The following is a 57,671-nucleotide window of genomic DNA, read 5'->3' as shown; positions in this document are numbered from 1 at the left end:
ATAGCAGCTCATTGTCTTCTTAATCTAATCGTTATTATTTTTAGCTAGAACTTATCAAGGAGGAGAATATGGCTTCAAACAAAGAAGAAATTAAAGATTCAAAGGCAGGCCTTGTAGCTAATATAATTGGAGCGTTAGCATTCCTTGCTGTTGGTATTTGCCTTATAGCTTTTGATGCTGCTCTTATTGCGAAGATGATATATTCATTTTCTATATTAGGTCTTGGCATCCTGTTTATATGTTTTGGAATGTATTACATGATTAAGTATTTCTTTAATCGTGAGTACATTAGAATTACCAGCTACGGTTTTACAATGGGCGTAATTTTAGTAATTATTGGAGCTGTTTTCATAATAAATGCAGATGTTGTATCCTCATTTATTGATGCATTAGTTTGCCTTATAGGCGTAGTTTTTGGTGCAGTTATGCTTCAGCAGTCTTTTGCGCTTTTTCATATTCAAAGAGGCTCATGGTTCTTAAGCCTGCTTCTTGGAATTGCTACAATCGCTGGAAGCATTTATATTTTGCTTACTCCTATTAAGATTTTCGCAGGTTCAATGATTTCTTACATTTATTTAATTGTTGTGGGAGCTTTTTCTTTATTCTCGCTTTTACTTATGGTTATTGGTCTTAACGATCATAAAAAGGATTCTGATAGGCTTTTCAAGCGAAACATGGAGGAATCACCTCTCATGTCAGGCAAAAAGGCAGATGATTCTATCTTTGAGGAGGAGCCTTTCTTTGAAACACATGAAGAAAAGGATGACAAACCAGCTGAGGGCTCTGACGATTTATTTGAGGAATAAATTTTATGGCTAACATTGTTGATTACTTAAAATGGAGAGGGGATGTCCCCTTTGATATAGCACCATTTAACGAGGTGGATGCACTGGTTCTTTGCGAGCTGGTGTATTCACCTTTTGATGGTTTAGTGCCTGGTCCAGGACTTAAGGAGAAGATTTCCATTGAGGATTTAACAGAAAAGTTCTTTACAAAGTTTTCTGAAAAGGAGCTTATGAATAGAACAGCTCTTACAAAGCTTGCTCCATTTATGTTAAAGGAGATGGTTCATACCAGAAGATTTGGTGGGATGAAGCTTTGCGGCTTTACCAATGAAGTAGATGCAGATAATCAAAGTCAATTCTCTGTATGTACCTTTTATCTCTCAGATGGCACTATATTTGTTGCTTTTAGGGGCACAGATGATACCTTGGTAGGTTGGAAGGAAGATTTTAACATGTGCTTTTCTGAGGGCACGGGAGGTCAGCTTAAGGCTGTGCAATATCTTGATACAAATCTTGCCAGAACCATGAAGCCTATCAGAATTGGCGGACATTCTAAAGGTGGCAATTTTGCTGTATATGGCAGTGCTTTTTCCAAGCCTCACATCAAGGATAGTATTATAGATATTTACAATTTTGATGGTCCTGGGTTTATCCCAGAAATTCTTAAAAAGACGGAATACAAGCAGGTTGCTAAAAAGGTCCATAAATTTATTCCTGAGGAATCAATTATTGGGCTGATGCTTTATACAAAGTCAAAAACCAAGATAGTTGCTAGTAATTCTAAAGGAATCAATCAGCATGATCCAATGTCCTGGATGGTAACAAGGGATAGCTTTGAATTTAAGGATAGTGTGGCAGCTTCTTCAAATATGATTGACGAAATTATTACAAATTGGGCTCTTTCAGTGGATTATGATACAAGGGCAGCCTTCGGAGATATATTTTTCTCATCCCTGCAATCCGCTGGCGCCACGAGACTTTCCCAGATTACCTCTAGCAAGGTAAAATCTGTAGCATCTATTAAAAAGGAAATCCAATCCTTAGAGCCAGACAAGCAGGCTTTAATAATGGATGTGTTTATGAAGCTACTAACTGCAGGGGGCGATAGCCTTAAGAATACAGTGCTTTCTAAGATTCCGAAAAGTCCAATAATGAGAAAAAAAGAGATATAACGAGAAAACGAGAGTAAATGAGAGGATTCTGTTGATTTTGCTACAAGAATTTTACTTGCAACAATGTTGATAGAATCCTATTATACTTTTTGTAGTTAGCACTCGATTATAATGAGTGCTAATAAATGATAATTGATAATTTATTTTAGGAGGTAATATAAAATGAAATTGGTTCCATTAACTGACAGAGTTGTATTAAAACAGTGCGAAGCTGAAGAGACTACAAAGTCTGGTATTATTTTAGCTACAGCAGCTCAGGAAAAGCCACAGGAAGCTATGGTTATTGCAGTTGGTCCTGGCGGGGTTGTAGATGGTAAAGAAATCACAATGCAGGTAAAGGAAGGCCAGAAGGTTATCTATTCTAAATATGCTGGTACAGATGTTAAGCTTGAGGGTGAAGAATACATTATCGTTCGTCAGAATGATATTCTTGCAATTGTAGAATAATATTTTGACAGCATTTGATTTAACTAAAAGAAAGCGAGGAAATTAATTATGGCAAAAGAAATTAAGTATGGCGCAGAAGCTAGACAGGCTCTTGAAGCTGGTGTAGATAAATTAGCAAATACAGTTAGAGTAACAATCGGACCTAAGGGACGTAACGTAGTTCTTGCAAAGTCTTACGGTGCTCCACTTATCACAAACGATGGTGTTACTATCGCAAAGGACGTAGAGCTTGATGATCCATTCGAGAACATGGGCGCTCAGCTTGTAAAGGAAGTTGCTACAAAGACAAATGATGTTGCAGGTGATGGTACTACTACAGCTACAGTTTTAGCACAGGCTATGGTTAAGGAAGGTATGAAGAACCTTGCTGCAGGTGCTAACCCAATCGTTCTTAGAAAGGGTATGAAGAAGGCTGTAGATTGCGCTACAGAAGCGATTGTTGGTATGTCTAAGGCTGTTGATGGTAAGGAGCAGATTGCACGTGTAGCTGCTATTTCAGCTGGTGATGACGAAGTAGGTCAGATGGTAGCTGACGCTATGGAAAAGGTTTCTAACGATGGCGTTATCACAATCGAAGAATCTAAGACAATGCAGACAGAGCTTGACCTTGTAGAAGGTATGCAGTTCGATAGAGGATATATCTCAGCTTACATGTGCACAGATATGGACAAGATGGAAGCTAACCTTGATGATCCATACATCCTTATTACAGATAAAAAGATTTCTAACATCCAGGAGCTTCTTCCAGTACTTGAGCAGATCGTTCAGTCTGGTGCTAGACTTCTTATCATTGCTGAGGATATCGAAGGTGAGGCTCTTACAACACTTATCCTTAACAAGCTTCGCGGAACATTCAACGTTGTAGCTGTTAAGGCTCCGGGATATGGCGACAGACGTAAGGAAATGCTTCAGGATATCGCTATCCTTACAGGTGGTCAGGTTATCTCTGAGGAGGTTGGCCTCGAGCTTAAGGATGCTACATTAGAGCAGCTTGGACGCGCAAAGAGCGTTAAGGTTAACAAGGAAAACACAGTAATCGTTGATGGTATGGGCGATAAAGATGCTATCGAGGCTCGTGTTGCTCAGATTCGTGGTCAGATTGATGAGACAACATCTGAGTTTGATAAGGAAAAGCTTCAAGAAAGACTTGCAAAGCTCGCTGGTGGTGTTGCAGTTATCCGCGTAGGTGCTGCTACAGAAACAGAAATGAAGGAAGCTAAGCTTCGTATGGAGGATGCTCTTAACGCTACTCGTGCAGCTGTTGAAGAAGGTATCATCGCAGGTGGCGGAAGCGCTTACATTCACGTTCAGAAGAAGGTTGCTGAACTTGCTGATACACTTACAGGTGATGAGAAGACAGGTGCTAACGTAATCGTTAAGGCTCTTGAGGCTCCACTTTTCTACATCGCTGCTAACGCTGGTCTTGAAGGCTCTGTAATTATTAACAAGGTTCGTGAGTCAGAGGATAGCATTGGTTTCGATGCTTATAACGAGCAGTACGTTGAAATGGTTAAGTCTGGTATCGTTGATCCTGTAAAGGTTACACGTACAGCACTTCAGAACGCTGCATCTGTTGCATCTACACTTCTTACAACAGAGTCAGTTGTTGCTGACATTAAGGACCCTGCTGCTGATGCTGCAGCTGCTGCGGCTGCTGGTGCAGGCATGGGTGGAATGTACTAAAATTTTCGCTTTTAGGTTTTAATTCACCGCTGATTATGATAAAATAATCAGCGGTGCTTTTTAATTTAAGCCATAAAATTTAGAGGTGATTTATGAAGAAAGTAGCAATACTTACAGATAGTAATAGCGGCATTACACAGGCACAGTCAAAGGAGCTTGGAATCTTTGTTGAGCCAATGCCATTTTATATTAATGGAGAATTATATTACGAGGATATCGATTTATCCCAGGACGATTTCTATAAGAAACTTACAGAAGGTGGAGAAATCACAACTTCAATGCCTATCACAGGAAATCTTATGGATACTTGGGACAAGATTCTAGAAGACTACGATGAATTAGTTTACATTCCAATGTCTTCAGGACTTTCATCATCCTGCGATACAGCTAAAATGCTTTCAGAGGATTACGATGGAAGAGTCGTAGTTGTGGATAATCAGCGTATTTCTGTTACACAGAAGCTTTCAGCTTTAGAGGCTAAAAAGCTCGCAGATATGGGCAAAACTGCTCAGGAGATATGCGATGCATTAATGGAAATCAAGGCAGCATCTACTATTTATATCACAGTAGATACTTTGGAATATCTTAAGAAGGGCGGCCGTCTTACACCTGCAGTTGCAGCTATCGGCTCATTACTTAAGATTAAGCCGGTTCTTTCAATCTACGGAGAAAAGCTAGATAAGTTTGCAATGGCCCGCACAATGAAGCAGGCTAAATCTATTATGATAGATGCTTTGAAGAAGGATATGCAAAATGTTCTTCACACAGATAATCCGGATGATGTGATTATCTCAATTGCACATACACAGAACCAGGAAGCAGCAGAAAAGTTCAGAGAAGAACTTTTAGCAGAATTCCCAGGTAAAGAAATCTGGATTGATCCGTTATCACTTTCAGTTTCATGTCATATTGGACCAGGCGCTTTAGCTTGTACAGTGACTAAGAAATTGATTGATATAAATTAAATATTGTTTTTAGGAGGATTGTTATGGTTAAAGCAGTTGTAGGCGCTAATTGGGGCGACGAAGGCAAAGGAAAGATTACTGACATGATGGCAGCTGACGCAGACATCATAGTACGATTTCAAGGAGGTGCTAATGCAGGACACACTATCGTAAACAACTATGGTAAATTCGCACTTCACACATTACCTTCAGGAGTTTTTTATAATCATACAACAAGTATTATTGGAAACGGTGTTGCACTTAACATCCCTGTTCTCATTAAAGAGATTAAATCTATAGAGGAGAAAGGGGTTCCAGCTCCACACATACTTGTGTCTGATAGAGCTCAGATTGTTATGCCATATCATATCCTTTTTGATCAATACGAGGAAGAAAGATTAGGTAAAGCTTCATTCGGTTCGACAAAGAGTGGTATTGCACCATTTTACTCTGATAAGTACGCTAAAATCGGTTATCAGGTTCAGGAGCTTTTTGATGAGGAGCTTCTTAAGGAAAAGGTAGCTCGTACCTGTGATCAGAAGAATGTTCTTCTTGAACATTTATATCACAAGCCACTTCTTACAGAAGAAGAGCTTCTTAATACACTTCACGAGTATAGAGATATGATTGCTCCTTATGTATGTGATACATCAGCATACCTTTGGAATGCAATCAAAGAAAATAAGACAATCCTTCTTGAAGGTCAGCTTGGAACTCTTAAGGATCCAGACCACGGAATTTATCCTATGGTTACATCTTCATCAACACTTGCACCATACGGATGTATTGGAGCTGGTATTCCAGCCCAGGAGCTTAAGCAGGTTGTTACAGTATGTAAGGCATACTCGTCAGCAGTTGGAGCAGGTGCATTCGTTTCTGAAATCTTCGGTGACGAAGCAGATGAACTTAGACGTCGCGGTGGTGACGGTGGTGAGTTCGGTGCTACAACAGGTCGTCCACGTCGTATGGGATGGTTTGACTGCGTTGCTTCTAAGTACGGTTGTAGAATGCAGGGCACAACAGATGTAGCATTTACAGTAGTTGATGTACTTGGATATCTTGATGAAATTCCAGTTTGCGTAGGTTACGAAATCGATGGAGAGGTTACAACAGACTTCCCTGTTACTTCAAAGCTTGAAAAGGCAAAGCCAGTACTTAAGACACTTCCTGGATGGAAATGCGATATCAGAGGAATTAAAAAGTACGAGGATTTACCAGAAAATTGTAGAAACTATATTGAATTCATTGAAAAGGAAATTGGATTCCCAATCACAATGGTTTCAAATGGTCCTGGAAGAGAAGATATTATCTATAGATAATTAATTATTGAGGGTTATGAAAAATATTATTAATTCGAAAAACATTAAAATAGTATTACTCATTTTAGTGGTTGTGCTCCTTGCTCTGCTTTTCATATTTACATTTAACAAAAAGCACATAGGAAACAAAAAATGGTCTTCCTCTAAATCAATTGAAGCTGTTACTCCAGAGGATTTAGATGAGGAAAGTGTTATAGAGGATGAGGGCGAGATTATTTTTCTCATTCCGCAGGAAGAGATATATAGCTTTTATTTTACTGATAATAACGGTATTCTTTTAAAGTTTGAGCGCAAGGACGACCAGTGGGTATATACAGACGATGAATCCTTAGATATCAATGAGGATAGAATAGATAAGGTTTTAAATTATTTTACTGATATACGTTTTACAGATGTAATAGCTGGTGAAAACGCAGAAGATTATGGTATCACTAAAGATTCGCCACAGTATTATGTATACGATGCAGCCGGGTACGCTACAATCATTTCAATTGGTGACACAGATGCTGATACGGGTAGTGTTTACTTTGCACTAAATAACGATTTTTCAGTTATTTACGTCAACAGTGGCAAGCTGAAAAATGTCAGCCAATACGGCATAGAAGACTTAATTGCGTTAAATTAATTGACACATTAGTTTTATTATAGTTTACATCTTTTGCGGGCTGTGATATTATATATCGGTACTAATTTTACTGTAACTCAGGTTTTGGACACTCCGACCTTTACCTTAGTTACGGCATACATATTTTATAGGAGGTAATTCAAATGATTACAAAAGAGAAGAAACAGGCAATTATCAATGAGTACGCTAGAACAGCTGGTGACACAGGTTCTCCAGAGGTTCAGATCGCAGTTCTTTCAGCACGTATCGCTGAGCTTACAGAGCACCTTAAGGCTAACCCAGGTGATCATCACTCACGTCGTGGTATGATGAAGATGGTTGGTAAGAGAAGAAACCTTCTTGCTTACCTTAAGAACACAGACATTGAAAGATATCGTTCAATCATTGAGCGTCTTGGTTTAAGAAAGTAATCTATAGGAGCGGAGTACAATTACTCCGCTCATTTTCTTATGAATTAGGTATAAAAGCAAAATCCGAAGCCACTGAATTAGGAGCGAAAATATGTTAGTTTTATTTTTTCTCGCTTCGTTTTCAGTAGTTTCGGGTTGATGCTTAAATATATAAAATATTTAAAGGAGAAAGCCATGAAGACTTTTACAATGGATTTAGCTGGTAGAACACTTCGTGTTGATATCGGCAGAGTTGCTGCACAGGCTAATGGCGCAGCATTTATTCAGTATGGTGAGACAACAGTATTATCTACTGCTACAGCATCTGATAAGCCTCGTGATGGTATCGATTTCTTCCCACTTTCAGTTGAGTTTGAAGAAAAGACATACGCTGTTGGAAAGATTCCAGGAGGTTTCAATAAGAGAGAAGGAAAGGCATCAGAGAATTCTATCCTTACAGCACGTGTTATCGATAGACCTATGAGACCTTTATTCCCAAAGGATTATCGTAACGATGTTACTCTTAATAACATGGTTATGTCTGTTGATCCACAGTGCAGACCTGAGCTTGTTGCTATGCTTGGTGCTGCTATTTCTACATGTATTTCAGATATCCCATTTGATGGCCCTTGTGCTATGACACAGATGGGTATGATTGATGGTGAGTTTATCGTTAACCCATCTCAGGAGCAGTGGGATAAGGGTGACCTTAAGCTTACAGTAGCATCTACTCGTGAAAAGGTTATTATGATCGAAGCTGGTGCTAATATTATTCCTGAAGACAAGATGATTGAGGCTATTTACAAGTGCCATGATGTTAACCAGACAATCATCGCATTTATCGATGAAATGGTTAAGGAATGTGGTAAGGCAAAGCATGAATATACATCATGTGCTATTCCAGAAGAACTCTTTGCAAAGATGAAGGAAATCGTTCCACCATCAGAGATGGAAGAAGCTGTATTCACAGATGAAAAGCAGGTTCGTGAGGAGAATATCCGTCAGATTACAGAGCGTCTTGAGGAAGCATTTGCAGAGAATGAAGAGTGGCTCGCTGTTCTTGGCGAAGCTATTTATCAGTATGAAAAGAAGACAGTTCGCAAGATGATTCTTAAGGATCACAAGCGTCCAGACGGTCGTGAAATCACACAAATTCGTCCTCTTGCAGCTGAGGTAGATATCGTTCCTCGTGTTCACGGTTCTTCAATGTTTACACGTGGACAAACACAGATTTGCGATGTTGTAACTCTTGCACCTCTTTCAGAGGCTCAGAAGATTGATGGTCTTGATCCATTCGTTACAGAGAAGAGATACATGCATCACTATAATTTCCCTGCATATTCTGTAGGTGAGACAAAGCCATCACGTGGACCAGGACGTCGTGAAATTGGTCACGGTGCATTAGCAGAGCGTGCACTCCTTCCTGTACTTCCTACACCAGAGGAGTTCCCATACGCTATTCGTGCCGTATCTGAGACATTCGAATCAAATGGTTCTACATCAATGGCTTCAACATGTGCATCATGTATGTCACTTATGGCTGCTGGTGTTCCAATTAAGGCTATGGTTGCTGGTATCTCTTGTGGTCTTGTTACAGGCGATACAGATGACGATTTCGTACTTCTTACTGATATCCAGGGTCTTGAAGATTTCTTCGGAGATATGGACTTCAAGGTTACAGGTACTAAGGAAGGTATCACAGCAATTCAGATGGATATTAAGATTCACGGTCTTACACGTCCAATCGTTGAGGGCGCTATCGCAAGATGTCGTGAAGCTAGATTCTTTATCATGGATACATGTATGAGCAAGGCTATCGCAGAGCCACGTCCACAGGTTGGCGAATATGCTCCAAAGATTATTCAGCTTTCTATCGACCCAGAGAAGATTGGTGATGTAGTAGGTCAGCGTGGCAAGACAATCAATGAAATCATTGCAAGATGCGATGTTAAGATTGATATCACTGATGAAGGCAACGTTTCTATTTGTGGTACAGATGCTGCAAAGATGGACGAAGCTAAGCGTATGATTGAAATCATCACAACTGATTTTGAGCAGGGCCAGATTCTTACAGGTAAGGTTGTAAGTATCAAGGAATTTGGTGCATTTGTTGAGTTTGCACCTGGCAAGGAAGGAATGGTTCACATTTCTAAGATTGCTAAGGAAAGAATTGATAGAGTAGAAGATGTACTTACTCTTGGAGATACAGTTAAGGTTGTTTGCCTTGGTAAGGACAAGATGGGACGTATCAGCTTCTCTATTAAGGACGTACAGTAAAATTTTGAGTTCATTTTGCGCCTGGCAAAAGTCAGGCGCATTTTTTAGGTAAAATATATGCTTCTTAACGTTTCACATATTTATAAATCATTTGGCGAAGACAATATCATAAAGGATGCCACATTTACTGTTGATGAAGGTTCAAAGGTAGCCATTGTAGGAAATAATGGTACTGGTAAGTCTACACTTCTTAAAATCATCATTGGCGAGCTTAATGCTGATGAGGGTGAAGTGACTCTTAAAAAGGATGCTACCTTTGGATATTTGGCTCAGTACCAAGAGGACCATTACGGAACAAATATCCTTGATACAGTTTTAAATGCTAGGGCAGATTTGCTTTCTATGGAAAAGCGTTTAGCCGCTATGGAAGCTGAAATGAGTCAGGTGGCAACAGCCGATATGGCAGCCTTTATGGATAATTACCATAAATTACAGCATCAATTTGATATTGAAGGTGGATACACCTTCCGCTCTGAAGCTATAGGCATTTTAAAGGGCTTGGGCTTTGAAGGCGATGATTTACAAAAGAGCATGAATGAGCTTTCAGGTGGTCAAAAGACCAGAGTTAGCTTGGGTCGTCTTTTAGCATCAGCACCTGATCTTTTGCTTTTGGATGAGCCTATTAACCACTTGGATTTGAATTCTATAGTATGGCTTGAAGGCTATTTGTCATCTTATAAGGGCTCTGTTGTAATTGTAGCTCATGATAGATATTTCCTTGATAAGATTGTAGATCATGTAGTGGATTTGTCCTACGGCAGAACCTCTGTGTATACAGGTAATTATTCTGCCTATGTCGAGCAGAAGGCAGTTTATCAGGTTACCTATGAAAGAGCCTATGAAAAGCAGCAAAAGGAAATAGAACATCAAAAAGCAGTTATTGATAAGCTTCAATCCTTCAATAGAGAAAAATCTATTAAGAGAGCAGAAAGCCGTAAGAAGCTTCTTGATAAAATGGAAGTGATGGATGCGCCTGATAAGGAATCTGCTGGAATGCGTTTAACACTTGAGATTGAAAAGGAAAGTGGTAAGGATGTTCTCGATTTTTGTAATGTTACAAAATCTTATGAAGATAAAAATATCTTTACCGATTTATCCTTTGAGGTCCACAAAGGGGATAAGATTGCCATTTTAGGTGATAATGGTACTGGAAAAACAACAATCCTAAAATGCATTAATGGACTTACTTCCTTTGAAACCGGCGAAATCAAATTTGGTGCAAATGTTACTGTTGGATATTATGACCAGGAACAGCAGGGGCTTACAGAATCAAATACAATCTTTAGTGAATTACATGATGCTTACCCATTCCTTACAGAAACAAAGGTTAGAAATACCTTGGCTGCATTTATGTTTACTGAGGATGATGTGTTCAAGCGAATCATTGAACTATCAGGTGGTGAGCGCGGTAGAGTGTCTTTGGCTAAACTGATGCTTTCAAAGTCAAATTTCCTAATCCTTGATGAGCCTACCAACCACTTGGATATGGATTCAAAGGAAAAGCTTGAAGATGCTCTTAACGAATATGATGGTACACTTTTATACGTTAGCCACGACAGATATTTTGTTAATAGAACAGCTAATATTATATTAGAGCTATCAAATGGTCGTTTGACAAAATACCTTGGTAATTATGATGATTATATTGCTAAAAAAGAGCAATTATACGGAAATGCTAATGGTAATGCCAATATTGGTGGAGAAAGCCAGGCAGTGGAAACTGCAGCCAAACTTGACTATAAAGAACAAAAAAGAATTGAAGCAGAAAAGCGTAAGCTTCAAAACCAAATAAATAAAATCGAAGATGAAATTGAAAAGCTTGAAGCAGAAAAAGCAAAGCTTGAGGAAGAGTTTGTTAAGCCTGAAAATATGACTAACTCTGCAAAGCTTAATGAATTATCTGCAAAGCAGGCTGAGGTGGATAATAAACTAGAGGAACTCTACGAAAAATGGGAAGAATTGAATGCAGACTAAAAATGATGTTTGTTAAAATCTTGACATAGTTTTATCTGAATTTTATAATTAAATTACAGTGCAATGAGGAGGCGTTAGATTTGGATAAACAGATATCACAGGCGGTTATAAGAAGACTCCCAAGATATTACAGATACTTAGGTGAGCTTTTAGACGACGGTGTTGAAAGAATTTCATCAAACGATTTAAGTAAACGCATGCATGTGACTGCATCACAGATTAGACAGGACCTTAACAATTTTGGCGGCTTCGGTCAGCAGGGATATGGCTATAATGTTGCTTATCTTCATGATGAAATTGGCAATATTTTAGGCGTTAATGATACACATAACGTTATTGTTATTGGTGCTGGTAATCTTGGTCAGGCTATTGCAGGCTATGTTAAGTTTGAGCGAGTTGGATTTAAAATTATTGGATTGTTTGATGTCAATCCTGAGCTTAAAGGTAAAATGGTAAGAGATTTACCAGTTCAAATGTTAGATGAATTACCAGAATTCATTAAGAACAATAATGTGGAAATAGCTGCCCTTACATTACCTAAGCAGAATGCTAAGAGTACAGCTCTAAAGCTTGTTTCTCTTGGAGTACATGCTATTTGGAATTTTGCCCATGTGGATTTGGATGATATTCCAGATGTAGTTATTGAAAACGTACATCTTTCTGATAGTTTAATGCAGCTTTCCTATAACATTTCACAGCATAAAAAGTAGGTGATTTTATGGCTGAAAGAGATTTTTCTTCTGCACTTGCAGATATTAAGATACCTATCCTTATATTAGACCAAAAATGGCACAGGCTGTTTGCTCTAGGTGGTAAGCCAGAGGAAGTTAAAGAGCTTGAGGCCAAGGAAAACGAGCTTATAAAGCGAGAAGCTGAAATCAAGCAGGAACTTAAGGATTTAAAGAAGGTTAAGGAAAATCTTATGGCTTCTGTTATGTCTAATATGGAGGGAACCTCTGATTTAGTTTCCAAAAAGTTAGATGATGATAAAAGACTACTTGAGGAATGTAAAGAGCGCATCGAAGCAAATGAAGATGAGCTTTTAGACATTCCAAAGCAAATAGATGAAGTGAATAGAGAGCTTATGATTGCATCTATGGATTTTTGTTATGATAAGCTTCGCACAAACTCAAAAGAGGCGGAGGAAATCACTGAATGGATTAAGGATGTAAGAGTTAAGCTTAAGAAAAATGTTATTAGAAAGCATAATAGAGAGATTAATAATAAAGAAATCTATTCATATATGCATGATGTGTTTGGAATGGAGGTCCTTAATCTTTTCGATATGCAAAATGGGGAGTTTTACATTGGAAGCCTTGATGACAAGGCAAATCCTACGTCTGATAAGCAGTCTGATGACAAGGAAGCAGGCGATAAGGAAATTACCAATGTAGACCTTGAGGACATAGATTTGGACGCAGTGGCCAAGGAGACAAAAGAGGATGAAGCAACTGCGACTGATGAATTAGAGGAAGGACAAGCTAATGAAACCGATTAGCGAAACTTTTCACGAAATTTTTAAAGACTAAACACTTATATGTTTAGTCTTTTTTAATTAGGTATGTTATCATAGTAAGGTAAGAGTTTTGTATAAGGAAAGGAGTTTTTATGGAAGACGGGTCGAATCCCTATTTGTTAATTTTACTTGTTATTATTGCAATAACGGAACTTGTTTTTATTGTTATTCTCTACAGGCGGTCTAAACAGGAAAATGTTACGGAAGAGGATGTTATTTCTCTTGTAAATGAAGGCCATGAAGATGGAAATATTTTGGCTTCCGAAGCGGCTATGATTCAAAATATCTTTGAATTTTCAGACACTGATGCAAAGGATATTATGACTCATAGAAAGAGTATTGTTGCTATTAATGGTGATTGTTCATTACGAGAGGCCATCAGCTTTATTAATAATAATAATATGAGCCGATACCCTGTTTATATCGAAGAATTAGACAATATCATTGGAATTCTTCATATTAAGGATATTCTTAATTTTTATGATAAAGATATTGATAATATAAAGGTTAAGGATTTGCATGAATTCCTTTCGGTTGCGGAATTTGTTCCAGAGACTCATGGTATCAACACTTTATTTACCAAAATGCAGTCTAAAAAGAGGCATATGGTTATAGTGGTGGATGAATATGGCCAGGTATCAGGCTTGTTATCCTTAGAAGATATACTTGAGGAGATTGTTGGTAATATCGAAGATGAGCATGATGAGGATGAGGCATCAATTGAAATAAAGACAGATGACTCCTATCTGATGGATGGTTCCACCACACTTGAAGAGGTAGAGGATATATTAGGAACAAAGTTTTCAGATGACTACGAAACCTTAAATGGTTATCTGATTTCCCTATATGGAAAGATTCCAGAGGATGGCAAATCCCTTACACTTGAAGATGATAACTATGTTTTTTATATTAAAAACGTGACAGATAAAGTAATTGATGGAGTTTACGTCAGAAAGAAAAGGCACGTTGAATAAAAAACTGTTATTTGATATAATTTTTTAGATTCAGAATAGAAAAGAGGTATTAATTTTATGTCAGGACATTCAAAATTTGCTAATATTAAGCACAAAAAGGAAAAGAATGATGCTGCAAAGGGTAAGATTTTTACAATAATTGGTCGTGAAATCGCTGTCGCAGTTAAAGAGGGCGGTCCAGACCCTAATAATAATTCAAAGCTTCGTGATGTTATCGCAAAGGCTAAAGCTAACAACGTACCAAACGCTACTATCGAAAATGGTATCAAGAAGGCAGCTGGTAACATTGATGCAGTTAACTATGAAAACGTTAGCTACGAAGGCTACGGCCCTAATGGTACAGCTATTATTGTAGATTGCCTTACAGACAACAGAAATCGTACAGCAGCTAATGTAAGAAACGCATTTACAAAGGGTGGCGGAAGCATTGGTACACCTGGTTGCGTATCATTTATGTTTGATAATAAGGGTCAGATTATTATTTCTAAAGAAGACTGCTCTATGGATGCAGATGATTTAATGATGATTGCACTTGATGCAGGCGCTGAAGACTTCTCAGAGGAGGAGGATTGCTTTGAAATCTACACAGCACCAGATGATTTCTCAGCAGTTAGAGAGGCTCTTGAAGCAGAAAACATTCCTATGGCTGACGCAGAGGTTACAATGATTCCTCAGACATACGTTGAGCTTACAGATGAGCAGGATTTATATAAGATTAATAAGATTTTAGATTTACTTGATGAGGATGATGATGTACAGAACGTATATCACAACTGGTCTGAATAATTACTAAAATATATTACTAAAATAAGAGGGGTTGATAACTAATGAATAAGATACTATTTGCGGCCAGTGAATGTGTACCATTTGTTAAGACCGGCGGCTTGGCAGATGTTTGTGGCGCATTACCTAAGGAGTTTTCTAAGGAATACTTCGATGTTAGAGTAGTTTTGCCATATTATACTTTTATACCTGAGAAATACAAAAAGGATTTTAAATTTTTAACTAGTTTCCAAATGAATATGGGACCATTAGTAGGAACAAAGTACGTTGGTGTTTTTGAGTACGAGCTTGATGGGGTCACCTTTTACTTTATTGATAACCACGATTATTTTGATTGTTTCTATCCATATTCAGAGGATAGATGGGATCTTGAAAAGTTCATCTTTTTTGATAAGGCTGTTCTTTCAATGCTTCCACTCATTGGTTTTCAACCAAATCTCATTCATTGTCATGATTGGCAGACAGGATTTATTCCTGTATATCTTAAAAATGATTTCCAGGGGGATCAGTTCTTCTGGGGCATGAAATCTGTTATGACTATACACAACCTTAAGTTCCAGGGTATGTGGGATACTAAGACTGTAGCTGGTATTTCTGGCCTTTCTATGAATCTCTTTACTCCAGATAAGCTTGAGTACAAGAAATGTGGAAATATGCTTAAGGGTGGTTTAGTATACGCTGATTACATTACAACCGTTTCTGGTAAGTATTGTGATGAGATTCAGATGCCATATTATGGCGAGGGCTTGGATGGACTTCTTAGAGCTCGTCATTATGATATGCAGGGTATTGTAAATGGTATTGATAACGAGGTATACAATCCAGCTACCGACACTAAGATTTACAAGAATTTTGATATTAATTCTTTCCGTAAGAATAAAAAAATCAATAAGACAAAAATTCAGGCAGACCTTGGCTTAGAAGTGGATTCTAAGAAATATATGATTGGTTTAATTTCACGTCTTACAGATCAAAAGGGGCTTGATTTAATTAATTATTGTATCGAGGGAATCGTTGATGATTTCACTCAGCTTGTTGTAATTGGTACAGGCGAATCTAAATATGAAAATATGTTTAGACATTATGCATGGAAGTATCCAGAGAAGATTTCAGCAAATATTTGCTACGATGATAATCTTGCTCACAAGCTTTATGCTGCAGCGGATGCTTTCCTTATGCCATCTAGATTTGAGCCATGTGGTTTAACACAACTCATTTCCTTTAGATATGGCACTGTTCCAATCGTTAGAGAGACAGGTGGCTTATCTGATACTGTTGAAGCTTACAATGAATATATGAAGACAGGTGACGGCTTCTCATTTGCAAATTATAATGGTGACGAGCTTTTAAATACTGTTAACTACAGTAAGTATATATTCTTTGAGAAGAAGGCTCAGTGGAATAAGATGATTGAGCGCGGCATGAGTAAAAACTATTCATGGTCTGTTCAAAAAGAAAAATACGAAAATATTTATAACTATTTAATTGGTTAGAAATATAAATTATGCAAAAGAGAATAGTTTGACTATTCTCTTTTGAATGTATGAGGTTATATTTTGGCACAAAAAGGGACGAATAATTCTAAAAGAAAATCAAATAGCAAGAAATCCCAAAACACGACTAAGAAGACTACTAACAGAAAGAATACTAGATCAAAGGCATCAGAGGTAGAATTTGAGGATCCATTTTTCGAAGATTCTTCAAAGGAAATTATCCTTTGGGGCTCTATAGTTCTGTGCATTTTACTATGCATTAGTAATTTTGGATTTGGTGGTATGGTAGGAAATGCTGTATCTAATTTTCTGTTTGGTGTTTTTGGAATCATCCAATTCGTACTACCGTTTATGGTAGCTTTTTCAGCATTTTTTATTATTTCAAATTATGGCAATAAGGTAGCTGTGGCTAAGGTGGTTGCAGGTACTGTATTACTGATATTCGTTAGCGTATTTGTTGAGCTTATTTTTAATGGGCAAAACATTCTTACGCCTATTGAAGCCTTTGACTTTGCCAAGGAGCATCACTATGGTGGCGGCCTTATTGGTGGAACCATTGTGTTTGGCATTTTTGACAGCTTTGGATTGCTGGGAGCATATTTAATAGATGTTATCTTTATGATTGTATGTGTAATCATTATCATGGAGCGCTTTGCTTTTGATAAGGTTCAGCAGTCATCAAGATATCATGCAGATAGGGCAGCAGCTAAAAGACGAGCTAGAAGAGAAAGACAATTACTTGAACGAGAAGCAAATCAGGTTAGATTTAATGATAATCGTCAAGCTATTATAGATAAGATTAACGAGGATAGAGAGCTGGAACAGCAGCAAAAGAGCAAGCGTGGTGGAATCAGACGTGATAGAAAGCATTCTGGCATTACTAGTGATACTACACTTATGCCTGATTATTCTGAGGTTACCGCTTCTGGGGATGTTAATGAAATCAAATTTAACATGGCTGATGGTGAGTCAGATGTGGAGGTTACATCTACAAGCCGTCATAGATTGCTTTCAGGAGAAAACAAATCCAGAAGTATTCATTCCTTTAAGAATATTTCAGATGAAGCTGATATAGCTACAGTTGTCACACCTCAGGCGCAGCCTGCAGTTTCACCAGAGATTCCGGTGACACCGGCTTCCCCTGTTATTAATACAGCACCTCCTATTATCAATACCCCTGAGCCTCCTAAAAAATCAGTGGTAGCAGATATTCCAGAGGAAGAGCCAGCCCCAGTTATGGAGCAGCAGACTACTAGAAGGCCAAAGCCATCTGCATCTACAAAGGATGAAATCGAAAGCACTTCAGAGTCCCTTAGAGCACAGGTGGAATCAGATAAAAAGAAAGCTAATAAGCCATATAAATATCCACCACTCACACTTCTTAATGATACTAAGAAAAATGGTGGGGATTCCAAGGAATATCTTCAGGAAATGGCAGGAAAGCTTCAGAGAACTCTTGGTAATTTTGGAGTTCAGGCAAATGTTACAGAGGTTACACTGGGACCATCAGTTACCCGTTACGAGCTTGAAATAGCCGAGGGTACACGTGTATCAAAGGTCGTAAATCTATCTGATGATATCAAGCTTAATATGGCTGTTACAGATGTCAGAATCGAGGCACCAATCCCTGGTAAATCAGCAATCGGCATTGAGGTTCCTAACAAGGTTAAGTCAATGGTAGGCTTTAAAGAGCTTGTTGCGTCGAAGGAGTTCAAATCAGCTAAATCAAAGATATCCTTCTGCGTTGGTAAAGATATTTCTGGTTCAGTTATTGTTGGAAATATTGAAAAGATGCCTCACTTGCTTATTGCGGGTGCAACTGGTTCTGGTAAATCAGTATGTATTAATACAATGATTATGAGTATCCTTTATCACGCCAGCCCAGACGAGGTTAAAATGATAATGGTTGACCCTAAGATGGTAGAGCTTTCTGTATACAACGGCATTCCACATTTACTTCTTCCTGTTATTACAGATGCAAAAAAGGCAGCCGGTGCTCTTCATTGGGCTGTTAAGGAAATGATGGATAGATATGAGTTGTTTAAGGATGCAGGAGTTCGTAACCTACAAGGCTTTAATGAAAAGGTTGAAAGCGATGCTCTTCCGGATTCTATTCCAGAAATAAAAAGAGTCAGAATGCCACAGCTTGTTATTATACTTGATGAGGTTGCAGATCTTATGATGGTAGCTGCTGCAGACGTAGAGGATTCCATCGTTAGACTTGCTCAATTGGCACGTGCGGCAGGTATTCATTTGATTATTGCCACACAGAAGCCTACTGTTAATGTTATTACAGGTTTGATTAAGGCAAATGTACCTTCTCGTATAGCATTTTCTGTTTCATCTAGTAATGACTCAAGAGTCATACTTGATATGAATGGTGCAGAAGATCTTTTGGGAAATGGTGATATGCTTTATGCACCGCAGAATCTTTCAAAACCAATTCGTGTACAGGGCGCTTTTGTTAGTGATGAAGAAGTTAGTGCAGTCGTTGATTTCTTAAAGAACAACAACGAAGGTGCAGAATATAATAGTGAAATAGAGAATCAAATTCAAAACTCTGAGGCAGGCAATGGTTCGGTATCTATATCTGGTGAGCCAGATAATTCTAGAGACCAACTTTTTAATGAAGCCGGTCGCCTTGTTATAGAAAACCAAAAGGGTTCCATTGGATATTTACAAAGGAACTTTAGAATTGGCTTTAACAGAGCTGCAAGAATTATGGATCAACTTGCGGAAGCAGGAGTTGTTGGGCCGGAAATGGGTACCAAGCCTAGAGAAATCCGTATGTCTATTTCGGAGTTTGAAGAACTAATTAAAGCACAGTAAAGGGAGTCATGCACATGAAGACAGACATTCAAATCGCACAGGAAGCAAAAATGGCAAATATCAAGGAGGTAGCGGCATTACTTGATATTCAGGAGGACGATTTAGAGTTATACGGTAAGTATAAAGCTAAATTTTCCGATGAATTGCTTGCAAAGCTTAAGGACAAGAAGGATGGTAAGCTTGTTTTAGTTACAGCTATCAATCCAACTCCTGCCGGTGAGGGTAAGACAACAACATCAGTTGGTCTTGGCGAAGCAATGGGAGTTCTTGGTAAAAAAGCTTGTCTTGCACTTAGAGAGCCATCTTTAGGACCTTGCTTTGGTATTAAAGGTGGAGCTGCTGGAGGTGGATATGCACAGGTAGTTCCAATGGAGGACTTGAATCTTCATTTTACAGGTGATTTTCATGCAATTACATCTGCTAACAATTTGCTGGCAGCTATGCTTGATAATCATATCCAGCAGGGCAATTTACTTGGAATTGATCCAAGACAGATTGTTTGGAAAAGATGTCTTGATATGAACGATAGAGTCCTTAGAAATATTGTTGTTGGACTTGGAGCTAAGGCTGATGGAATGGTTAGAGAGGATCATTTTGTTATTACAGTAGCTTCTGAGATTATGGCGATTCTTTGTCTTGCTGACGATATGCATGATTTGAAGGATAGATTAAGCAGAATTATTGTTGCTTATACATTTGACGGAAAGCCTGTTACTGCAGGAGATTTACAGGCTACAGGTGCTATGGCAGCACTTCTTAAGGATGCTCTTAAGCCAAACCTTATTCAGACATTAGAGCATACACCAGCTATTGTACATGGTGGACCATTTGCTAATATCGCACATGGTTGTAACTCTGTTCGTGCCACAAAGGCAGCTATGAAGCTTGCAGATATTACTATTACAGAAGCAGGCTTTGGTGCAGACCTTGGTGCAGAGAAATTCTTTGATATTAAGTGCCGTATGGCTGGCCTTAAGCCAGATGCAGTTGTGCTTGTTGCAACAATTCGTGCACTTAAATACAATGGTGGCGTTCCAAAAACAGACCTTACTGCAGAAAATTTAGAGGCTTTAAAGAAGGGTATCGTAAACCTAGAAAAGCATATTGAAAACCTTCAAAAGTACAAGGTACCTGTGGTTGTTACCCTTAATTCATTTATTACAGATTCTGAAGCTGAAACAAATTTCGTTAAGGAATTCTGTGAGTCTAGAGGATGTGAATTTGCCCTTTCTGAAGTATGGGAAAAGGGTGGCCAAGGTGGCGTAGAGCTTGCCAAGAAGGTATTAGATGTTCTTGAAAACAAGAAGAGTGAGTTTGAGCCACTATACAAGGACGAGCTTTCTCTTAAAGATAAAATCAACACAGTTGCAACTGAGATTTATGGTGCAAAGGATGTTGCTTATTCACCAGCTGCTGAAAGAGAATTAAAGAGAATTACAGAGCTTGGTATGGGGGACTTCCCAGTATGTATGGCTAAGACACAATATTCTCTTTCTGATGATGCTACAAAGCTTGGAAGACCAGAAGGCTTTACTCTTAATGTTAGAGAGGTTTATGTATCTGCAGGTGCAGGCTTTGTGGTTGCGGTAACAGGTAATATAATGACTATGCCAGGCTTGCCAAAGCAGCCAGCAGCTAATAATATTGATGTGACCGATGACGGTGTTATAACAGGATTATTCTAAAATATGAATTGTAAAAAATGTGGAGCTGAAATTGAAAATGGTTTAATGTACTGCCCAAAATGTGGGGAGTCTATTCAGCTTGTCCCTGATTACAACGTTTTAGAGGAAGAATTGCTTTCTAAGGTTGTAGAGGATAAAAACAAAAGCAAGGATGACAAATTCGCAACAGGCGTATATAAATACACTGAAAAGCCTGAAGTGAAAGAAAAGCCAATAGCTCCTAAGACAATTCCATCAGAGGAATCGCAGGTTTTTACAAAGAAAATTAAAACATTGATATTTATCGCCTTTATTCTGATTGCTATTATTGGCGCTTTCATGATTATTCCTTATGTTGGCAGTCATTCCTATGACAATATAATGAATAAAGCTGTGGATGCAGAAAATAACACAGAATATGCAAAGGCATTAGGATACTATGAGGAGGCCTTCGAAATAAATAGCACATCCTTTGAGGTAATATATGGCTTAGGCAGAATGTATTATCGTGTTAAGGATTATGAAAACGCAGTATTATATTTAGAGAAAGCCCTCGAAAGTGATCCTAATAACAAAAATATTTATACCTATTTGCTGGATTCACTTAGTATTCTAGGAGACACTGATAGTATTTATGAGTTGGCTCAAAATGCTACAGATGAGGAAATTAAGACCTTGATTAGCGGATACATTTTGCTTCCGCCGGCATTTAGCTATGAGGCAGGAGAGTATGATAAGGATTTTCTTTTACAGCTTACTACAACAGGGGATTATCAAATCTTCTATACTGTAAACGGCAAAAATCCTACCACCTCCGGAAAACTTTATTCTAAACCTATACAAATCACAGAAGGAACAACAGAGGTAAAGGCTGTTGCTCAGAATGAAGTGGGAGAATATTCAGAGGTTGCAAGCGCTAAATATGTGGTAACTCATAAGCAGCTATCATTGCCTGTAGTTTCACCAACAGATGGCGTTTACACCGAAAAGGTAATGATTTCAATTGATGTGCCTGAAGGCTGTAAAGCCTACTACACCTGGGATGGAACCAATCCTGTTCAAAATGGTATAGAGTATATGGAACCATTCCCGATTATTGAAGGTACAAGTGTTTTATCAGTAGTAATTGTGGATGAGGACGGTAATGTAAGTCCTACCTACCATGGCAATTACATTTATCAATCTTAAATTTAACATTTTGTTCACATTTATTACTCTATTTATACATAATTAATTAGTAATATAAAAGCATCTCAATAAGAGATACATTTTTCATAACATTATTCTCCCTTTGAAAGACACGTCACCGCAGGCGTGTCTTTTATTTTAAGCATTTTTTAGAATTTAAAGGGGTGACTATATATTGTTTAATTAGGGTAAATGGGCTAAAATAGTAAACATGAATGTAAGAATTCTATGTGTTGGCAAAATTAAAGAAAAGTTTTATAGGGACGCAATTTCCGAATATTCAAAACGCTTGTCCAAATATTGTAATCTTGAAATAGTTGAAGTAAACGATGAAAAGACATCTGAAAATTCAACAGAAACTGAGATTAATATAATAAAGGATAAAGAGGGAGAAAGAATTTTAAAGCATATCAAAGATAGAGATTATGCTATTGCACTTGCGATTCAAGGAAAGCAGCAGGATTCAGTTGCTTTTTCAAAATATATTGAAAATCTTGGCGTTACAGGTAACAGTTCTATATGTTTCATTATAGGTGGCTCTTTAGGGCTATCTGATGCTGTTATGAAGCGTTGCAATGCATCTATTTCTTTTTCCAAAATGACTTTTCCGCATCAGCTTATGAGGGTAATCCTTCTAGAACAAATCTACCGAGCTATGCGTATTATGAATAATGAGCCATATCACAAATAGTTTTAAAAAGGGGTGTATTTAATCATGAGAATGTATGATTTAATCGAAAAAAAGAAAATGGGGGAGGCTCTAACAACAGAGGAAATTTATCATATTGTTAATGGCTATACACATGATGAAATTCCAGATTATCAGATGTCTGCTCTTTTAATGGCAATATATTTTAAGGGCATGGATGTTAGAGAACGTTATGATCTTACAATGGCTATGCGCGATTCAGGAGACATTCTTGATCTTTCTTCAATCGATGGAGTTAAGATTGACAAGCATTCTACTGGTGGTGTAGGCGATAAGGTAACACTTGTACTTGGCCCTATTATTGCATCTATTGGAGTTCCTGTTGCAAAAATGAGTGGCCGTGGCTTGGGTCACACAGGTGGAACTATTGATAAGCTTGAAGCATTCCCAGGTTTTAATGGAGCTTTATCTGAAGAGCAGTTCATTAAGCAGGTTAACGATATCAAAATCGCCGTTACTGGTCAGTCTAAGAATTTAGCACCAGCTGATAAAAAGCTTTACGCTTTACGTGATGTTACAGCTACTGTTGATGAGATTTCACTTATCACAGGTTCTATTATGTCTAAGAAGCTTGCGGCTGGAACAGACGCTATCGTTCTTGATGTAACAGTTGGTGATGGCGCATTTATGAAGAACAAGGAGTCTGCTCTTGAACTTGCTAAATCTATGGTTGATATTGGTAAGCGTGCAGATAAAAAGATTGCAGCCGTCCTTACAAACATGGATGAGCCTCTTGGCTTTGCTGTAGGAAACAATCTTGAGGTTATAGAAGCAATCAATGCCTTAAATGGCAACGGCCCAGAGGATTTAATGGAAGTAGTTTACGAATTAGGTTCTCAGATGATTGTATTCTCAGGCATCGAAACAGATAAAGCAAAGGCTAGAGCACTTATGGAGGAGGCTGTCGCAAATGGTAAGGCCTTCGAAAAATTCCTGTCCTTCATCGAAGCACAGGGTGGAGATGCTTCTTACGCAAGGGATATTAACAAGTTTGCTCCTGCAAAATATGTTATCCCTGTAGAAGCTGAGTGTGACGGTTATGTTCATGCACTTAAGGCTGAAACCTTTGGACTTGCTTCCATGTCACTTGGCGGCGGCCGTGAGACCTTCGAGGATGTTATCGATATGTCAGTTGGTATTATCCTTAACAAAAAGGTTGGGGACGAAGTTAAGAAGGGTGAGCCTATTTGCTACGTTCATGCAAATGACGAAGCAAAGGCAAAGCACGCTATTGAAATGATTAAGGGTGCAACAGTTGTTAGCCCTGAAAAATGTGACCACATGAAATTGATTATAGATATTGTAGAATAATATGAGTGATTTTTCTTTAAGCATTAGTATCCCTGCTGATCACGCCTCTAATATTTTTGGTCAGTTTGATAAAAATATTAAGGCTATCGAAAAGGGAATGGATATTTCCTTTATCACCAGAGATGATTCTATTAAGGTGGTTGGAGATAAAGAGCATGTGGAACACGGTGTTATCGTGGTGGATGAGCTTTTATCTCTTTCAAAAAAGGGAAATATAATTACTACACAGGATGTTAATTACATTATGTCAGTTGAACAGGAAAAGATTGTAAACCATGATGTTTCTGAAGCAAGAGGTGAGATTATCTGTCACACAACAACAGGTAAGCCTGTTGCTCCCAAAACACTTGGTCAAAAGAAATACGTTGATGCTATTACAAATAATATGATTGTTTTTGGTGTTGGACCTGCCGGTACAGGTAAGACTTATCTTGCTATGGCAAAGGCAATCACAGCTTTTAAAAATGAGGAGGTTTCAAGAATTATCCTTACTCGTCCTGCTATTGAAGCTGGTGAAAAGCTTGGCTTCTTGCCTGGCGATTTGCAAAGCAAGGTTGATCCATACCTTAGACCATTATATGATGCCCTTTATCAAATAATGGGTGCTGAAGCTTTTCAACGTAATATGGAAAAAGGATTGATTGAGGTTGCTCCTCTTGCATATATGAGAGGCCGTACCTTGGACAATGCCTTTATTATTCTTGATGAAGCACAAAATACAACACCAGCCCAAATGAAAATGTTTTTAACAAGAATCGGCTTTGGTTCAAAGGCAGTTATCACTGGCGATAAGACTCAAAAGGATTTGCCTACTGGTGTTAAATCTGGTCTTGATGATGCCATGAGCGTCCTCAAGAATATTGAAGATATTAAGATTTGCAATTTGGATGCAAAAGATGTTGTGAGACATCCACTTGTTCAGAAAATTGTTAATGCTTATGAAGTGCATGATAAAAAACTGGAAAGCAGAAAAAGGAAAAATAATGAGACAGACAGATAGATTTTCTACTAAGAGAGTTGGTTATGCTGTTTTAATTTCGCTTATTTTTATAGCTGCTAATACGCTAATGTGCTCGATTGCATCAGTATTAGTGGATAAATATATTTGCATGATTGCAATTAATATTTGTTTTTTCTGCCTATTTTTACTTTTAATAATTCGCAGAAGGCTAGAGAATAAGCTGCCTGAATATAATTACATATCTTATGGTAAGATTGCTTTTGTGGTTGCCTTAGATTGGGCTTTAACAATCCTATTTAGTGTTTTTGCCCCTGATTTTTTTGCGCCATTTATTGTTTTACCGATTATTGCCAGTGCTGTTTTTGATGACAGTTTATCAAACGCCTTTGGCTTGTATTTAGTAATTATTACAGCCTTGTGCTTTGATTATAGCGTTTATATGATAATCTGCTATATTACCATGGTGCTGTTTGGCAATATGCTTGCTCACCTGCTTAGAAATAGTGAGAATCTACAAAGGCTCTATTCCCTCATTATTCTTTTTGCTGTTACCACGTTACTATCAGTAATTTTTTATTATTTTAATTATCTTGAGCTTCAGCTTTCAGTACTTGTATACGGACTTTTTGCTGGAGTGGCGGCTTGCCTGGTTACTGTAGTGCTATTGCCTATACTTGGGCTTTTTGTTGAAAAGGCGCAGATTATTCCTTACGAGGGCTTTATTGATCCTGATTATTCTTTAGTAAATGAAATTCGAATGTTTTCAACTATTGAATATCAGCATGCCAAAAGAATATCAGCCCTTTCTAAAAAGTGTGCCAAGGCAATAAATGCCAACGAAGGGCTTGCAGCCTGTGCAGCTTTTTATTATCGATTAGGCAAAATCGAGGGCGAACCGATGATTGACAATGCTATTAAAATAGCCAACAATCATTGCTTTCCAAATGATGTAATTAAAATAATGTCAGAGTATGGCGGCATAGTATCTTTGCCTAGTACAAAGGAATCAGCGATTGTTCACATGGTAGATTCTGTTGTTACCAAGGTAGAATTATTTGATTCAGATTCTATGAGCAGCTCATGGAATCAGAACATGGTAATATACCAGACAATCAACGAATTATCACAAAAAGGTTTTTATGATAATTCTGGACTTACCATGAACCAGTTTTTAATTATTCGAGATATTTTAGCAAATGAGGATATTTTAGCATGACAGTTTTTATTGAAAGTGAATGTGAAGTAGGATTTGAATTTGATTATGAAAAGATAGCAAAGGATGTTATCAACACAGCTATTGACTACATGAAATTCCCATTTGAAGCAGAATTAAGTGTCACACTTACTGATGACGATGGAATCCAAACTATAAATAAAGAATTCAGAGGTATTGATTCACCTACAGATGTTCTTTCATTCCCAATGATAGAATATACAACAGCTGGTGATTTCTCTGAAATAGAAGAAAATGATGATTTATTTAATCCAGAATCAGGAGAGGTAATTCTTGGAGATATTGTCCTTAACGTTCCTCGCATCTATAAACAGGCGGAAGAATATGGACATTCTACTCTTAGGGAATACGCTTTTCTTATAGCCCATAGTATGTTACATTTATTTGGGTTTGATCACATGACAGAGGATGAAGCTTCAGTCATGGAACAAAAACAACGAGAGATATTAGAGATACTTAATATTTCTCGAGATTAACGAAAAGGAGACATTAATCTATGAAAAAACAATTGGTATCCGCAATGCTTGTACTGGCAATGTCAGCATCTCTTATTGGCTGCGGTAAAAAGGATGCAGCTGAGGCTGATTCAACTACCACAATCGAGCCAGAGGAACAGGTAGAGGCTGTCGATGATTCCGTTGCTTTTTGGGATCAAACATCAGAGGATGGAAGAGTACATAGTTATTTAACTGGTGAGTGGGTAGACCCAAGTTATGGAAGAAAGCGCCCAGTAGCAGTTATGATTGAAAATACTAAGGCATGCTTACCACAGTATGGTATTGGTAATGCAGGTGTTATTTATGAGTGCGTTGTTGAGGGTGGCATCACTCGTATGATGGCTATTTTTGATGATTATTCTAATCTTGATCAGATTGGTAATATTCGAAGCTCTCGTCCTTATTATGTTTATTTTGCCAGTGAGTATGATGCAATTTATATGCATGCAGGTGGCAACCCAGCAGCTTTTGAGCTTATCGATGATAAAAATCTTGTAGATAATCTTAATGCTTTAACACTTGAGGGTAAGAAGGGTTCATCAGCTTCATATCGTACAGGTAAGACTGAGCATACTCTTTACACAAATTCAGAGGGTATTGATATCGGTATTCAGAAGCTTGGATACGATACTTCACTTCCTTCAAACTACGAGCCACACTTTAAGTTTGCTCCAGAGGGTAACGCTCTTGAAAATGGACAGGATTGCCAGGCAATTCAGTTGTACTATTACACAAACAAGCCTTATTGGATTTACAATGAGGATGATGGCTTATATTACAGATATGAGTTTAATCAGAAGCAGGTAGATGCTTTATCTGGTCAGCAATTAACAGCTAAGAATATCATTATTGAAAATGTTGATTGGTGGATTTATGAAGGCTCTCAGTATCTTGGTTATGTACTTTCATACAACACAGGTACTGGTAAGTATATTTCCAATGGTAAGATGGTAGATATTGTATGGTCTAAGGACGGAGATACTGATGTAACTCATTACTACGACTTAAACACTGGAGAAGAAATCCAGCTTAACGTCGGAACTACTTGGATTCAGGCTTGTCAGAAGGAATACACTGATGAGACTCAGTACTATGCAAACAAATCAGAATTTAGTAAGGCAAATTAGTTTTATATGACAAAAAGAAACAGAAAAGGCGATGCCGGTTTCTTAATGCAGGGAAGTATCCTTGCTATAGCTTCAATTATTAGCCGTATTGTGGGACTCATATATAGAATCCCACTTACGGCTACTATTGGGGATACGGGAAATGATTATTACGGTACAGCTTACGAAATATACAACATAATATTACTTATATCTTCATACAGCATTCCGCTTGCAGTATCAAAGCTGGTATCTGCCAGAATGGCGAAGGGGCACGTAAAGGACGCAAATAAAGTTTTGCACGGAGCCCTTCTTTTTGCGTTTATTAGTGGAGGTGCAGCCTCACTAATCGTTTTCTTTGGAGCGGAATTTTTTACAGGAACACTTTTAAAGACACCTTTGTCTGCAATAGCATTAAAGGTTTTAGCACCAACACTTTTGGTGGTTGCAGTTTTAGGTGTATTTAGAGGTTTTTTCCAGGGCTTGGGCACAATGATTCCAAGTGCTATTTCTCAAATAGGAGAACAGATTGTAAATGCCATTATTTCAGTGGTAGCTGCCAATATATTATTCAGCTATGGTAAAAGAGTAGGCGGTGTTTTAGGAGATGTAAAGAATTATGCAGCTGCATTTGGTGCTGCAGGCGGAACTTTAGGTACTTCTACAGGTGCAGGTTTTGCTTTAATCTTTATTTTGTTTATTTTCTTTGCTTTTACAAAGTCATTTAAGAAAATGCAAGCCAAGGACAAGACTACAAGGCTTGAAACCTATAGTGATGTTCTTCCGATTTTGATAATGACTATTATTCCTGTGCTACTTAGCACAACGGTTTATAATATCAGCTCAATTATTGATCAGGGTATTTTCAAAAACCTGGCATTACTTCAGGGATATTCTGTTGCTGAAACAAGTAAGAGCTGGGGTGTATTTACTGGAAAGTATAAAGTACTTATTAACGTACCTCTTTCTATTGCCTCTGCTATGGCAGCATCAACAGTACCTAGTCTTACTGCTGCATTTAATTCCAACGACAAAGCCTTGGTTAAAAAGCAGATTAACATGGCAAATCGTTTTGTTATGATAATCGCCTTTCCTTGTGCGGTTGGTATTATGGTTTTAGCATCACCTATACTTCAGCTTTTGTTTAATGATGCAGAAAAATCATCTGCTATGATGCTTGTTATTGGTGGGTGTTCAGTTGTATTTTATTCTCTATCTACCTTATCAAATGGTATTTTGCAGGGTATTGATAAGATGACAATTCCTGTTAAAAATGCACTTATAGCACTTGTTGCACATTTGGTATTACTGGTGATTTTGATAGAGGCCTTTCATCTACATATTTATGCTGTAATTATTGCAAATGCTTTTTATGCATTATTAATGTGCTTCCTGAATCAATCGGCAGTCCTTAGATTTTCTGGAGCCTCAATTGATATTAGAAAGGTAGTGCTTGCACCTTTAGAAGCATCTTTACTTATGGGTGTTGTTGCATTTTTAATGTATCATATGTTTGATGCATTATTCGTATTATGCACCTCCGCTCGAATTGCAAATTTCTTTGCATGTATTATTGCTATATTGATTGCAGTAGTAGTATATTTTGTTGCCTTGCTTTTATTTAGAGGTGTAGATGAAGAAACACTGCTTAAGTTCCCAGGTGGCAATAAGCTTTGTAATATAGCATATAGTTTACATTTATTGAGGTAGTTCTATGAATACAGATGAAAAGATTTACGACGTTTGTATAGTTGGAGCTGGTTTTTCTGGACTTGTTCTTGCAATTAAGCTTGCAAGGGCAGGTCTTTTGGTATGTTTAACCGATTTAAATAAAATGGTTGGCAGAAAGATTTTATCAACCGGTAACGGACGTTGTAATTTTACTAATAGCAGACTTGGAAAAGAATACTATTATAGCAACTCTGATTTGTCCTTCATTTCTGATAATCATCAGGAGTTTAGACAATTCCTTAGAGAGCTTGGTGTATTTGATAAAGATTTAGATGGATATTTTTATCCCTACACTAATCAGGCGAAAACAATTAGAGAAGCTTTGGAAAATGAGATTAACGCTTTAGGTGTTGATTTATATTTGGATAATAGAGCTACGGATATTTCTTTTGATAACGTATATACGGTAGTTACAAATAAATCCAAATTAATGGCAAAAAAGGTATGTGTTGCATGTGGTGGATTATCAGCAGCAACTTTAGGTTCTTCAAAATTTGGCTATAAAATGGCAAACAAATTTGGAATGCACACCACCAAGCTGGCACCTTCCTTAGTAGGTGTTACATCTTCTGATATTTGCCTTAAGGAGCTTGCAGGTGTTAGAGCTTCTGGAAGAGTTACCTATAAAGATCATTCCTGCGAAGGCGAGATTCAGTTTAATAAGGATGGTGTTTCAGGATATCCAGTAATGTGCATCAGTCGTTTTATTGGTTTAGATGAATTGGATAAGAGATTATCGGATATACGAATTGATTTTGTTCCTTATCTTACAAATGAGGAGCTTACCGAGGAAATAAAAAATAGATTTTCTAAAAATCAAGACCAGACTATTATTAGCAGTCTGCTTGGCTTGTGTAATGAAAAGGCTGTTGAACAGGTAGTTAGCTACTCAAGAATCTATGGAGATACGGCAGTTAAAAAGCTTGATGATGAAGATATAGAAAATCTTGTATATAATTTTAAAGCCTTTTCTATATCAGTAAATGGTACTAAAGGCTTTGACAATTCCCAGGTTACTGCAGGTGGCGTTGATTTAGCAGATATCAATTTGGATACCATGGAGTCTCTTACAAAGTCTGGGTTATATTTTATTGGTGAGGTTTTAGATGTGGATGGAATCTGTGGAGGCTACAATCTTACATGGGCTTATACTTCTGCAATTCTTGCTGCAAATGATTTGATTAAGGTGATTAAATGTTAAAAATAGATCAGATAAAACTAAGTGTATATGATGATGATGCTAAAATTAAGGATATGCTTGCCAAAAAGCTTAGAGTTAATGCTTCGCAGATTAAGGAATATTCCATTCTTAAAAAGTCTGTAGATGCTAGAAAGAAGCCAGATGTCTTTTATGTATATTCAATAATTGCTTCTCTTTCTGCAGAGGATGAAAAACGAATCCTTTCAAAAGCAAAAAAGGATAATAATATCAATCCTTATAAGCCTATCGTATATACGATACCTACTCTAACAAAAGCTACTTCTAGGCCTATCATCATAGGTGCAGGACCAGCGGGGCTTTTTGCAGCCTATATAATGGCCTTAAACCATATGAATCCTTTGGTATTAGAACGAGGAAAAATGGTAGAGGACAGAACAAAGGATATATTAAAGTTTTGGGAGACGGGTGTACTTGACACTTCTTCAAATGTGCAGTTCGGCGAAGGTGGTGCAGGCACCTTTTCTGACGGTAAGCTTAACACACTTGTTAATGACAAAGAGGGGCGCAATAAATTTGTTTTGGAAACCTTTGTTAAGTTTGGTGCTCCAGCAAATATTCTTTACGATTACAAGCCTCATATTGGTACAGATATATTAAAAATTGTCATTGAAAACATGCGTAAGGAAATCATCAGCCTTGGTGGCGAGTTTAAATTCAACACTAGAGTAGATGATTTTGTAATCGAGGATAATAAAATTAAAGGCGTTATATGTCAGGACAAGACTTATGAAAGTGAGACTGTAGTTCTTGCTATTGGACATAGTGCCAGAGATACCTTTGAAAAGCTTTTTAATAAAGGAATACACATGGAAGCCAAGGATTTTGCTGTAGGCTTTCGAATTGAGCACCCACAGGAAATGATTTCTATGTCCATGTATGATAAAGCTTTTACAAAGCTTGAACCTGCTCCATATAAGCTTGCTACAAACCTTGAAAATGGAAGAGGTGTTTATTCCTTCTGTATGTGTCCAGGCGGCTTTGTGGTTAATTCTTCTTCAGAAGAAAATCGCCTTGTAGTTAATGGAATGAGCTATTCAAAACGAGATAGTAAAAATGCCAACAGTGCTATTGTTGTTTCTGTTGGTGAAAGGGAATTTGATAAAACAAATCCACTTTCAGGAATTGCGTATCAGCGTCATATTGAAGAAATGGCATTTAAGGCAGGCATGGGCAAAATTCCTCAGCAGTTATACGGGGATTACAAGGCCAAAAAGCTTAGCACCTCCTATGGTGCATTTACTTCTGAAACTAAGGGCAATACAGCCTTTGGTATGCTTTCTGAGATATTTTCTCAAGATATTTACAACTCTTTTATTGACGCAATGGGTACCTTTGGGTCTAAAATAAAAGGGTTCGATAGAGAAGATGCAATTCTAAGTGGTGTTGAAAGTAGAACCTCATCACCAGTTAGAATTAATCGTAATGAATTATTTCAAGCAAATGTGTCAGGTCTTTATCCATGTGGTGAGGGAGCTGGCTATGCAGGGGGAATCACCTCTGCAGCTATGGATGGAATCAAGGTTGCACAAGCAGTTATTTCAAACATAAATTTATAGAATAAGGTGGGAATACTAGTGGCAGAATACACTCCAATGATGCAGGAGTATCTTAAGACAAAAGCTGAATATAATGATTGTATCTTATTTTACCGTTTAGGTGATTTTTACGAGATGTTTTTTGAGGATGCAAAAACAGCCTCTAAAGAACTTGAACTTACACTTACAGGAAAGGCTTGCGGCGCGGAAGAAAAGGCTCCTATGTGTGGAGTCCCATTTCATGCTGCCGACACCTATATTAATAGATTGGTTGCAAGAGGCTACAAGGTAGCTATTTGCGAGCAGGTGGAGGACCCAAAGGAAGCAAAGGGCTTGGTTAAGCGTGAGGTTATCAGGGTGGTTACTCCTGGAACTAATATTGACCAGCTGGCTTTAGAGGAAGGAAGCAATAATTTCATCATGTCCCTTGTTTATAGCAAAGGGATTTTTGGCATTGCTGCTTGTGATGTATCTACTGCCGATTTCTTTCTTACACAGGTCAATAGCACAAGAGCCTTAACAGATGAGCTTTTCAGATTTAATCCAGCGGAAATCATTTATCATAAATCACTTTATGAATCTGGAATTGATATTGCTGATTTGGCAGAAAGATTAGAGTGCGCTTTATCGCAGCTGGATGAATCATATTTTGATGATACGTTAAGCACTAGAGAGCTTTTAAATCATTTCAGGGCCCATTCATTGGAGGGCTTGGGACTTATTGATTTCCCAATAGGAAAGGTGGCTGCAGGATCCCTTTTGATTTACCTTAAGGAGACTCAGAAATCAGAGCTTACACATCTTACTCATGTAACACCATATACAGATGGTAAATTCATGCTAATTGATAGCTCTACAAGACGTAACTTAGAGCTTACAGAAACTATGCGTGACAAGCAAAAGCGTGGTTCACTATTATGGGTTTTAGACAAAACAAAAACTGCAATGGGTGCACGTCAGCTAAAAAGCTTTATAGAGCAGCCTTTAATATCAGTTGATGAAATTATCAGAAGACAGGATGCTATCGAGGAAATCAACCAATCCTTAATTGATAGAGAGGAGCTTCGAGAGTACCTTTCTTCGGTTTACGATTTGGAGCGTCTTATTACAAAAATCACCTATCAATCTGCTAATCCTAGAGATTTGATTGCCTTTAAGCAGTCTATTGGAATGCTTTCTCCAATCAAAGCTTTATTAAATGGTTTTCATAGTCATTTGCTTAATGATTTGAATGCCAATATAGATGATTTAAAGGATTTGTTTGTTTTAATCGATGAGGCTATTGATGAAGAACCACCTATTTCAGCCAGAGATGGTGATATTATTAAAACTGGCTACAACGAAGAGGTGGACAAGCTTCGCGCAGCTAAAATCGATGGCAAAAAATGGCTTGCTGATTTAGAGGCAAAGGAACGTGAAAAAACTGGAATCAAGAATCTAAAGATTAAGTTCAATAAGGTCTTTGGATTTTACCTTGAGGTAACAAATTCCTACAAGGATTTAGTTCCAGATTATTATGTTAGAAAACAGACTCTTGCAAACGCTGAAAGATATTACACTCCAGAACTAAAGGAGCTTGAGGATAGTATTCTTGGAGCGGAAGATAGATTAAACACAATCGAATACGAATTTTTCAAATCTGTTAGAGACACTATTGCAGGGGAGGTAGATAGAATTCAGATCAGCGCAAAGGCTATTGCTGTTTTGGATGCTATCATATCGCTTGCTGTGGTATCTGAAAAAAATCACTACGTTAAGCCTGTTATTAACAATAGAGGAGTTATTGATATTAAAGATGGTAGACATCCTGTTGTTGAGCAAATGATTAATGCAGACCAATTCATTTCTAATGATTGCTATTTAGATTTGGATTCTAACACGATTGCTATAATTACTGGCCCAAATATGGCTGGTAAATCTACATACATGAGACAGGTTGCTCTTATTGTGCTTATGGCGCAAATAGGTAGCTTTGTTCCTGCAAAGGAGGCTACTATCGGTGTAGTAGACAGAATCTTTACCCGTGTTGGTGCATCAGACGATTTATCTACGGGCCAATCTACCTTCATGGTTGAAATGAACGAGGTGGCAAATATTCTTAACAACGCTACCAATAAATCCTTGTTGATTCTTGACGAAATCGGCAGAGGAACCTCTACCTATGATGGTCTATCTATTGCCTGGGCAGTTGTTGAGCATATTGCTTATAATATTGGGGCAAAGTCTTTATTTGCCACACATTACCACGAGCTTACAGAGCTTGAGGGACAGTTAAAGGGAGTACATAATTACTGTATCGCAGTTCAGGAATTAGGGGAGGATATTATATTCCTTCGCAAAATTATTTCTGGCGGCGCGGATCAAAGCTACGGTATACAGGTTGCCAGACTGGCAGGGCTGCCTGAGGAGGTGTTATCTAGAGCCCGCACAATAGTTAATTCTCTTAATGAAAACGATATTGCTGCGGTTTCAGATAAAATTGCTTTCCAGGAGAAGATGGAAGAAAGGCTTCAGTCTTTGGAGGGAATTTCCATTTCAGAGTCAGATGCCGCTGTTATATCTGAATTGAAGGATTTAGATGTTACCAAAATCACTCCTCTTGAAAGCCTGAACATATTGTATGAATTACATAATAGGGTTAACGAATAATGGGAAAAATTAATTTACTAAGCCAGGAAACAATCGACAAAATTGCTGCAGGTGAAGTGGTGGAACGACCAGCATCTGTGGCAAAGGAGCTTATTGAAAACAGTATCGATGCTGGGGCAACAGCCATCTCAGTAGAAATTAAAGGTGGCGGCGTGGAATATCTTCGTATTACGGATAATGGCTCCGGAATTGATAAGGATCAAATTCAAATTGCTTTCTTGCGACATTCTACCAGTAAGATTCAATCAGCAGAGGATTTGGCTTCTGTACGCTCACTAGGTTTTAGAGGTGAAGCTCTTTCAAGTATTTCTGCAGTTGCCAAGGTGGAGCTTATTACAAAGACTAAGGATTCATTGCTTGGTAGCAGTTATATTATTGAGGGCGCCAAGGAGATTTCTTTCAATGATATCGGTGCACCAGATGGAACCACCTTTATTGTAAGACAGCTGTTTTTCAATACACCTGCAAGAAAGAAATTTCTTAAATCAGAGAGTACGGAAGGTAGTTATGTGTTTGATGTGGTAGAGCATCTGGCACTTTCTCATCCTGAAATTTCCTTTAAATTTTTGCTAAATGGCAAGGAAAAGCTTATGACATCTGGAAACGGTAGTCTGTCCGATACCATTTATCAAATTTACGGAAGAACTATTGCTTCAAATGTACTTGATATTGACTACGAGGATGAAAAGGTAAAGATTACTGGCTTCATTGGACAGTCGGTTATAGCTAGAGGAAATCGTGCTTTTGAGCATTTCTTTGTAAATAATAGATATATTAAAAGCCCACATCTCTCCAAGGCCTGTGAGGAGGGCTATTACGGCTTTTTGATGGGACATCAGTATCCATTTTTCGTAATTAATATAGATTTTGATGATGATGTTGTTGATGTAAATGTGCATCCTACGAAGCAGGAAGTTAGGTTTGAGGATGAGGCTATTATCCTTGAAATTCTCACAAAGACTATCAATAACAGACTTCGCAAAAGAGAAGATGTTTTAGAGGCACATATTGATGAGCCTAAAAACAATCATACTCCTACATCTACCTATACACCTATGACAGAAGCTGCGCCTGTCACATCTTTTGAAAATAAAAGCAGCTACACAGAAGAAATTATTCCGCCTATTCAGCCGGTTGAAGAAGAAAAGGTGGTGGAATCACCTAAGCCTGCACCGGTAAAAATGCCAGAGCCATTTGAAAGAGATAGATTAGAAAAAATAAAGGCTCAGGTTACAGCTCAAATTAGAAGTGATACACCTTATGAAAAGAAGTTTGCCGAAAAAAATAGAGGTGGAGAAAAGTATGAGCAGATTAGCTTTTTAAAGGAAGAAGCAGTCAAGGAGCATAAAATAATCGGTCAGGTATTCGATACCTATTGGATTATCGAGTACGATAAAAAAATGTATATTATCGATCAGCACGCTGCCCATGAAAAGGTGCTTTTCGAAAAGACTATGGCTCGTTTAAAAAATAATGAGATGACCTCACAGATGATTAGCCCACCAGTCATCATTTCTTTAAGCCCACAGGATATTTTACTTTTTGAAAATTATCATGAGGCCTTTGAAAAAATCGGCTTTAGTATAGAATCCTTTGGTGGCAACGAGCTTGCTATAAACGGTATTCCAGGAAACATGCTAAACCTTGATCCAAAGGTTTTATTTATGGAAATATTAGCAGAATGTGATAAATACAAATCATCAGATTCATTTGATATGATTGTGGAGCGAGTTGCATCTATGTCCTGCAAGGCAGCAGTAAAGGGCAACAATCGCTTATCCTTCCCAGAGGTTAAGACACTTATTGATGATTTAATGAAGCTTGAAAATCCATATCATTGTCCTCATGGCAGACCAACAATGATATCATTTTCAGAATATGAACTAGCTAAGAAATTTAAAAGGATTGTTTAATGAATAATTTAGTTATTTTGACAGGCCCAACTGCTGTAGGAAAAACATCGCTTTCTATTAATCTCGCCAAGGCTATAAATGGCGAGATTATTTCTGCTGACTCAATGCAGATTTACAAAGGGATGGACATTGGCACCGCAAAAATCACCACTGAGGAGATGGACGGTGTGCCACATCATCTTATTGATGTTATTGAGCCTACAGAGGACTTTCATGTGGTGAAATTTAAAGCCATGGTAGAGGCTGCAATTGAAGAAATTTATAAAAAAGGCAAGGTGCCTATTATATGTGGAGGCACAGGCTTTTATATTCAGGCTATTTTATATGATATTGATTTTACAGAAAATGAAATAGATAAAACATATAGAAAAAGTCTTGAAGCTTTTGCTGAGGAAAATGGAGAAGAGGCACTTCATGATAAATTAAAGGCTATTGATCCAGAATCTGCAGCATCAATTCCAGCGGCCAATGTAAAACGTGTTATTCGTGCTATAGAATATTTCGAACAGACCGGGGAGAAGTTTTCTAAGCATAATGCCACTCAAAAAGAAAAAAATAGTCCTTATAATTTTGCATATTTTGTACTGAATGATGATAGAACTTTGTTGTATAATCGCATAGATGCAAGAGTTGATAAGATGATTGCAGACGGACTTGTGGATGAGGTTAAGGAATTACTTCGTCAAGGGGTTAAGCCAGGTATGACAGCAATGGATGGCATCGGCTACAAGGAATTGCTTGATTATCTTAACGGCAATGGTACACTTGAGGATGCGATTGAATTAATCAAGAAAAAATCCAGAAACTATGCCAAAAGACAGCTTACATGGTTCAGACGTGAAAGAGATGTTATTTGGCTTGATAAAACTGTATATGATACAGAAGCTAAGCTTTTAGATGAAATTTTAGCTAAGCTTAATGAGAAAGGAATTATAGAAAGTGTTTGAGATTTATAAGAATTTTGGTATTTCAAAAGAAGTATTCGATTACGGAAATGAAATTATAAAAAGCCTTGAGCCTAGATTCAAAGAAATTGATGATGTGGCAGAATATAATCAGCTCAAGGTTTTAAAGGCAATGCAGGAGCATAAGGTCGCTGCTGAATGCTTTAATACTTCTACAGGCTATGGCTATGATGATGTTGGACGTGATACTCTTGAGAAGGTTTACGCATCAGTGTTTAAGGCAGAAGATGCTTTGGTTCGTCCTCAGATTACCTGCGGAACACATGCACTTGCACTTGCTTTAATGAGTAATCTTCGCCCAGGAGACGAGCTCCTTTCACCTGTTGGCAAGCCATATGATACTCTTGAGGAGGTTATTGGTATTAGACCTTCTAATGGTTCGCTTGCAGAATATGGAATTACCTACGCTCAGGTAGATTTACTTGAAAATGGCGATTTTGATTATGATGGTATCAAGGCTGCTATCAATGATAAAACAAAGCTTGTTACTATTCAGCGTTCAAAGGGCTATGCTAACAGACCTACTTTGTCAGTTGAAAAAATCGGTGAGCTTATTTCATTTATTAAGAATATTAAGCCAGACATTATCTGTATGGTAGATAATTGCTACGGCGAATTCGTGGAGAAGATTGAGCCAACTGAGGTTGGTGCTGATATGTGCGTTGGTTCACTTATTAAGAATCCAGGCGGCGGTTTAGCTCCAATCGGTGGTTATATCGTAGGAACAAAGGCTTGTGTTGAAAATGCAGCACATCGTCTTACATCACCTGGCCTTGGAAAAGAAGTTGGAGCTTCACTTGGTATCATGCAGTCCTTCTATCAGGGCTTCTTCCTTGCACCAACAGTTGTTGCAGGTGCACTTAAGGGTGCTATTTTTGCAGCAAATGTATATGAAAAATTAGGTTTCCTTTGTGTACCAAATTCTACAGAGGAAAGATACGATATCATTCAGGCTGTTTCCTTCAACAAGCCAGAGGGATTGATTGCCTTCTGTGAAGGTATTCAGGCTGCTGCACCAGTTGATTCTTACGTTACTCCAGAACCTTGGGATATGCCAGGCTACGATAGTCAGGTTATTATGGCTGCTGGAGCCTTTGTGCAGGGTTCATCTATCGAATTATCTGCAGATGGCCCACTTAGACCACCATACACAGCATTTTTCCAGGGCGGTCTTACTTGGAATCACGCCAAGCTTGGTATCCTTAAATCATTACAAAAACTAGTGGATGCTTGCCTTGTGAACCTATCACAACTGTGTTAAAATTTGTATGATTGTGAGCATTTTTGTTTGCAGAAACTTTTATATATAAGATGGAGGAATGTCATGGCCAATTCATTTGGTATTGATATAGGAACACAGAACCTAAAGGTTTTTAGTGGTTCTAACAATCAGATTACAAATATTAAAAATACAATCGCTATTGTTAACAAAAATCAGATGTACTCATACGGTGATAGCGCTTATTCTATGTATGAAAAGGCACCTGAAACTATAGCTGTTTCATTTCCAATTGTTTCTGGAGTAATTGCAGATTTTGATAACATGCAGACTTTATTATTCCAGGTTTTGGAAAACGATTTAAAGGGTAAAATCAAAGGAAGCGACATTGTAGTTGCAGTTCCTACAGATATTACAGAGGTTGAAAAGAAGGCTTTTGCTGACTTATTTAGCAAATCTAAGAATAAGCCACATTCAATTCGTATATGCGAAAAGCCTATTGCATCAGCAATCGGTTTAGGTCTTGATGTTTCTGAGCCTACAGGTGTTATGGTTGTAGACTTAGGTGCTGATACTACAGAAATTTCAGTTATTTCTTTAGGAGGACTTGTTTTATCAGAGCTTCTTCCATTTGGTGGTAACCAAATTGATGAATCAATCGTTACTTACTTAAAGCGCAACTTCAATCTTGTTATCGGTCAAAAGACTGCAAAGCAGCTTAAAGAGGAAATCGGTTCTGCTCTAGAGGGAAGAGGAGAAAAGCTTACTGTTGTAGGTCGTGATGTGGTAAGCGGACTTCCAATTGAAATGGAAATCGAAAGCGACACAATCTACAATGCAATTAGCGCAGATCTTGAGACCTTCTGCACTAACGTTAAGCTTATTCTTGAAAAGGTTCCACCAGAGCTTGCAAAAGATATTGTTCATTCAGGTATCTATCTTACAGGTGGTACATCTCAGTTATATCAGCTTCCTGATTTATTCTCTGAGGTTACAAATATCAAGGTTAATGCTTTTGAAGAACCACAGGAATCTTGCGTAAGAGGTCTTGGTCAGGTGCTTTCAGATCCTAAATTCAAGATTTATGGTTATGGTATGAAACATAGAATTTTTAAATAATTAAGAGGTAATATGAGACAAAGAAAAGCGAGTGGTGGTATTCCAAGTAAATACTTACTCATGATTTTATCTATTGTTTGCATAATGCTTTTATTCTTTAGTTATTCAACAGGATTTTCTGGTGGTCCTCTTGAAACTATTGCAAACCACATGTTTATTCCTATGCAAAAGGGAATAGATTATATTGGCAGTAGTATTGCAGTTTCATCCGCTGATACTAAGACAAAGGAAGAGCTTGTTGAGGAAAACGAAGAATTAAGAGCACAGGTTGATGATTTAAATTCTACAATCAGCAATATGGAGCTTAAGATAAAGGAATTATCTGAGCTTCAGGAATTATATGAACTTGACCAGACATACTATGATTATGAGACTACAGGAGCAAGAATCATTGGTAAAGGTACCTCAAATTGGTTTAATACCTTTATTATTGATAAGGGCTCTAAGGATGGAATAGAAAAGAATATGAATGTTATTGCTGATGGTGGCCTTGTGGGCATCGTTTCATCTGTTGGAGATGGATATGCCGTTGTTAGAGCTATCATTGATGATACTTCAAATGTAAGTGCTACTATTTCATCTACAGAGGATAATTGTATTGTTTCTGGATCATTAGAAAACATGACCAGTGATAATCTTATTCTGTTTTCGAATTTGGATGATGACGAGGATAAGGTTGCTATAGGTGATGTTATAGTCACTTCAAATATTTCTGATAAATATTTGCCTGGTTTAATGATTGGATATGTATCAAGCGTCAATTTAGATGAAAATGAGCTAACAAAATCTGGAACAGTTACACCAGTAGTTGATTTTAAACATCTTTCAGATGTTCTTGTTATTTTACAGCAGAAGGAGTCTTACAAGAATGAGTGACATTAAGCTATATATTAGAAGAGTACTCATAATTGCAGTTGTTATATATGTAAGCTTTCTTCTGCAGGTAGGTGTTTTTTCACGTCTTCGTCTTGCAGGAGTTACACCTAATATATTAGTGTGTATCGTTGCATCCTATGGTTTTATGAAGGGCAGAAGATATGGTACCGTAATAGGATTTTTCTCTGGCCTATTGCTAGATATTTTTTCAGGCGGTATTTTTGGCACCTATGCAATGATTTATATGTATATTGGCTTTCTAAATGGTTTATTTAGAAAGCAATTTTTCGGTGATGATCTTAGACTGCCAATGATTCTTATTGGCACAAGTGATCTCATATATGGAATAATTACATTTTTAGTTTTATTTGCTATCAGATCTCAGCATGATTTTTACTTTTACTTAATGAATATCATTTTACCTGAGGTTGTTTACACATTAGTTGTATCCATTTTTGTTTATTATATTATTCTTCATTTAAACAATTGGGTAGAAAAATTAGAAAAGAAAGGTTCTGATAGAATTGGAAATTATTAAGGACTTTTTACAAAACCTATTTTCGTCGCGTATTCGTGTAGTTTCAGTAGCAATGGTTTTATTTGCTACTGTTCTTATATCACGTCTTTTTTATTTGCAGATTATCAATGGTAGTGAATACCAGGATAATTACAATCTCAAACTTGAAAAAACTGAAACAATTCCAGCCACAAGAGGCAATATTTATGATAGAAACGGTAATTTGCTGGCTTACAATGAGCTTGTTTACGCTGTCACAATTCAGGATAACGGAACCTACAGCTCTAAGGCAGAACGTAGTAAATCATTAAATAGCGAAATTGGTCGTATCATCAAAAAGCTTGAGGCCAACGGTGATAGAATCGATAACAATTTTGGAATATTTATTGATTCCTCTGGGCAGTATCAATTTTTAAATTCGGGCTCATCCTTACAGCGTTTTAGAGCTGATGTCTTTGGTAAGAGCAGCCCCGATGACCTTGAATATAATGAAAAGCTTGGATTTGACGAGGCTACAGCTACTCCTGATCAGATTATGGATTATCTCCAGGGGGAAAAGGTCTACAATATTTCTGATAAGTACTCTAAAAAGCTTAGATATGAAATAATGGTTGTTCGTTACAACATGGGCCAAAATTCCTATCAAAAATATATTTCCACTGTAATCGCATCAGATGTTTCAGACGAATCAGTTGCTTTTATAAAGGAGAATATTAACGAATTAACTGGTGTTGATGTAGAGCAAAAATCCCTTCGTCGTTATGTAGACAGCGAGTATTTCGCTCATATCATTGGCTACACTGGTCAGATTTCTACTTCAGAATATAAAGAACTATCAAAAAATGATGAGAATGTTGAAGCCACTGATGTTGTTGGTAAATCTGGAATTGAAAAGTACATGAATGATTATCTTTCAGGTACAAAGGGTTACGAAACACTTTACGTTGATAGTGTAGGTAACACAATTGCAGAGGGTGATCATAAGGCATCAGAATCTGGAAATGATGTTTATCTTTCTATTGATATGGATTTACAGAAGGCTGCTTATATTTTGCTTGAGCAGGAGATTGCCGGTATTTTGTATTCTAAGATACAAAACATTAAGGAATCTAATATTAATTCATCATCAGATGTAGTAGTTCCTATATATGATGTTTATTATTCATTAATAAAAAATGGGTTAATAGATACAAATGCTTTCAATGATCCGAATGCTTCGGATATTGAAAAAGCAGTTTTAGCTGCCTACGAGACTAAGGAAAAGGAAGTATTGTCTACCCTTAAGGCTCAGCTTCGCACCAATAACGAAGCGATATATAGTGAATTGCCTAAGGAATATCAGGCATACTCTACCTATATTGTTACAAAGCTTAAGAGCTTAGGTATTTTTGACGCAAGCGCTATTGATACATCTTCAGAGGTTCAGACCAGCTGGACATCTGAGCAAATGGCAGTAAATAAATATTTGATTTATGCAATTGAACAAAACTGGATTGATATTACCAAATATGAATCTCAGGCAAAGTATGCAGATACAGAAGAGCTTTACAATGATTTGATAGATTATGTAATTGATTATCTTTCTACTGATGTTAATTTTGAAAAACTTGTATATAAGTATTTACTTTTAGACGATGGAATATCAGGTAATCAGCTTTGCTTGATTTTATACGAGCAGGGAATCTTATCAAAGGATGATGAAGACTATGCAGCCCTTTCAGGTGGAGGCATTACAGCCTTTGATTTCATGAAAAAGAAGATAAAATCACTTGAAATTACACCTGGTCAGATTGCTCTTGACCCTTGTTCAGGTTCTACAGTAATGCTTGATACAAAAACTGGTGAAATCCTAGCTATGGTTACTTATCCTGGCTATGATAACAATAAATTGGCCAATTCAGTTGATTCGGATTATTATGCTTATCTTACAAATAGCGCAGCTAATCCACTTTATAACTATGCTACACAGCAGAGAACGGCTCCTGGTTCTACCTTCAAGATTGTAAGTTCCACAGCTGGTCTTGCTGAAGGTGTTATTACAACTACTTCACAAATAAACGATTTAGGTCAGTTTACAAAGGTTTCAAACAACCCTAAATGTTGGATTTACCCAAGCAATCACGGTAATATCAATGTTTCAGAAGCTATCAGAGATTCTTGTAACTACTTCTTCTACGAAGTAGGCTGGAGACTTGCAGGTGGTGATGGTGCTTATGATGATGTAAAAGGTATTGATAAAATCACCAAGTACGCTTCACTTTACGGTTTGGATGAAACTACAGGTGTAGAAATAGAGGAGAATAGTCCTCATATTGCTACTGAATACCCTGTCATGGCAGCCATCGGTCAGTCTGATAATAACTTTACAACAGTTGGCTTGGCCAGATACGCCACAGCAATTGCTAGTAGAGGTAATGTTTACAATCTTACTTTGTTGGATAGTGTAAGAGATGCAGATGGTAATGTTATAGAGGATTATAAGCCTAGCATTCGTAATCAGGTAGATGTATTAAATACTGCTGAATGGGATGCTGTTCACTATGGTATGAGGATGGTTTGTGAATCCTTATCATCCTTTAATGGATTTTCTGTAGAGGTGGCTGGTAAGACTGGTACTGCGCAGCAGGTATCTAACCGTCCTAACCACGCTTTGTTTATTGGTTTTGCACCATATAACAATCCTGAAGTATCAATTGCAACTCGTATCGCCTATGGTTATACCTCTCATAATGCGGCAGAGGTTTCAAAGGATATTTTGGCATACTACTTTGGTGTTACTGAAACAGAAGACCTGTTAGATGGAGAAGCAAATATAGTTTCTAATTCAGGAAATGAGTTTACTGATTAAAATATTGGAGAATAAAAATGAGTAATGAGGCTGTTATTTTAAAAAGTAATAAATATGGATTAACCTTGCAACTGGATGGAACAATTCCTTTTGAAGAATTAGTTAGAAAGGTTTGCGAGAAATTTGCTTCTTCGGCAGATTTCTTCGGTGAAACCTCAATGATTCTTGAAACAATTGGAAGAGAGCTTACTAACGAAGAAGGACTTATTCTCATTCAGGCAATCGAACTTAATTCCAAAATCAAGGTTATCCTATTAAATGAAAACAATGAGCTTAAGGATACTAGAATGCTTGGTCAGATAGACCGCTTCTATAAGGATGATATTTTTGAGAATGCTAAAATCATCCGCGGCAGCGTAACTAAGAATGATATTATAGAATCTGATTCAAGTATTGTTATCCTTGGAGATGTAAAATCTAAGGCCAGTGTTAAAGCTAAGGGAAATGTTATTGTCTTTGGTGATTTGGAAGGTTCAGCTTATGCAGGCTATCCTGATAATACTGGTTGCTATATTGTGGCTGGAGAGCTTAATTCTAAAAATATTCAAATAGGTACAATTACTGGTGATATTAAGGTTCAGGAAAAATGGTCATTAAGAGTTCATCGTAAGGCTAAGGAACCTATGGGAATCACTGTTTGGAATAAAGAATTGCTTGCAGAACCACTTTCAAGTGGACTTTTAAAAGGAATAAAATAAATGTTTCATAATTATAAATTTAAAAATCTTGATATTAAATTAATAATTGCCGTTATAGCTCTTACCATAATCGGAATTTTCGTAATTGGAAGTGCCAATGAGTCAAACCAGCAAAAGCAAATTCTAGGTATGATTTTGGGCATTTTTATAATGACCATTATGGCATTAATTGATTATGATTATTTATTGCATTTTCATTGGTTTTTCTATGGATTTGTAATTTTGCTTCTTGTAGCTGTATTGTTATTCGGTGATAAAACCGGTGGTGCTACCAGATGGATTGATGTAGGTATCAGATTTCAGCCATCAGAGTTAGGTAAGATTTTACTTATTTTGTTTTTCGCCTGGTTTTTTATGATGTTCGAGGAAGATATAAACAAGCCTAAAATTCTAGCTTTGACAATAGTTTTATCGGCTGCACCTTTAATTTTAATACTAAAAGAGCCAGATTTATCAACTACAATAGTCACAATGATGATTATTTGTGTTATGATATTTGTAACAGGAGTTAGTTATAAGCTAGTTGGAGCGGTACTTGGTGTTTCGATTCCATCAATAATTATATTGCTTGTTCTGATTAGTAGAGAGGGACAAACAATTCTTGATGAATACCAGGGCTTGCGTATCCTTGCATGGCTTAAGCCAGAGAAATATCCATCTAGCTCTTACCAGCAACAGAATTCTATTATGGCGATAGGTTCAGGACAGCTACTAGGTAAGGGACTTGGCAATGAAGCCTTTGATTCTGTTAAGAATGGTAATTATATTTCAGAACCTCATACTGATTTTATTTTCGCTGTTGCAGGCGAGGAACTAGGATTTATTGGTTCAGCTATAATTATTGCTTTAATTTTCTTTATCACTATAGAGATATTGCTTTTGGCTAAAAGAGCTAAAGATATATCTGGAAAACTAATTTGTGTTGGTATGGCTACATTAATAGGCTTCCAAAGTTTTGTTAATATCTGTGTTGTTACAGGACTTATGCCAAATACAGGTTTACCATTACCTTTTGTTAGTTATGGTTTGACATCACTTGTTACTGTTTATTTTGGTATCGGAATTGTGTTAAATGTTGGTCTTCAATCTAAAAATAATAATGGGAGGCTATTTTAAATGAATATTGGATTAGTGGCACATGATTCTAAGAAAAAGCTTATGCAAAATTTTTGTATTGCATACAGAGGTATTTTGTGCAAAAACGAAATTTTTGCAACAGGAACTACTGGCCGTTTAGTGGAAGAGGTAACTAATCTTAACGTGCATAAATATCTGGCTGGCCATTTAGGTGGTACTCAGCAGCTTGGCGCTCAGATTGAGCAGAATGAAATTGACTTGGTAATATTTTTAAGAGATCCTCTTACAGTTAAATCTCACGAACCAGATGTTAATAGCATTGTAAGAATTTGTGATGCAAATAATATTCCTCTTGCCACAAATTTAGCAACTGCTGAATTGCTTATTAAATCACTTGATAGAGGAGATCTTGAGTGGCGTGAAATGTATAAATAAGATTTTTTCTATTATATTAATACTATGTCTCATGTTGTCGTTAGTAGGTTGCAAGAGTGATGATACTTCCGTTGCCACCTACGATATGTACGACACTTCCACTGTATATGGGATTACTCATAATGGTTCATCTTCGGATATAGAGCTATTTGCAAAGGATTTATGTGTAACAGGTACAGAGGATTTAGGAACTTCAGCCGTGGATTCTCAGGTGGCTGGGGCAGCTGGTGCATTTAATACTACAGAACAAACAGTGGTATATGCCCAGAAAATTCACGAAAAAATGTATCCTGCATCTACTACAAAAATCATGACTGCCTACATAGCTTGTTTATATGGCGATTTAGATGAGTTCTATACTGTAAGTGCTAATGCAGTTAAACAGGACAGTGATTCGTCTGTTATTAATCTTAAAGAGGGAGATGTAATTTCCTTAAGAGATTTGCTTTACGGGTTGATGCTTCGTTCCGGTAACGATGCAGCTGTTACAATAGCAGAAGGAATTAGTGGTGATGTAGAGACTTTCGTTGCTAAAATGAATGAAACTGCCAAATCACTAGGTGCTACAAATACTAACTTTGTAACACCTAATGGTCTTCATGATGAAAATCATTACACTTCAGTGTACGACATGTATCTCATTTTAAATGCAGCTATGAAAAATGAGACCTTCTACAATATATTTACCGCAAGTAACTACACTGCCAATTACACAAGCGGCGGTTCTCCAAAGACAGTAGAGTGGAACACAACAAATCAATATACTACAGGTAAAATTACCACTCCTAGCGGTTTTACAATAATCGGTGGTAAAACAGGAACTACTGGAGCAGCGGGATATTGCTTAGTTCTTCTTTCAGAAAATGAGGACCATGACAAGATAATATCGATAGTTTTTAATGCGGATTGCCGTTCAAACCTATATCTACTAATGAACGAAATTTTGAGTAATTATTGTTTATAAATAACTATTTAGGTTTTTATAGTGTTATGCTATGATAATTATAAATAATAACTTAAGGGAGGTATTTGGACATGGTGGAAATTATTTCAGGCGAAAAGGGCAAAGGCAAAACAAAGTATCTTCTTGATAAGGTTAATTCTGATATCAAGAATGTGGACGGTGCAGTTGTATATATCGACAAAAATACAAAGCACATGTATGAGTTAGATTCGAAGATTCGTTTGATTAACATGGGGGATTATCCAATCGAGACTTCGAATGAGTTTTTAGGCTTCCTTAGTGGCGTTTTATCACAGAATGCGGATATTCAAGAAGTCTTCCTTGATAGCTTTTTAACTGTTTCTAATATCAATGATAACTCAGCTTTAGCTGAAGCCATTGATAAGCTTGATGAAATTTGCAGCATGTTTAGTGTTAAATTCGTGCTTTCGGTTAGTAAGAATGAAAAAGATTTACCAGAAAATGCGAAGGAAAAGATTATCGTATCTTTATAATAAATAAATCTTAGGGCACGATAACGTGCCCTATAATTATGTATATATGGCAAAAAAGAAGAAAGTAAAAAAGAATGACAAAATAATTAAATATCCGAAGCAGTATCATTTTTCTATTGGATTTATTATTATCGGCGTAATGTTTATTTATATGCTTTATCATTTATTTACCTACATTACCGCTGATAATATTACTGTTTATGAGGTTTCGCAAGGTTCCATATCATCTAATCTTGAATATAATGCCTTGGCTATCAGGCAGGAGCAGGTGGTTACTGCTGAAAATAATGGTGATATTCTTTATCTTGCTGAAAATTTTGGTAAGGTTGGTGCCAAAACCCAGGTTTACGCATTGGATACAACAGGAGAAATCCTTTCATCTATCGAAGAATCCACCTCGAAATCAGAGATTCAGTTGGATGATGAGGATTATTCCAAGCTTCAGTCAATTGTAGCTAATTACATGTTGACCTATGATCCTATAGATTTTAATAAGACTTATACCTTTAAGAATGAATTAGATTCTCAGGTTGCCCAGCTATATACAGTTTCCGCCATGGAGTCTATGGGAGAATCCTTATCAAATGCCATTTCTGCAGGATCTTTTAACATTTATAGCAGTCCGGTTCCAGGGCTTGTGGTTTATTCTATTGACGGTTTAGAGGATATTACAGTTGACAATTTTGTATCTGAATCCCTTGATATATCAAATTATTCAGCTGTAAATCTTAAGGCGCAGGAATCTGTTATTGCCGGTCAGGCGGTATATAAGGTTATCACCTCAGATCATTGGAATTTGGTGCTTGAGGTAGATAAGGATTTATATGAATCCCTGCAAGGCGAGACCTATCTTAAAATTAAATTCTTAGAGGATGAAACTGAAACATGGACTAATCTTGATTTTACGGAAAAGGCTGGAAAGTATTATCTTATACTATCGCTTGACGACTCAATGGATAGATATGCTGATTCCAGATTCGTTCATATACAGATTATTAATAACAATATTTCAGGTTTAAAGATTCCTAATTCATCTATTGTTGAAAAGGAATTTTATACTATACCTAAGGATTATATGGTAATGGGCAATAATGATGATAATGCCGGTTTTCTTCTTAAATCGGAGGCAGGAAATGTTGTCATTAATCCTACCGTTTATTATGAAAACGATGATTTTTACTATATAGATAACGAATTGGTTAGCCGAGGTGATAGGTTTATAAAGCCTAATTCTAACGAAGAGTATGTTATAGGCGCCGATACAGGTAAATTAAAGGGTGTATTTAATGTAAATAAGGGGTATGCTGTATTTAAGCAGATAGAAATACTGTATCAAAATGATGATTATTCCATCATCAAAACTGGAACTAGTTATGGTATATCGATGTATGACCATATAGTTCTTCAGGGTGATGAGGTAGAAGAAAACACGATTATCAATTAAAGGAGACATTATGCGACAGGAAGAATTAAAGAATAACCTTAAGGATGTAGAAAGAAGAGTAGCAGAGGCTTGCAAGAGAGCAGGTAGAGATAGAAGTGAGGTTACTCTTATAGCTGTTAGCAAAACAAAGCCTGTAGAGGATTTACAGGTTATCTATGACGAAGGAATTCGTGAATTTGGTGAGAATAAGGTTCAGGAGCTAACAGGCAAAATCCCTGAAATGCCAGCGGATATTAATTGGCATCTTATTGGGCATCTACAGAGAAATAAAGTTAAATATATCGTTGATAAGGTTAAGCTTATTCATTCTGTTGATAGCTATAGATTGGCTGAAGAAATCAATATTCAGGCTAAAAAGCACGGTGTTGTTGTTCCTATTCTTATTGAGGTAAATGTTGCAAATGAAGCTTCTAAGTTTGGCGTTAAATACGAAGAGGCAAAGCAACTTTGCCAGGAGATTTCTCATCTTGATGCTGTCCGCATTGAAGGTCTTATGACAATAGCACCAAATGTTGTGGTTCCAGAAGAAAATAGAGCAAATTTTCACAAAATAAAGGATTTATCTGTTGACATAGCTAATGAAAACATTGATAATGTAAGTATGAATATTATATCTATGGGAATGACTAATGATTTTGAGGTTGCCATAGAGGAAGGAGCTACTCATATTAGAGTTGGCACCGCTATTTTTGGAGAGAGAAACTATAGCATATAAAAGAGGAGCAATACAATGTTTGAAAGAATGTTAGACGCAATGCATCTAAGTGATGATTACGACGATTACGATGATGACGATTTATATGATGAAGAGGAAGAAAAATCCTTCTTTAACAAGTTTTCTAAAAATAATGAGGATGAAAAGCGTCCAGCTTTAAACAAACCAGCTGAAAGAGAGACTAGAGCTGTAAAGCCAGCTCCTAAGATTACACCTATGAGAAATAAATCGAAAGGAACTGTTATGGAGGTTTGTGTAATTAAACCATCTTCATTTGAAGATGCTAGAGAGATTTCTGAGACATTATTAGCAGAAAGAACTGTTTTACTTAATATGAAGGGATTGGACTTAGGAGTTGCCCAGCGTATCATTGATTTCACTTGTGGTACATGCTACGCAATCGATGGTAATCTCCAGAGAATCGAAGATTACATCTTCATTATCACCCCTGCAGGAGTTGAGTTATCTGGTGATTTGGCAGGAATCGTAGATGCCTTTGACTTCACAGGAATTCAAACAGGCTTTTAAATTTAGGCACCAGGCCTTATGTCTGGTGCTTTTTATTTATATATATGTTACAATCTACTACAGGTTTATTGCTTAATGTTATGGGAGAAATGTATGAGAGACTTGAATATTAATTACGAAGGAATGCCATGTTATAAGATTTGTTTTAGGCCAGATTTTAATGATTTGCTAGATTGCTTTAATTTGGAGGTAAACCGTAAATACGATAATATTTGTATTGTATCGGATTCCAATGTTGCACAAATATATTTAGCTGAAGTTTTGGATATATTTAAGCAGACTGATAGTAAAGTCTGTTCTTTTAGCTTTGAAGCTGGCGAGGCTTCAAAGAATCTTGAAACGGTAAATATGCTTTATGAACATTTGATACTAAAGCATTTTACTCGTAATTCTTTATTGGTAGCTCTTGGCGGTGGCGTTGTCGGAGATTTAACTGGCTTTGCTGCGGCTACATTTCTTAGGGGAATCGATTTTATTCAAATCCCAACCACTTTATTATCCCAGGTAGATAGTTCTGTTGGTGGCAAAACAGGTGTGGATTTTAAAGGCTACAAGAATATGGTTGGAGCGTTCTACATGCCGAAGCTTGTCTATATGAACCTTGGCACCCTCAATACCCTTGATGATGATAATTTTGCCTGTGGAATGGGCGAGGTCATCAAAAGCGCTTTAATAGCAGACAAGGATTTCTATGAATGGATTAAATTAAACAAGGATCTTGTATTGGCAAAGGATTATGAAGCTTTAGCTCATACTGTTTCCAAATGCTGTGAAATCAAAGGCCATGTTGTAGAAATTGATCCAAAAGAAAAGGGTATTCGTGCCTATCTTAATTTTGGTCATACTCTTGGTCATGCAGTTGAAAAGCTATGTAACTTTAGTCTTGGTCATGGTCAATGTGTCTCTATTGGTATGGTTTGCGCTCTTTATTTATCAGGAAAGCTTAACTACATAACTGATTCAGAAATTTTAGATGCAATTAACCTATTAAAGGAGTATAATTTACCTGTTTCTGTTTCCGGATTAGATGCAGGGGAGATTTTAGCTGCATCAAAATCAGATAAAAAGATGACAGATTCAAAAATAAAGTTTATTATATTAAAAAATATTGGCGAGGCAGATTCATATATTGATTTCTCAGACGAAGATTTGCTTTTTGCCATTGATAAGGTGTTAGAATAATGTTTTACAGAAAAAAGAAAATTACTTCATTTATTTTTGCGCTAGTTGTTATTTTAGTTTTAATTCTTTTTGATCAGTTTACAAAGGATTTAGCCGTAGCTTATTTAATGAATAAGGATGATGTTATATTAATACCTGGTGTATTACAATTTCACTATTTAGAAAATACAGGCGCAGCATTTTCATTATTAGAGGGACAGCAGACTTTATTTGCGATTATTACTCCAATACTTATTTTATTTATTATTTATTTAATGGTAATAATGCCTCGTGTCAAGAAATTTACAGCACTTAATTACGTTTTCTTATTTTTAATTGCGGGTGCTTTTGGTAACTATATTGATAGAATTATCAATCATTACGTTGTAGATTTTATATATTTCTCTTTGATTGATTTTCCAGTATTTAATGTTGCAGATTGCTACGTTACAGTTAGCGTTATAGTTTTATTTATCCTGGTATTATTCTATTATAAGGATGAGGATTTCGAAGAAATAAAAGATAATCTAAGGTTTAAGAAGAATGGATGAATTTAATCTTTCAATTGAAGATTCGTCTGATGAAGGTATTCGCATAGATAAATATCTTGCATCAGCATTACCAGAAAAATCACGAAGCTACTATCAAAAAGCCATTGATAGTGGCTTTGTTTTAGTTAATGGAAAACAGGTCAAATCTAAATATCAAACAAAGCTTGGTGATGATATTGTTGTGAGCATCGAGCCTGTAAAGGAAATAGATATTGAACCAGAAGATATACCTATTGAAATTTTATACGAGGATGATGATGTTATTGTTGTAAATAAGCCAAAGGGCATGGTGGTTCATCCTGCTCCTGGCCATTATAGCGGCACACTTGTTAATGCACTTATGTATCATTGCAAGGATTCCTTATCAGGCATCAATGGGGAAATTCGTCCGGGTATTGTTCATCGTATAGATATGAATACCACTGGCTCTCTTTTGGTTTGTAAGAACGATAAAGCTCATAATGATATTGCTGCCCAGATTAAGGTTCATTCTGTAAATAGAATTTATAAGGGAATCGTTGTTGGAAATTTCAAAGAAGAAGAAGGCACTGTAAACGCCCGTATTGGCCGAAATCCCAAAGATAGAAAAAAGATGGCTGTAGTAAGTGATGGCAGAGAAGCAATCACTCATTTTAAGGTTTTAGAGCAGTATAAAGGCGCATCTTTAGTACAGTTTAAACTTGAAACTGGTCGTACACATCAAATCCGCGTTCACATGGCTCATATTGGCCATCCATTGCTTGGAGATGAGGTATACGGCAAGCCTGTTAAGAATTTACAAGGACAAACTCTTCATGCCCAGACATTAGGCTTTATTCAGCCAACATCTGGGGAGTATGTAGAGGTAAATGCACCTCTACCTGCATATTTTGAAGATTTGCTTACAAAATATCGTAAAACTATTTAATCCTTACGATGAAAATCCACTGCATTACGTGCCTGAAGCTTGTGTTCGTCTTCAATGGCAGCATAGTAGTCGATAGTAGTGTTAATGTTTTCATGACCTAATACATCGGCTACCAGGCGGATATCCCCAGTTTCACGATAAAGGGCAGTACCATAGGTACTTCTTAGCTTATGTGGTGTGATTTTCTTGTTTGGAACTACCATTTTAGCGTATTTCTTTACTAAATTCTCAATCGCATCTACACTAATTCGTTTTCCCTGCAAAGAATAGAAGAGAGCAGTTTCATGGCCTTCAACAGGGATAATATATTCCCTTTCACCGTTAATATAGTCTTTTAGGACTTCTGCAACCTCGTCATTGAAATAAATAATATCCTGTCCGCCACCCTTTCGAACGATTGTTAAAGAATTAACATGAAAATCAACGTCAGTTAAATCCAGACCATTACATTCGCTGACACGAATTCCTGTATTAAGCATTAATGTAAGGATTGCCAGGTCGCGGCCACGTGTTTTTTGATTGTATTTTCGTTGGCGTTCAGATGTATAGGCGCTGCCTGAATCAATTGCATTTAAAATGGCCTGAACCTCATAATTGTTCATACGAACGATGTTTTTGTCCTTCTTAAGCTTAGGTAAATCTACAAGCTGCATTGGATCTTTCGTAACATATTCGCGAACAGTTAAGTATTTATACATGCTTCTAAGTGGCGACAGTTTACGTGCAATGGCGCGTTTATTGTTTTCATGTTGCTCACCAACGGTGTTAAGCTCAAGATATCTTTTATATTTTTCAATATCATCAGCAGTAACTTTATTAAGAAGCCCGTAATCAATTTTTTTGACATCGTCGACCTGTAATTCCACATCTGGACCTGCTAAAAATCGAAAGAAGGTAAGCAGGTCATAACAGTATGCAATTAAAGTGCTGGTCTGAGTGGTTTGTTCCTTAGAATAAATATAATCAAGAGCTGGCTTAGGAAGTAGAGCCTGAAGCTCACGTAATTTTACTTTTTGATTTTTTGATTTATCTTTATAGAAATCTGAATCTTTTCCCATAAATAAACCTCCCTTAAATGGCTTTACAATAATAGGATACCACACTTTTGGGCATTTTCATATACTATCTATCGGTAAAACAGATATTTATCCGATAGATAGATTTATCAAAATACTACTCTCTTTGTCAATAACTTTTAGCTAAACCAGCTCCTTATAATATGTTTATTTATTTAGACAAACTTAAATTTGATTATTTACGTCGAAGTTCTTTAATAAAGCATACACTAACCACTACCATCATTATCGCCAATGCATCCGAAGCAACCAACTGTCCAATCGCAGCCGCCGGAATTGGTTGTAATGGCCATGGCTCAATAAAACTGGCAAGACATGCCCTAAATATCCAAACCACTGTAAGAAAGAAATAAAAATAAATAATTTCTCGATTTATTGCCAATGCTCTTTTTCCTAACACAATTAGCATCGTGCTTAAACCAAACAGCAGTAACGAAAAGCAATAGTTCGTATAATCAATCCCCACTATAAGATTTTCATATTGCATTGGAAGATAGTCATACCACTGAAACATCCATGGGACAAAGAAATGCCACACTCCCACTAAAGCACTTATTACAACTGAAATATAATACAGAATCTTTATTCCTTTTTTCAAAATTAGTCACCTCTGTAAACTTGAAGTTGTCGACATGCCCATCTTCTTGAACTAGCGTTCAAGAAGCATCCCTCGCTCTAAAGAGCTCGGGCAACAACGATTTGCCGTCAGAACCACAATTCAAACCACTCATCACCAGAACTCTTGAACCCAATTGATTTGAACATTTTTTGACTTTGTTTATTGAATGAATATATATTGGCCCGAACGCTAGTCATTCCTTTCTTCTTTGCTAATATAATCATATCGTTAACACAGCGTCTTCCTATATGCCTATTCTGATACTCTTTACATATAACAATGGCAATTTCACCATTATCTCTAAGTGAAACGTCTCCAACTAATACTCCATTATATTCAATATAGTAACAATCTCCATGGATACAAAGGTAGTCATACATACTATGCAAAAGCTCCAGGTCATATGGCTCGTCCCTATTATCAACTTGCTTACATACATCCAAATCCTGATACCAGGCAAGTGATACCTCATCATTTCTGTAGTAAGGGACTAGCCTTATCTCATTATCCACATATCTTTCTGACATCTTTAGCAGTCTAAGTACACGAAGTTCCCTTTTTATCATTACTTCATCAAAAAAAACATCACTTTTATAAATATCATTAGCCTCTATAGCCGCTTCAATATCAACAATCTTGAGAACAAATTCCGCATCCTGTTCATAAGCGTCCAATTCCTGATCTACCAGTTCATCCTCTACATCGCAAAAGTAATAATAGTTCTCCTGCTCGAAAACAGTATTCTCAGCCTTGTCGCTCTTTTGCCTGCGAAGTACACTTCCAAATTCCCGGATGCTTTCCGGAATCACAACCATTCCGACTTCCTCTCTGACTTCACGAATCAAAGCTTCTTTTTTATCTTCATCATCATGTATTCCGCCTCCGGGAAATTTATAGTATTTTTCTCGTTTGCTATATACAAGAGCCATCTTGTCACCCTTGATAATGATAGCTCTGGCTGATGGCCTTCGAAAAACAGAATCCGTTTTTTTATAGTCTTTTAAATCTATTTCAAATAGTCTTTTCATACTCTTTTAGTGCTGTATATCCTATTACTTAAATATTCCTCCAGCGATATCCTTGATTTCTTTGATATCAATCTTTCCATCTGCTAGAGCATCTTTTACTTTTTTTACGTCAGCTTCATCAACCTTTACACCAGCTTTGTCTAATAACTCCTTTGCCTGACTTAAATCTGCTTTAGAAATCTGCTTCATTAAATCTTTGTTACCGCCTAATTGTTTGATAATGTCTTTAATATCAGCCATAGAAAAATCCCCCTTCTCTTTGAAAACCAATACTGTTCCATATTTATATATTATAAAGATATATGCCATATAATTGCAACAATGTATATTAAAGTCGCGAATCTGTTGAATTTGCATATATTTATTCATAAGTAAATAGTAACTGTTAACCACTTATTAAGCTTGGGGAGGTTTTATGATGGCAACTAAACATTCATTCTATTCTTCCTTTATAAATTGGAATTTAATTGACTCTCCATAGATACCATTTTATGTTTTATATACTCATCTGCTTGCTTAAGCAATTCTTTTTTATTTTCATGCTCTATAGTTATGAGCGAATCTTCAAGACTCAAGCTTTTTAACGACTTGACCTCATTAGGTCTTGTCACTCTGGGTTTTGCATCTGAATAATGAGCTAAAAAATATACAACTTGTTTTGTAAAATCCGGCTTTTCCGCAGGATTGTATTGTTCACATACCTTAAAATCAGTAATGAGTTCAACTTCAAGATTTGTCTCTTCTTTAATCTCACGAATTGCTGTCTGTTCTTCCGTCTCTTCGTTTTCCATACGTCCTTTTGGAAAACTGTGACATCCACTATTTTCTTCAACTAGCAGATACTTTATGACGCCGTTGTCTACTGTATATACTATTGCCCCACAAGATTTTTCAAATATCATATATCTGTCTCCTCAAACTTTTTATAGTCGTTTAAATCTATTTCAATTAATCTTTTCATATTCTTTTAGTGCTGTACATTCGCGTTTGTACAATCCATAAACAGCATAATCTATATTATCTTTTTTTCATTCTTATCCATGGGTAGCTAATAAATTAGCTCCCCACTATTAAATTATAGAATCACTTGATGCTGATGAAGAAATAATCACCCCCTAAGAAAGAATAATCTATATATTAATCCTATTGCGGCCAGGTGTGTCGGATAATACCAATAGAAGAACTTACCCAGCCATTTGCACAATGTCATTAAGTTAACATTGCGGTGGAGGCTACGATGAAGAAAACGAGATTGAAGTGATATGCTTCAATCTCGTTTTTTCCTTTTTTAGACATTAAAAGAAGACAGATTGTATATCTGCCTAAATAACATTTTTAACTTTTCATTTTTATGCTACTCTATATAAGAAACCTCTAAAGATTCTTGCTGACTGGTATCTTTCACGATGTCGGTCTGGTCTAATGGGTACAAGATTTCTTGATATGATGGTTTCTAAATCAGGTGGAGATGTAATACCGCGGTAAAACTTTTTGCACATG

52 protein-coding genes (1 of these 52 running past the window's edge) are annotated in these 57,671 nt (G+C 37.0%); 47 read left to right on the top strand and 5 right to left on the bottom strand.

Going from position 1 to position 57,671, the window contains the following annotated elements:
* The 47 genes from BM097_RS02230 to BM097_RS02000 all read left to right on the top strand — a co-directional run.
* Positions 1 to 48 carry the 3' end of a CPBP family intramembrane glutamic endopeptidase gene (locus BM097_RS02230; RefSeq protein WP_090545467.1) on the top strand. It extends 594 nt beyond the left edge of the window, so the window shows 48 of its 642 coding nt (coding positions 595-642); its start codon lies beyond the left edge, outside the window; the stop codon is at positions 46 to 48.
* A 20-nt stretch (positions 49 to 68) separates the two neighbouring features.
* Positions 69 to 806, top strand: a complete 738-nt coding sequence (locus tag BM097_RS02225; protein ID WP_090545465.1) for an acyltransferase family protein — start codon at positions 69 to 71, stop codon at positions 804 to 806.
* A gap of 5 nt (positions 807 to 811) precedes the next feature.
* The gene (locus BM097_RS02220; RefSeq protein ID WP_090545463.1) at positions 812 to 1,957 is read left to right on the top strand and encodes an Mbeg1-like protein; all 1,146 of its coding nucleotides are present in this window, start codon (positions 812 to 814) and stop codon (positions 1,955 to 1,957) included.
* A 162-nt stretch (positions 1,958 to 2,119) separates the two neighbouring features.
* On the top strand, positions 2,120 to 2,404 hold the full coding sequence (locus tag BM097_RS02215) for a co-chaperone GroES (RefSeq protein ID WP_090545461.1): 285 nt from the start codon (positions 2,120 to 2,122) through the stop codon (positions 2,402 to 2,404).
* A 48-nt stretch (positions 2,405 to 2,452) separates the two neighbouring features.
* Positions 2,453 to 4,087: a chaperonin GroEL gene (gene groL / locus BM097_RS02210; RefSeq protein ID WP_090545458.1), complete on the top strand. Its 1,635-nt coding sequence runs from the start codon at positions 2,453 to 2,455 to the stop codon at positions 4,085 to 4,087.
* Positions 4,088 to 4,179: 92 nt separating this feature from the next.
* The gene (locus BM097_RS02205; protein WP_090545456.1) at positions 4,180 to 5,052 is read left to right on the top strand and encodes a DegV family protein; all 873 of its coding nucleotides are present in this window, start codon (positions 4,180 to 4,182) and stop codon (positions 5,050 to 5,052) included.
* A 23-nt stretch (positions 5,053 to 5,075) separates the two neighbouring features.
* Positions 5,076 to 6,350, top strand: coding sequence for an adenylosuccinate synthase (locus tag BM097_RS02200; RefSeq protein WP_090545454.1), 1,275 nt, complete (start codon positions 5,076 to 5,078; stop codon positions 6,348 to 6,350).
* A 16-nt stretch (positions 6,351 to 6,366) separates the two neighbouring features.
* Positions 6,367 to 6,975, top strand: a complete 609-nt coding sequence (locus BM097_RS02195) for a DUF4340 domain-containing protein (RefSeq protein WP_090545452.1) — start codon at positions 6,367 to 6,369, stop codon at positions 6,973 to 6,975.
* A gap of 143 nt (positions 6,976 to 7,118) precedes the next feature.
* On the top strand, positions 7,119 to 7,385 hold the full coding sequence (rpsO, locus tag BM097_RS02190) for a 30S ribosomal protein S15 (protein ID WP_028243780.1): 267 nt from the start codon (positions 7,119 to 7,121) through the stop codon (positions 7,383 to 7,385).
* A gap of 174 nt (positions 7,386 to 7,559) precedes the next feature.
* Positions 7,560 to 9,641: a polyribonucleotide nucleotidyltransferase gene (locus BM097_RS02185; RefSeq protein ID WP_090545450.1), complete on the top strand. Its 2,082-nt coding sequence runs from the start codon at positions 7,560 to 7,562 to the stop codon at positions 9,639 to 9,641.
* 57 nt (positions 9,642 to 9,698) lie between these two features.
* Positions 9,699 to 11,615: an ABC-F family ATP-binding cassette domain-containing protein gene (locus BM097_RS02180; protein WP_090545448.1), complete on the top strand. Its 1,917-nt coding sequence runs from the start codon at positions 9,699 to 9,701 to the stop codon at positions 11,613 to 11,615.
* 80 nt (positions 11,616 to 11,695) lie between these two features.
* Positions 11,696 to 12,325, top strand: coding sequence for a redox-sensing transcriptional repressor Rex (locus tag BM097_RS02175; RefSeq protein ID WP_090545447.1), 630 nt, complete (start codon positions 11,696 to 11,698; stop codon positions 12,323 to 12,325).
* Between the two features lie 8 nt (positions 12,326 to 12,333).
* Positions 12,334 to 13,113 carry a hypothetical protein gene (locus BM097_RS02170; RefSeq protein ID WP_090545445.1) on the top strand — a complete coding sequence of 260 codons (780 nt, stop codon included), beginning with the start codon at positions 12,334 to 12,336 and terminating at the stop codon, positions 13,111 to 13,113.
* Between the two features lie 110 nt (positions 13,114 to 13,223).
* Positions 13,224 to 14,105 (top strand): hemolysin family protein, encoded by an 882-nt coding sequence (locus BM097_RS02165; RefSeq protein WP_090545443.1) that lies wholly within the window; start codon positions 13,224 to 13,226, stop codon positions 14,103 to 14,105.
* A 57-nt stretch (positions 14,106 to 14,162) separates the two neighbouring features.
* A complete protein-coding gene (locus BM097_RS02160) occupies positions 14,163 to 14,891 on the top strand; it encodes a YebC/PmpR family DNA-binding transcriptional regulator (protein ID WP_090545441.1) in 729 nt (242 codons plus the stop codon).
* A 41-nt stretch (positions 14,892 to 14,932) separates the two neighbouring features.
* Positions 14,933 to 16,381, top strand: a complete 1,449-nt coding sequence (locus BM097_RS02155; protein WP_090545439.1) for a glycogen synthase — start codon at positions 14,933 to 14,935, stop codon at positions 16,379 to 16,381.
* 63 nt (positions 16,382 to 16,444) lie between these two features.
* Positions 16,445 to 19,210: a DNA translocase FtsK gene (locus BM097_RS02150; RefSeq protein ID WP_242944642.1), complete on the top strand. Its 2,766-nt coding sequence runs from the start codon at positions 16,445 to 16,447 to the stop codon at positions 19,208 to 19,210.
* Positions 19,211 to 19,224: 14 nt separating this feature from the next.
* The gene (locus BM097_RS02145) at positions 19,225 to 20,895 is read left to right on the top strand and encodes a formate--tetrahydrofolate ligase (RefSeq protein ID WP_090545437.1); all 1,671 of its coding nucleotides are present in this window, start codon (positions 19,225 to 19,227) and stop codon (positions 20,893 to 20,895) included.
* 3 nt (positions 20,896 to 20,898) lie between these two features.
* Positions 20,899 to 22,062, top strand: a complete 1,164-nt coding sequence (locus BM097_RS02140; protein ID WP_090545435.1) for a chitobiase/beta-hexosaminidase C-terminal domain-containing protein — start codon at positions 20,899 to 20,901, stop codon at positions 22,060 to 22,062.
* A 211-nt stretch (positions 22,063 to 22,273) separates the two neighbouring features.
* Entirely contained in the window at positions 22,274 to 22,753 is a 480-nt protein-coding gene (gene rlmH / locus BM097_RS02135; protein ID WP_090545433.1) for a 23S rRNA (pseudouridine(1915)-N(3))-methyltransferase RlmH, read from the top strand.
* Positions 22,754 to 22,777: 24 nt separating this feature from the next.
* Positions 22,778 to 24,082, top strand: a complete 1,305-nt coding sequence (locus BM097_RS02130; RefSeq protein WP_090545431.1) for a pyrimidine-nucleoside phosphorylase — start codon at positions 22,778 to 22,780, stop codon at positions 24,080 to 24,082.
* Between the two features lies 1 nt (position 24,083).
* A complete protein-coding gene (locus tag BM097_RS02125) occupies positions 24,084 to 25,082 on the top strand; it encodes a PhoH family protein (protein WP_090545429.1) in 999 nt (332 codons plus the stop codon).
* A complete protein-coding gene (locus BM097_RS02120) occupies positions 25,066 to 26,259 on the top strand; it encodes a hypothetical protein (RefSeq protein ID WP_090545427.1) in 1,194 nt (397 codons plus the stop codon). Before BM097_RS02125 ends, BM097_RS02120 begins: the two co-directional genes overlap by 17 nt.
* On the top strand, positions 26,256 to 26,753 hold the full coding sequence (gene ybeY, locus BM097_RS02115; RefSeq protein ID WP_090545425.1) for an rRNA maturation RNase YbeY: 498 nt from the start codon (positions 26,256 to 26,258) through the stop codon (positions 26,751 to 26,753). The genes BM097_RS02120 and ybeY overlap by 4 nt, the downstream gene beginning before the upstream one ends.
* Positions 26,754 to 26,773: 20 nt before the next feature.
* Complete coding sequence (locus BM097_RS02110) at positions 26,774 to 27,901, top strand: DUF3048 domain-containing protein (RefSeq protein ID WP_090545423.1); 1,128 nt, start codon at positions 26,774 to 26,776, stop codon at positions 27,899 to 27,901.
* Between the two features lie 6 nt (positions 27,902 to 27,907).
* Positions 27,908 to 29,590: a putative polysaccharide biosynthesis protein gene (locus BM097_RS02105; RefSeq protein WP_090545420.1), complete on the top strand. Its 1,683-nt coding sequence runs from the start codon at positions 27,908 to 27,910 to the stop codon at positions 29,588 to 29,590.
* A 4-nt stretch (positions 29,591 to 29,594) separates the two neighbouring features.
* Complete coding sequence (locus tag BM097_RS02100) at positions 29,595 to 30,812, top strand: aminoacetone oxidase family FAD-binding enzyme (protein WP_090545418.1); 1,218 nt, start codon at positions 29,595 to 29,597, stop codon at positions 30,810 to 30,812.
* Positions 30,806 to 32,389 (top strand): NAD(P)/FAD-dependent oxidoreductase, encoded by a 1,584-nt coding sequence (locus BM097_RS02095; RefSeq protein WP_090545416.1) that lies wholly within the window; start codon positions 30,806 to 30,808, stop codon positions 32,387 to 32,389. Before BM097_RS02100 ends, BM097_RS02095 begins: the two co-directional genes overlap by 7 nt.
* Before the next feature lie 36 nt (positions 32,390 to 32,425).
* Positions 32,426 to 35,017 carry a DNA mismatch repair protein MutS gene (gene mutS, locus BM097_RS02090; protein ID WP_090545700.1) on the top strand — a complete coding sequence of 864 codons (2,592 nt, stop codon included), beginning with the start codon at positions 32,426 to 32,428 and terminating at the stop codon, positions 35,015 to 35,017.
* Complete coding sequence (mutL, locus tag BM097_RS02085) at positions 35,017 to 36,930, top strand: DNA mismatch repair endonuclease MutL (protein ID WP_090545414.1); 1,914 nt, start codon at positions 35,017 to 35,019, stop codon at positions 36,928 to 36,930. Before mutS ends, mutL begins: the two co-directional genes overlap by 1 nt.
* Positions 36,930 to 37,877, top strand: a complete 948-nt coding sequence (miaA, locus tag BM097_RS02080; protein ID WP_090545412.1) for a tRNA (adenosine(37)-N6)-dimethylallyltransferase MiaA — start codon at positions 36,930 to 36,932, stop codon at positions 37,875 to 37,877. Before mutL ends, miaA begins: the two co-directional genes overlap by 1 nt.
* Positions 37,870 to 39,156: a methionine gamma-lyase family protein gene (locus tag BM097_RS02075; RefSeq protein WP_090545410.1), complete on the top strand. Its 1,287-nt coding sequence runs from the start codon at positions 37,870 to 37,872 to the stop codon at positions 39,154 to 39,156. The genes miaA and BM097_RS02075 overlap by 8 nt, the downstream gene beginning before the upstream one ends.
* 63 nt (positions 39,157 to 39,219) lie before the next feature.
* The gene (mreB, locus tag BM097_RS02070; RefSeq protein WP_090545408.1) at positions 39,220 to 40,233 is read left to right on the top strand and encodes a rod shape-determining protein; all 1,014 of its coding nucleotides are present in this window, start codon (positions 39,220 to 39,222) and stop codon (positions 40,231 to 40,233) included.
* A gap of 12 nt (positions 40,234 to 40,245) precedes the next feature.
* The gene (mreC, locus tag BM097_RS02065) at positions 40,246 to 41,109 is read left to right on the top strand and encodes a rod shape-determining protein MreC (protein WP_090545406.1); all 864 of its coding nucleotides are present in this window, start codon (positions 40,246 to 40,248) and stop codon (positions 41,107 to 41,109) included.
* A complete protein-coding gene (gene mreD / locus BM097_RS02060) occupies positions 41,102 to 41,647 on the top strand; it encodes a rod shape-determining protein MreD (protein ID WP_177197338.1) in 546 nt (181 codons plus the stop codon). The genes mreC and mreD overlap by 8 nt, the downstream gene beginning before the upstream one ends.
* A complete protein-coding gene (locus tag BM097_RS02055) occupies positions 41,634 to 44,474 on the top strand; it encodes a penicillin-binding transpeptidase domain-containing protein (protein WP_242944641.1) in 2,841 nt (946 codons plus the stop codon). Before mreD ends, BM097_RS02055 begins: the two co-directional genes overlap by 14 nt.
* A gap of 17 nt (positions 44,475 to 44,491) precedes the next feature.
* A complete protein-coding gene (locus tag BM097_RS02050) occupies positions 44,492 to 45,172 on the top strand; it encodes a septum site-determining protein MinC (RefSeq protein WP_090545402.1) in 681 nt (226 codons plus the stop codon).
* A complete protein-coding gene (locus BM097_RS02045; protein WP_090545399.1) occupies positions 45,173 to 46,288 on the top strand; it encodes an FtsW/RodA/SpoVE family cell cycle protein in 1,116 nt (371 codons plus the stop codon).
* A complete protein-coding gene (locus tag BM097_RS02040; RefSeq protein ID WP_090545397.1) occupies positions 46,289 to 46,684 on the top strand; it encodes a methylglyoxal synthase in 396 nt (131 codons plus the stop codon). It abuts the gene before it with no gap.
* Positions 46,668 to 47,648 carry a D-alanyl-D-alanine carboxypeptidase family protein gene (locus tag BM097_RS02035; protein ID WP_242944640.1) on the top strand — a complete coding sequence of 327 codons (981 nt, stop codon included), beginning with the start codon at positions 46,668 to 46,670 and terminating at the stop codon, positions 47,646 to 47,648. Before BM097_RS02040 ends, BM097_RS02035 begins: the two co-directional genes overlap by 17 nt.
* 71 nt (positions 47,649 to 47,719) lie before the next feature.
* The gene (locus BM097_RS02030; protein WP_090545395.1) at positions 47,720 to 48,142 is read left to right on the top strand and encodes a twitching motility protein PilT; all 423 of its coding nucleotides are present in this window, start codon (positions 47,720 to 47,722) and stop codon (positions 48,140 to 48,142) included.
* Positions 48,143 to 48,188: 46 nt separating this feature from the next.
* Entirely contained in the window at positions 48,189 to 49,586 is a 1,398-nt protein-coding gene (locus tag BM097_RS02025; protein ID WP_090545393.1) for a biotin/lipoyl attachment domain-containing protein, read from the top strand.
* Positions 49,587 to 49,596: 10 nt separating this feature from the next.
* A complete protein-coding gene (locus BM097_RS02020) occupies positions 49,597 to 50,301 on the top strand; it encodes a YggS family pyridoxal phosphate-dependent enzyme (RefSeq protein WP_090545391.1) in 705 nt (234 codons plus the stop codon).
* Between the two features lie 15 nt (positions 50,302 to 50,316).
* Positions 50,317 to 50,829 (top strand): cell division protein SepF, encoded by a 513-nt coding sequence (locus BM097_RS02015; protein WP_090545389.1) that lies wholly within the window; start codon positions 50,317 to 50,319, stop codon positions 50,827 to 50,829.
* A 93-nt stretch (positions 50,830 to 50,922) separates the two neighbouring features.
* Positions 50,923 to 52,011 (top strand): 3-dehydroquinate synthase, encoded by a 1,089-nt coding sequence (gene aroB, locus BM097_RS02010; protein ID WP_090545386.1) that lies wholly within the window; start codon positions 50,923 to 50,925, stop codon positions 52,009 to 52,011.
* Positions 52,011 to 52,541 carry a signal peptidase II gene (gene lspA, locus BM097_RS02005; protein ID WP_090545383.1) on the top strand — a complete coding sequence of 177 codons (531 nt, stop codon included), beginning with the start codon at positions 52,011 to 52,013 and terminating at the stop codon, positions 52,539 to 52,541. The genes aroB and lspA overlap by 1 nt, the downstream gene beginning before the upstream one ends.
* Complete coding sequence (locus BM097_RS02000; protein WP_090545382.1) at positions 52,534 to 53,448, top strand: RluA family pseudouridine synthase; 915 nt, start codon at positions 52,534 to 52,536, stop codon at positions 53,446 to 53,448. The genes lspA and BM097_RS02000 overlap by 8 nt, the downstream gene beginning before the upstream one ends.
* Here BM097_RS02000 and BM097_RS01995 read toward each other — a convergent pair.
* The 5 genes from BM097_RS01995 to BM097_RS01975 form a co-directional block, all read right to left on the bottom strand.
* Entirely contained in the window at positions 53,445 to 54,506 is a 1,062-nt protein-coding gene (locus tag BM097_RS01995; RefSeq protein ID WP_090545380.1) for a tyrosine-type recombinase/integrase, read from the bottom strand. The genes BM097_RS02000 and BM097_RS01995 overlap by 4 nt on opposite strands.
* Positions 54,507 to 54,699: 193 nt before the next feature.
* Positions 54,700 to 55,122 carry a hypothetical protein gene (locus tag BM097_RS01990; protein WP_090545378.1) on the bottom strand — a complete coding sequence of 141 codons (423 nt, stop codon included), beginning with the start codon at positions 55,120 to 55,122 and terminating at the stop codon, positions 54,700 to 54,702.
* Positions 55,123 to 55,229: 107 nt separating this feature from the next.
* A complete protein-coding gene (locus BM097_RS16605) occupies positions 55,230 to 56,171 on the bottom strand; it encodes a GNAT family N-acetyltransferase (protein WP_090545376.1) in 942 nt (313 codons plus the stop codon).
* Between the two features lie 24 nt (positions 56,172 to 56,195).
* Positions 56,196 to 56,411 (bottom strand): hypothetical protein, encoded by a 216-nt coding sequence (locus tag BM097_RS01980; protein ID WP_090545374.1) that lies wholly within the window; start codon positions 56,409 to 56,411, stop codon positions 56,196 to 56,198.
* A gap of 209 nt (positions 56,412 to 56,620) precedes the next feature.
* Positions 56,621 to 57,073 (bottom strand): bis(5'-nucleosyl)-tetraphosphatase, encoded by a 453-nt coding sequence (locus BM097_RS01975; protein WP_090545371.1) that lies wholly within the window; start codon positions 57,071 to 57,073, stop codon positions 56,621 to 56,623.
* Positions 57,074 to 57,671: the final 598 nt, after the last annotated feature.

The sequence above is a fragment of the Pseudobutyrivibrio sp. OR37 genome, assembly GCF_900113655.1.
Taxonomy (GTDB): Bacteria; Bacillota; Clostridia; order Lachnospirales; family Lachnospiraceae; genus Pseudobutyrivibrio.
This window is presented reverse-complemented; position numbering and strand designations above follow the sequence as displayed.

Coding starts and splice junctions, on each gene's coding strand:
- BM097_RS02000 (WP_090545382.1), top strand. CDS start 52,534: ATGGATGAATTTAATCTTTCAATTGAAGATTCGTCTGATGAAGGTATT.
- BM097_RS02215 (WP_090545461.1), top strand. CDS start 2,120: ATGAAATTGGTTCCATTAACTGACAGAGTTGTATTAAAACAGTGCGAA.
- BM097_RS02120 (WP_090545427.1), top strand. CDS start 25,066: ATGAGACAGACAGATAGATTTTCTACTAAGAGAGTTGGTTATGCTGTT.
- BM097_RS02050 (WP_090545402.1), top strand. CDS start 44,492: ATGAGTAATGAGGCTGTTATTTTAAAAAGTAATAAATATGGATTAACC.
- BM097_RS02225 (WP_090545465.1), top strand. CDS start 69: ATGGCTTCAAACAAAGAAGAAATTAAAGATTCAAAGGCAGGCCTTGTA.
- BM097_RS01980 (WP_090545374.1), bottom strand. CDS start 56,411: ATGGCTGATATTAAAGACATTATCAAACAATTAGGCGGTAACAAAGAT.
- BM097_RS02100 (WP_090545418.1), top strand. CDS start 29,595: ATGAATACAGATGAAAAGATTTACGACGTTTGTATAGTTGGAGCTGGT.
- BM097_RS02030 (WP_090545395.1), top strand. CDS start 47,720: ATGGTGGAAATTATTTCAGGCGAAAAGGGCAAAGGCAAAACAAAGTAT.
- BM097_RS02200 (WP_090545454.1), top strand. CDS start 5,076: ATGGTTAAAGCAGTTGTAGGCGCTAATTGGGGCGACGAAGGCAAAGGA.
- mreB (WP_090545408.1), top strand. CDS start 39,220: ATGGCCAATTCATTTGGTATTGATATAGGAACACAGAACCTAAAGGTT.
- BM097_RS16605 (WP_090545376.1), bottom strand. CDS start 56,171: ATGAAAAGACTATTTGAAATAGATTTAAAAGACTATAAAAAAACGGAT.
- BM097_RS01995 (WP_090545380.1), bottom strand. CDS start 54,506: ATGGGAAAAGATTCAGATTTCTATAAAGATAAATCAAAAAATCAAAAA.
- mutS (WP_090545700.1), top strand. CDS start 32,426: ATGATGCAGGAGTATCTTAAGACAAAAGCTGAATATAATGATTGTATC.
- BM097_RS02145 (WP_090545437.1), top strand. CDS start 19,225: ATGAAGACAGACATTCAAATCGCACAGGAAGCAAAAATGGCAAATATC.
- mreC (WP_090545406.1), top strand. CDS start 40,246: ATGAGACAAAGAAAAGCGAGTGGTGGTATTCCAAGTAAATACTTACTC.
- BM097_RS02160 (WP_090545441.1), top strand. CDS start 14,163: ATGTCAGGACATTCAAAATTTGCTAATATTAAGCACAAAAAGGAAAAG.
- BM097_RS02125 (WP_090545429.1), top strand. CDS start 24,084: ATGAGTGATTTTTCTTTAAGCATTAGTATCCCTGCTGATCACGCCTCT.
- BM097_RS02155 (WP_090545439.1), top strand. CDS start 14,933: ATGAATAAGATACTATTTGCGGCCAGTGAATGTGTACCATTTGTTAAG.
- rlmH (WP_090545433.1), top strand. CDS start 22,274: ATGAATGTAAGAATTCTATGTGTTGGCAAAATTAAAGAAAAGTTTTAT.
- mutL (WP_090545414.1), top strand. CDS start 35,017: ATGGGAAAAATTAATTTACTAAGCCAGGAAACAATCGACAAAATTGCT.
- BM097_RS02220 (WP_090545463.1), top strand. CDS start 812: ATGGCTAACATTGTTGATTACTTAAAATGGAGAGGGGATGTCCCCTTT.
- BM097_RS02015 (WP_090545389.1), top strand. CDS start 50,317: ATGTTTGAAAGAATGTTAGACGCAATGCATCTAAGTGATGATTACGAC.
- mreD (WP_177197338.1), top strand. CDS start 41,102: ATGAGTGACATTAAGCTATATATTAGAAGAGTACTCATAATTGCAGTT.
- BM097_RS02170 (WP_090545445.1), top strand. CDS start 12,334: ATGGCTGAAAGAGATTTTTCTTCTGCACTTGCAGATATTAAGATACCT.
- BM097_RS02040 (WP_090545397.1), top strand. CDS start 46,289: ATGAATATTGGATTAGTGGCACATGATTCTAAGAAAAAGCTTATGCAA.
- BM097_RS02205 (WP_090545456.1), top strand. CDS start 4,180: ATGAAGAAAGTAGCAATACTTACAGATAGTAATAGCGGCATTACACAG.
- aroB (WP_090545386.1), top strand. CDS start 50,923: ATGAGAGACTTGAATATTAATTACGAAGGAATGCCATGTTATAAGATT.
- miaA (WP_090545412.1), top strand. CDS start 36,930: ATGAATAATTTAGTTATTTTGACAGGCCCAACTGCTGTAGGAAAAACA.
- ybeY (WP_090545425.1), top strand. CDS start 26,256: ATGACAGTTTTTATTGAAAGTGAATGTGAAGTAGGATTTGAATTTGAT.
- BM097_RS02140 (WP_090545435.1), top strand. CDS start 20,899: ATGAATTGTAAAAAATGTGGAGCTGAAATTGAAAATGGTTTAATGTAC.
- BM097_RS02095 (WP_090545416.1), top strand. CDS start 30,806: ATGTTAAAAATAGATCAGATAAAACTAAGTGTATATGATGATGATGCT.
- lspA (WP_090545383.1), top strand. CDS start 52,011: ATGTTTTACAGAAAAAAGAAAATTACTTCATTTATTTTTGCGCTAGTT.
- BM097_RS01975 (WP_090545371.1), bottom strand. CDS start 57,073: ATGATATTTGAAAAATCTTGTGGGGCAATAGTATATACAGTAGACAAC.
- BM097_RS02025 (WP_090545393.1), top strand. CDS start 48,189: ATGGCAAAAAAGAAGAAAGTAAAAAAGAATGACAAAATAATTAAATAT.
- BM097_RS02105 (WP_090545420.1), top strand. CDS start 27,908: ATGACAAAAAGAAACAGAAAAGGCGATGCCGGTTTCTTAATGCAGGGA.
- BM097_RS02130 (WP_090545431.1), top strand. CDS start 22,778: ATGAGAATGTATGATTTAATCGAAAAAAAGAAAATGGGGGAGGCTCTA.
- BM097_RS02180 (WP_090545448.1), top strand. CDS start 9,699: ATGCTTCTTAACGTTTCACATATTTATAAATCATTTGGCGAAGACAAT.
- BM097_RS02165 (WP_090545443.1), top strand. CDS start 13,224: ATGGAAGACGGGTCGAATCCCTATTTGTTAATTTTACTTGTTATTATT.
- BM097_RS02020 (WP_090545391.1), top strand. CDS start 49,597: ATGCGACAGGAAGAATTAAAGAATAACCTTAAGGATGTAGAAAGAAGA.
- BM097_RS02185 (WP_090545450.1), top strand. CDS start 7,560: ATGAAGACTTTTACAATGGATTTAGCTGGTAGAACACTTCGTGTTGAT.
- BM097_RS02195 (WP_090545452.1), top strand. CDS start 6,367: ATGAAAAATATTATTAATTCGAAAAACATTAAAATAGTATTACTCATT.
- BM097_RS02110 (WP_090545423.1), top strand. CDS start 26,774: ATGAAAAAACAATTGGTATCCGCAATGCTTGTACTGGCAATGTCAGCA.
- rpsO (WP_028243780.1), top strand. CDS start 7,119: ATGATTACAAAAGAGAAGAAACAGGCAATTATCAATGAGTACGCTAGA.
- BM097_RS02045 (WP_090545399.1), top strand. CDS start 45,173: ATGTTTCATAATTATAAATTTAAAAATCTTGATATTAAATTAATAATT.
- groL (WP_090545458.1), top strand. CDS start 2,453: ATGGCAAAAGAAATTAAGTATGGCGCAGAAGCTAGACAGGCTCTTGAA.